General features: G+C 48.1%; 63 protein-coding genes, 1 tRNA gene and 1 pseudogene (1 of these 65 only partly in view). 15 read left to right on the forward strand and 50 right to left on the reverse strand.

The window, feature by feature from the left end:
• Positions 1-683 precede the first annotated feature (683 nt).
• Entirely contained in the window at positions 684-1,445 is a 762-nt protein-coding gene (locus tag ACM5Q9_RS09610) for an EI24 domain-containing protein (RefSeq protein WP_418144517.1), read from the forward strand.
• A 207-nt stretch (positions 1,446-1,652) separates the two neighbouring features.
• Here ACM5Q9_RS09610 and ACM5Q9_RS09615 read toward each other — a convergent pair whose 3' ends face one another.
• The 5 genes from ACM5Q9_RS09615 to hemA all read right to left on the reverse strand — a co-directional run bounded on the left by ACM5Q9_RS09615 (position 1,653) and on the right by hemA (position 5,869).
• Positions 1,653-2,219 (reverse strand): UbiX family flavin prenyltransferase, encoded by a 567-nt coding sequence (locus ACM5Q9_RS09615; protein ID WP_418144518.1) that lies wholly within the window; start codon positions 2,217-2,219, stop codon positions 1,653-1,655.
• A complete protein-coding gene (grxD, locus tag ACM5Q9_RS09620; RefSeq protein ID WP_418144519.1) occupies positions 2,212-2,541 on the reverse strand; it encodes a Grx4 family monothiol glutaredoxin in 330 nt (109 codons plus the stop codon). The genes ACM5Q9_RS09615 and grxD overlap by 8 nt, the downstream gene beginning before the upstream one ends.
• A 64-nt stretch (positions 2,542-2,605) precedes the next feature.
• On the reverse strand, positions 2,606-3,427 hold the full coding sequence (gene prmC / locus ACM5Q9_RS09625; protein WP_418144668.1) for a peptide chain release factor N(5)-glutamine methyltransferase: 822 nt from the start codon (positions 3,425-3,427) through the stop codon (positions 2,606-2,608).
• A gap of 16 nt (positions 3,428-3,443) precedes the next feature.
• On the reverse strand, positions 3,444-4,523 hold the full coding sequence (gene prfA / locus ACM5Q9_RS09630; protein WP_418144520.1) for a peptide chain release factor 1: 1,080 nt from the start codon (positions 4,521-4,523) through the stop codon (positions 3,444-3,446).
• Positions 4,524-4,594: 71 nt separating this feature from the next.
• Positions 4,595-5,869, reverse strand: coding sequence for a glutamyl-tRNA reductase (gene hemA / locus ACM5Q9_RS09635; protein WP_418144521.1), 1,275 nt, complete (start codon positions 5,867-5,869; stop codon positions 4,595-4,597).
• 316 nt (positions 5,870-6,185) lie between these two features.
• Between hemA and ACM5Q9_RS09640 the strand changes: the two genes are divergently transcribed.
• Positions 6,186-6,261 (forward strand) — tRNA-Phe (locus ACM5Q9_RS09640).
• A gap of 2,650 nt (positions 6,262-8,911) precedes the next feature.
• Here ACM5Q9_RS09640 and ACM5Q9_RS09645 read toward each other — a convergent pair.
• On the reverse strand, positions 8,912-9,736 hold the full coding sequence (locus ACM5Q9_RS09645; RefSeq protein WP_418144522.1) for a hypothetical protein: 825 nt from the start codon (positions 9,734-9,736) through the stop codon (positions 8,912-8,914).
• 191 nt (positions 9,737-9,927) lie between these two features.
• Here ACM5Q9_RS09645 and ACM5Q9_RS09650 point away from each other — a divergent pair, with 191 nt between their 5' ends.
• Entirely contained in the window at positions 9,928-10,173 is a 246-nt protein-coding gene (locus ACM5Q9_RS09650) for a hypothetical protein (protein WP_418144523.1), read from the forward strand.
• Between the two features lie 95 nt (positions 10,174-10,268).
• Here the strand turns inward: ACM5Q9_RS09650 and ACM5Q9_RS09655 are convergent, their stop codons facing one another.
• From ACM5Q9_RS09655 to ACM5Q9_RS09665, 3 genes are all read right to left on the reverse strand, one after another.
• Positions 10,269-10,493, reverse strand: coding sequence for a hypothetical protein (locus tag ACM5Q9_RS09655; RefSeq protein WP_418144524.1), 225 nt, complete (start codon positions 10,491-10,493; stop codon positions 10,269-10,271).
• A 500-nt stretch (positions 10,494-10,993) separates the two neighbouring features.
• The gene (locus ACM5Q9_RS09660; protein WP_418144525.1) at positions 10,994-11,422 is read right to left on the reverse strand and encodes a hypothetical protein; all 429 of its coding nucleotides are present in this window, start codon (positions 11,420-11,422) and stop codon (positions 10,994-10,996) included.
• Positions 11,423-11,483: 61 nt separating this feature from the next.
• Positions 11,484-12,311, reverse strand: a complete 828-nt coding sequence (locus ACM5Q9_RS09665; protein ID WP_418144526.1) for a hypothetical protein — start codon at positions 12,309-12,311, stop codon at positions 11,484-11,486.
• 113 nt (positions 12,312-12,424) lie between these two features.
• On the opposite strand from ACM5Q9_RS09665, the gene ACM5Q9_RS09670 reads away from it, so the two are divergent.
• Positions 12,425-13,057 carry a hypothetical protein gene (locus tag ACM5Q9_RS09670; RefSeq protein WP_418144527.1) on the forward strand — a complete coding sequence of 211 codons (633 nt, stop codon included), beginning with the start codon at positions 12,425-12,427 and terminating at the stop codon, positions 13,055-13,057.
• Here the strand turns inward: ACM5Q9_RS09670 and ACM5Q9_RS09675 are convergent.
• The 16 genes from ACM5Q9_RS09675 to ACM5Q9_RS09750 all read right to left on the reverse strand — a co-directional run bounded on the left by ACM5Q9_RS09675 (position 13,017) and on the right by ACM5Q9_RS09750 (position 24,540).
• Positions 13,017-14,429: a baseplate hub protein gene (locus ACM5Q9_RS09675; protein WP_418144528.1), complete on the reverse strand. Its 1,413-nt coding sequence runs from the start codon at positions 14,427-14,429 to the stop codon at positions 13,017-13,019. The two genes, ACM5Q9_RS09670 and ACM5Q9_RS09675, sit on opposite strands and share 41 nt — an antisense overlap.
• 128 nt (positions 14,430-14,557) lie before the next feature.
• On the reverse strand, positions 14,558-14,890 hold the full coding sequence (locus tag ACM5Q9_RS09680; RefSeq protein WP_418144529.1) for a single-stranded DNA-binding protein: 333 nt from the start codon (positions 14,888-14,890) through the stop codon (positions 14,558-14,560).
• The gene (locus tag ACM5Q9_RS09685; protein WP_418144530.1) at positions 14,883-15,266 is read right to left on the reverse strand and encodes a hypothetical protein; all 384 of its coding nucleotides are present in this window, start codon (positions 15,264-15,266) and stop codon (positions 14,883-14,885) included. The genes ACM5Q9_RS09680 and ACM5Q9_RS09685 overlap by 8 nt, the downstream gene beginning before the upstream one ends.
• Before the next feature lie 2 nt (positions 15,267-15,268).
• Positions 15,269-16,792 (reverse strand): YfjI family protein, encoded by a 1,524-nt coding sequence (locus tag ACM5Q9_RS09690; RefSeq protein WP_418144531.1) that lies wholly within the window; start codon positions 16,790-16,792, stop codon positions 15,269-15,271.
• Positions 16,789-17,745: a DUF7146 domain-containing protein gene (locus tag ACM5Q9_RS09695; RefSeq protein WP_418144532.1), complete on the reverse strand. Its 957-nt coding sequence runs from the start codon at positions 17,743-17,745 to the stop codon at positions 16,789-16,791. The genes ACM5Q9_RS09690 and ACM5Q9_RS09695 overlap by 4 nt, the downstream gene beginning before the upstream one ends.
• A complete protein-coding gene (locus tag ACM5Q9_RS09700; protein ID WP_418144533.1) occupies positions 17,742-17,960 on the reverse strand; it encodes a hypothetical protein in 219 nt (72 codons plus the stop codon). Before ACM5Q9_RS09700 ends, ACM5Q9_RS09695 begins: the two co-directional genes overlap by 4 nt.
• Positions 17,957-18,181 (reverse strand): hypothetical protein, encoded by a 225-nt coding sequence (locus ACM5Q9_RS09705; protein ID WP_418144534.1) that lies wholly within the window; start codon positions 18,179-18,181, stop codon positions 17,957-17,959. The genes ACM5Q9_RS09700 and ACM5Q9_RS09705 overlap by 4 nt, the downstream gene beginning before the upstream one ends.
• Complete coding sequence (locus ACM5Q9_RS09710; RefSeq protein ID WP_418144535.1) at positions 18,181-18,423, reverse strand: hypothetical protein; 243 nt, start codon at positions 18,421-18,423, stop codon at positions 18,181-18,183. Before ACM5Q9_RS09710 ends, ACM5Q9_RS09705 begins: the two co-directional genes overlap by 1 nt.
• Positions 18,420-18,758, reverse strand: coding sequence for a hypothetical protein (locus ACM5Q9_RS09715; protein WP_418144536.1), 339 nt, complete (start codon positions 18,756-18,758; stop codon positions 18,420-18,422). The genes ACM5Q9_RS09710 and ACM5Q9_RS09715 overlap by 4 nt, the downstream gene beginning before the upstream one ends.
• The gene (locus tag ACM5Q9_RS09720) at positions 18,751-19,074 is read right to left on the reverse strand and encodes a hypothetical protein (RefSeq protein WP_418144537.1); all 324 of its coding nucleotides are present in this window, start codon (positions 19,072-19,074) and stop codon (positions 18,751-18,753) included. The genes ACM5Q9_RS09715 and ACM5Q9_RS09720 overlap by 8 nt, the downstream gene beginning before the upstream one ends.
• Positions 19,067-19,330, reverse strand: coding sequence for a hypothetical protein (locus ACM5Q9_RS09725; protein ID WP_418144538.1), 264 nt, complete (start codon positions 19,328-19,330; stop codon positions 19,067-19,069). Before ACM5Q9_RS09725 ends, ACM5Q9_RS09720 begins: the two co-directional genes overlap by 8 nt.
• Positions 19,331-19,607: 277 nt before the next feature.
• Positions 19,608-20,270 carry a Rha family transcriptional regulator gene (locus tag ACM5Q9_RS09730; RefSeq protein WP_418144539.1) on the reverse strand — a complete coding sequence of 221 codons (663 nt, stop codon included), beginning with the start codon at positions 20,268-20,270 and terminating at the stop codon, positions 19,608-19,610.
• Positions 20,267-20,476: a hypothetical protein gene (locus ACM5Q9_RS09735; RefSeq protein WP_418144540.1), complete on the reverse strand. Its 210-nt coding sequence runs from the start codon at positions 20,474-20,476 to the stop codon at positions 20,267-20,269. Before ACM5Q9_RS09735 ends, ACM5Q9_RS09730 begins: the two co-directional genes overlap by 4 nt.
• A 316-nt stretch (positions 20,477-20,792) precedes the next feature.
• Positions 20,793-21,881 (reverse strand): hypothetical protein, encoded by a 1,089-nt coding sequence (locus ACM5Q9_RS09740; protein ID WP_418144541.1) that lies wholly within the window; start codon positions 21,879-21,881, stop codon positions 20,793-20,795.
• 226 nt (positions 21,882-22,107) lie between these two features.
• The gene (locus ACM5Q9_RS09745; protein ID WP_418144542.1) at positions 22,108-23,409 is read right to left on the reverse strand and encodes a tyrosine-type recombinase/integrase; all 1,302 of its coding nucleotides are present in this window, start codon (positions 23,407-23,409) and stop codon (positions 22,108-22,110) included.
• A gap of 516 nt (positions 23,410-23,925) precedes the next feature.
• Entirely contained in the window at positions 23,926-24,540 is a 615-nt protein-coding gene (locus tag ACM5Q9_RS09750) for an anti-virulence regulator CigR family protein (protein ID WP_418144543.1), read from the reverse strand.
• 249 nt (positions 24,541-24,789) lie between these two features.
• On the opposite strand from ACM5Q9_RS09750, the gene hpaH reads away from it, so the two are divergent.
• The 5 genes from hpaH to ACM5Q9_RS09775 all read left to right on the forward strand — a co-directional run bounded on the left by hpaH (position 24,790) and on the right by ACM5Q9_RS09775 (position 28,510).
• Positions 24,790-25,605 (forward strand): 2-oxo-hept-4-ene-1,7-dioate hydratase, encoded by an 816-nt coding sequence (gene hpaH / locus ACM5Q9_RS09755; RefSeq protein ID WP_418144544.1) that lies wholly within the window; start codon positions 24,790-24,792, stop codon positions 25,603-25,605.
• Positions 25,606-25,614: 9 nt separating this feature from the next.
• Positions 25,615-26,424, forward strand: a complete 810-nt coding sequence (gene hpaI, locus ACM5Q9_RS09760; protein WP_418144545.1) for a 4-hydroxy-2-oxoheptanedioate aldolase — start codon at positions 25,615-25,617, stop codon at positions 26,422-26,424.
• A gap of 322 nt (positions 26,425-26,746) precedes the next feature.
• Positions 26,747-27,412, forward strand: a complete 666-nt coding sequence (locus ACM5Q9_RS09765) for a CsgG/HfaB family protein (RefSeq protein WP_418144669.1) — start codon at positions 26,747-26,749, stop codon at positions 27,410-27,412.
• Between the two features lie 13 nt (positions 27,413-27,425).
• Positions 27,426-27,845, forward strand: a complete 420-nt coding sequence (locus tag ACM5Q9_RS09770) for a DUF4810 domain-containing protein (RefSeq protein ID WP_418144546.1) — start codon at positions 27,426-27,428, stop codon at positions 27,843-27,845.
• Between the two features lie 8 nt (positions 27,846-27,853).
• The gene (locus ACM5Q9_RS09775; RefSeq protein WP_418144547.1) at positions 27,854-28,510 is read left to right on the forward strand and encodes a DUF799 domain-containing protein; all 657 of its coding nucleotides are present in this window, start codon (positions 27,854-27,856) and stop codon (positions 28,508-28,510) included.
• Between the two features lie 111 nt (positions 28,511-28,621).
• On the opposite strand, the gene ppk2 is transcribed toward ACM5Q9_RS09775, so the two are convergent.
• Positions 28,622-29,527 (reverse strand): polyphosphate kinase 2, encoded by a 906-nt coding sequence (gene ppk2, locus ACM5Q9_RS09780; protein WP_418144548.1) that lies wholly within the window; start codon positions 29,525-29,527, stop codon positions 28,622-28,624.
• Positions 29,528-29,993: 466 nt separating this feature from the next.
• Here ppk2 and ACM5Q9_RS09785 point away from each other — a divergent pair, with 466 nt between their 5' ends.
• Positions 29,994-30,950, forward strand: a complete 957-nt coding sequence (locus ACM5Q9_RS09785) for a siderophore ABC transporter substrate-binding protein (RefSeq protein ID WP_418144549.1) — start codon at positions 29,994-29,996, stop codon at positions 30,948-30,950.
• A 112-nt stretch (positions 30,951-31,062) separates the two neighbouring features.
• On the opposite strand, the gene ACM5Q9_RS09790 is transcribed toward ACM5Q9_RS09785, so the two are convergent.
• From ACM5Q9_RS09790 to ACM5Q9_RS09810, 5 genes and pseudogenes are all read right to left on the reverse strand, one after another.
• Positions 31,063-31,491 carry a VOC family protein gene (locus tag ACM5Q9_RS09790; protein ID WP_418144670.1) on the reverse strand — a complete coding sequence of 143 codons (429 nt, stop codon included), beginning with the start codon at positions 31,489-31,491 and terminating at the stop codon, positions 31,063-31,065.
• Positions 31,492-31,578: 87 nt separating this feature from the next.
• Positions 31,579-31,971, reverse strand: a pseudogene (locus tag ACM5Q9_RS09795) (YybH family protein); the annotation flags it as partial.
• Positions 31,972-31,997: 26 nt separating this feature from the next.
• Positions 31,998-32,387 carry a hypothetical protein gene (locus ACM5Q9_RS09800; protein WP_418144550.1) on the reverse strand — a complete coding sequence of 130 codons (390 nt, stop codon included), beginning with the start codon at positions 32,385-32,387 and terminating at the stop codon, positions 31,998-32,000.
• Positions 32,388-32,681: 294 nt separating this feature from the next.
• Positions 32,682-33,464, reverse strand: a complete 783-nt coding sequence (gene badI / locus ACM5Q9_RS09805; protein WP_418144551.1) for a 2-ketocyclohexanecarboxyl-CoA hydrolase — start codon at positions 33,462-33,464, stop codon at positions 32,682-32,684.
• 58 nt (positions 33,465-33,522) lie between these two features.
• Positions 33,523-34,290, reverse strand: a complete 768-nt coding sequence (locus tag ACM5Q9_RS09810) for a glucose 1-dehydrogenase (protein ID WP_418144552.1) — start codon at positions 34,288-34,290, stop codon at positions 33,523-33,525.
• Positions 34,291-34,350: 60 nt separating this feature from the next.
• Between ACM5Q9_RS09810 and ACM5Q9_RS09815 the strand changes: the two genes are divergently transcribed.
• Positions 34,351-34,821, forward strand: coding sequence for a MarR family winged helix-turn-helix transcriptional regulator (locus ACM5Q9_RS09815; protein WP_418144553.1), 471 nt, complete (start codon positions 34,351-34,353; stop codon positions 34,819-34,821).
• Positions 34,822-34,824: 3 nt separating this feature from the next.
• On the opposite strand, the gene aliB is transcribed toward ACM5Q9_RS09815, so the two are convergent.
• On the reverse strand, positions 34,825-35,973 hold the full coding sequence (aliB, locus tag ACM5Q9_RS09820; protein WP_418144554.1) for a cyclohexanecarboxyl-CoA dehydrogenase: 1,149 nt from the start codon (positions 35,971-35,973) through the stop codon (positions 34,825-34,827).
• A gap of 260 nt (positions 35,974-36,233) precedes the next feature.
• On the opposite strand from aliB, the gene ACM5Q9_RS09825 reads away from it, so the two are divergent.
• The 3 genes from ACM5Q9_RS09825 to ACM5Q9_RS09835 all read left to right on the forward strand — a co-directional run bounded on the left by ACM5Q9_RS09825 (position 36,234) and on the right by ACM5Q9_RS09835 (position 40,161).
• Complete coding sequence (locus tag ACM5Q9_RS09825) at positions 36,234-37,868, forward strand: AMP-binding protein (RefSeq protein WP_418144555.1); 1,635 nt, start codon at positions 36,234-36,236, stop codon at positions 37,866-37,868.
• Positions 37,869-38,069: 201 nt separating this feature from the next.
• Positions 38,070-38,762 (forward strand): nitroreductase, encoded by a 693-nt coding sequence (locus ACM5Q9_RS09830; RefSeq protein WP_418144556.1) that lies wholly within the window; start codon positions 38,070-38,072, stop codon positions 38,760-38,762.
• Positions 38,763-38,979: 217 nt separating this feature from the next.
• The gene (locus tag ACM5Q9_RS09835) at positions 38,980-40,161 is read left to right on the forward strand and encodes an MFS transporter (protein ID WP_418144557.1); all 1,182 of its coding nucleotides are present in this window, start codon (positions 38,980-38,982) and stop codon (positions 40,159-40,161) included.
• Positions 40,162-40,259: 98 nt separating this feature from the next.
• Here the strand turns inward: ACM5Q9_RS09835 and ACM5Q9_RS09840 are convergent, their stop codons facing one another.
• A complete protein-coding gene (locus ACM5Q9_RS09840) occupies positions 40,260-40,640 on the reverse strand; it encodes a hypothetical protein (RefSeq protein ID WP_418144558.1) in 381 nt (126 codons plus the stop codon).
• A 127-nt stretch (positions 40,641-40,767) separates the two neighbouring features.
• Between ACM5Q9_RS09840 and ACM5Q9_RS09845 the strand changes: the two genes are divergently transcribed.
• Positions 40,768-40,989, forward strand: coding sequence for a putative signal transducing protein (locus ACM5Q9_RS09845; protein ID WP_418144559.1), 222 nt, complete (start codon positions 40,768-40,770; stop codon positions 40,987-40,989).
• Between the two features lie 58 nt (positions 40,990-41,047).
• On the opposite strand, the gene ACM5Q9_RS09850 is transcribed toward ACM5Q9_RS09845, so the two are convergent.
• From ACM5Q9_RS09850 to phnF, 17 genes are all read right to left on the reverse strand, one after another.
• The gene (locus ACM5Q9_RS09850; protein ID WP_418144560.1) at positions 41,048-41,182 is read right to left on the reverse strand and encodes a hypothetical protein; all 135 of its coding nucleotides are present in this window, start codon (positions 41,180-41,182) and stop codon (positions 41,048-41,050) included.
• A gap of 13 nt (positions 41,183-41,195) precedes the next feature.
• Entirely contained in the window at positions 41,196-42,191 is a 996-nt protein-coding gene (locus ACM5Q9_RS09855) for an asparaginase (RefSeq protein ID WP_418144561.1), read from the reverse strand.
• A gap of 23 nt (positions 42,192-42,214) precedes the next feature.
• Complete coding sequence (locus ACM5Q9_RS09860; protein WP_418144562.1) at positions 42,215-43,294, reverse strand: tartrate dehydrogenase; 1,080 nt, start codon at positions 43,292-43,294, stop codon at positions 42,215-42,217.
• Positions 43,295-43,486: 192 nt separating this feature from the next.
• Positions 43,487-44,281, reverse strand: a complete 795-nt coding sequence (locus ACM5Q9_RS09865; protein ID WP_418144671.1) for an ABC transporter permease — start codon at positions 44,279-44,281, stop codon at positions 43,487-43,489.
• A 1-nt stretch (position 44,282) separates the two neighbouring features.
• Positions 44,283-45,092 carry an ABC transporter ATP-binding protein gene (locus ACM5Q9_RS09870; protein ID WP_418144563.1) on the reverse strand — a complete coding sequence of 270 codons (810 nt, stop codon included), beginning with the start codon at positions 45,090-45,092 and terminating at the stop codon, positions 44,283-44,285.
• 6 nt (positions 45,093-45,098) lie between these two features.
• The gene (locus ACM5Q9_RS09875) at positions 45,099-46,133 is read right to left on the reverse strand and encodes an ABC transporter substrate-binding protein (RefSeq protein ID WP_418144564.1); all 1,035 of its coding nucleotides are present in this window, start codon (positions 46,131-46,133) and stop codon (positions 45,099-45,101) included.
• Positions 46,134-46,325: 192 nt separating this feature from the next.
• Positions 46,326-47,600, reverse strand: coding sequence for a mechanosensitive ion channel family protein (locus ACM5Q9_RS09880; protein WP_418144565.1), 1,275 nt, complete (start codon positions 47,598-47,600; stop codon positions 46,326-46,328).
• 97 nt (positions 47,601-47,697) lie between these two features.
• The gene (gene phnP, locus ACM5Q9_RS09885) at positions 47,698-48,456 is read right to left on the reverse strand and encodes a phosphonate metabolism protein PhnP (protein ID WP_418144566.1); all 759 of its coding nucleotides are present in this window, start codon (positions 48,454-48,456) and stop codon (positions 47,698-47,700) included.
• A 62-nt stretch (positions 48,457-48,518) separates the two neighbouring features.
• Positions 48,519-49,124, reverse strand: coding sequence for a phosphonate metabolism protein/1,5-bisphosphokinase (PRPP-forming) PhnN (gene phnN / locus ACM5Q9_RS09890; protein ID WP_418144567.1), 606 nt, complete (start codon positions 49,122-49,124; stop codon positions 48,519-48,521).
• Positions 49,124-50,269: an alpha-D-ribose 1-methylphosphonate 5-triphosphate diphosphatase gene (locus tag ACM5Q9_RS09895; RefSeq protein WP_418144568.1), complete on the reverse strand. Its 1,146-nt coding sequence runs from the start codon at positions 50,267-50,269 to the stop codon at positions 49,124-49,126. Before ACM5Q9_RS09895 ends, phnN begins: the two co-directional genes overlap by 1 nt.
• Entirely contained in the window at positions 50,259-50,963 is a 705-nt protein-coding gene (gene phnL, locus ACM5Q9_RS09900) for a phosphonate C-P lyase system protein PhnL (protein ID WP_418144569.1), read from the reverse strand. Before phnL ends, ACM5Q9_RS09895 begins: the two co-directional genes overlap by 11 nt.
• A 10-nt stretch (positions 50,964-50,973) precedes the next feature.
• Positions 50,974-51,789 (reverse strand): phosphonate C-P lyase system protein PhnK, encoded by an 816-nt coding sequence (gene phnK, locus ACM5Q9_RS09905; protein ID WP_418144570.1) that lies wholly within the window; start codon positions 51,787-51,789, stop codon positions 50,974-50,976.
• Positions 51,789-52,667: an alpha-D-ribose 1-methylphosphonate 5-phosphate C-P-lyase PhnJ gene (locus tag ACM5Q9_RS09910; protein WP_418144571.1), complete on the reverse strand. Its 879-nt coding sequence runs from the start codon at positions 52,665-52,667 to the stop codon at positions 51,789-51,791. The genes phnK and ACM5Q9_RS09910 overlap by 1 nt, the downstream gene beginning before the upstream one ends.
• On the reverse strand, positions 52,664-53,764 hold the full coding sequence (locus ACM5Q9_RS09915; RefSeq protein ID WP_418144573.1) for a carbon-phosphorus lyase complex subunit PhnI: 1,101 nt from the start codon (positions 53,762-53,764) through the stop codon (positions 52,664-52,666). The genes ACM5Q9_RS09910 and ACM5Q9_RS09915 overlap by 4 nt, the downstream gene beginning before the upstream one ends.
• Before the next feature lie 2 nt (positions 53,765-53,766).
• Entirely contained in the window at positions 53,767-54,360 is a 594-nt protein-coding gene (gene phnH, locus ACM5Q9_RS09920; protein WP_418144574.1) for a phosphonate C-P lyase system protein PhnH, read from the reverse strand.
• Between the two features lie 3 nt (positions 54,361-54,363).
• Positions 54,364-54,807 carry a phosphonate C-P lyase system protein PhnG gene (phnG, locus tag ACM5Q9_RS09925; RefSeq protein ID WP_418144575.1) on the reverse strand — a complete coding sequence of 148 codons (444 nt, stop codon included), beginning with the start codon at positions 54,805-54,807 and terminating at the stop codon, positions 54,364-54,366.
• Positions 54,743-55,143 carry the 3' portion of a phosphonate metabolism transcriptional regulator PhnF gene (gene phnF, locus ACM5Q9_RS09930; protein ID WP_418144576.1) on the reverse strand. Its footprint extends 382 nt past the window's final position, so the window shows 401 of its 783 coding nt (coding positions 383-783); the start codon falls outside the window, past its right edge; it ends in the stop codon at positions 54,743-54,745. Before phnF ends, phnG begins: the two co-directional genes overlap by 65 nt.

Below are 55,143 nucleotides of genomic sequence, written 5' to 3' on the forward strand. Positions count from 1 at the left end.
AATTATGAAGCATGGAGTTTTGTTTGTCAACAACTATTTTAAAGTATTTTTAAAACCGTTCTTTTTAAACTATCTGGCTAACCACACCAGACTTACCTGCCCCACGTTACCACTGCCTAATCAAAACTCAGATTAACACACTGACTTCGTTTCGCTTTTCGCTGCTTGGCATTTAAGGGTAAACCCTAGTGCTGTTGCTGCGAAAGAATGTAACTATAGCGAACTAGCCCGCACCTTGGCAAGCTTTTTCTTGAAATATTTCCAGGTATTTTACACTAAATATCGCAAGCCATTGTTTTAATTGGTAATTGCCGTTTATCAGAATTTGTGTTTTTATCGCAACAACGCAGCAGTCAGCTATTTTTATGCGCTTTAACAGCGCCAGGCCCAAGCCCATCATTGAAACCAATCCCAAGCAAAAAACCACCAAACAACCCATATTGACCTTTGCTTACCCCTCTCTTATAAGATTCGTCTCCCGTTCTTTTTTTACAACATGACCACCATAACCCCTGTTTGACTCAAGTCCCCAACCATTACTTGATTATTCTTGCCCTTGGCTTGGCCTGCTCCAGGAATTATTCTGAAATGATTTTTCCCTTATTATGGCGTTTATTGCTTGATTAACCGCCTATGGACTGCATATAGTGTGCAGTCTATTATTTTTCACAGTTACTATATATATGCCAGCAACTTCTTATTCCGGCTTGAGCCAGGCATTCCGCAAGGGCTTTGTTTCACAGTTACGCCCTAAAATGCTGTTTGCCATTATCCTGCCTTTTTTTGTCGCACTTATCGCAGCAATTATTTTGTTATCGGTCGCATGGACTCCGCTAGACAACTGGTTTTTTGAAAGCGCCACCTCCTTGAGCTGGTTTCAGACAGCATCCAGCCAATTATCAGGCTGGGGCTTTCACACCATGAGTGACTGGCTTGCTGGCCTGTTCTCTTTTATTGCCTTATGCGCCATCAGTGGCATTATCGGCCTTGCCTTTGCCTCTGTTGTGATTATGCCCATGGTACTTAAACAACTTTGCCAGTTTAACTACCCAGACTTGGAACGCAAGGGCGTAAACGCAACCACCACCAGTATTACCAACGCCATTAAAGTATCGTCCGTCTTTATTATTGGCTGGCTGCTTACCCTGCCTTTATGGTTTATACCTTTCATGCCGGTCGTGCTGTCATTATTCTGGGGAGCTTACGCCTTTTCACACATGAGCCGCCTGGACGCCATTGTGGAACACGCAACCCCGCAAGAACGCAACCTCATCCTGAAAAAACACAACAAAGGCTTCTGGCTGATTGGCCTTATTTGCGCTGCCATTGCCCTTGTTCCCCCGTTTTCCCTGATAATGCCGGTTTATTCCATTCTAGTTTGTACGCATTATGGGCTCAATGCCCTGCAGGAAACACGCAGGCAGCAGTTAATAGAAACGGCATAGGTCGTCACCCGCAAAGCCTGATTATATTTTTCATCAAGTCTTTTGGGATACCGGCCCACTCAATCAGTCTATTCTCAGCAACAGCCTAACAGACACGCAGCAAAAATCAAGCCAAAAAAAACAGCCCATAAAACTGAACCTGGTATTCAGTTTTATGGGCTGTTTATATTTATGTAGGGATTGCTGGCAAACCCACCTAACTGCCGATCAGGTACCTTCCCATTCCGGGCCACCCACATCAATATCAAACAGTGCCAATAAACGCGCAACAGTATGATCAACCATTTCTTCAATCGTTTTGGGGTGATGATAAAACGCAGGCAACGGCGGGAAAATAATCCCCCCCATCTCCGTTATCTGCGTCATATTGCGCAAATGCGCAAGATTAAATGGCGTTTCGCGAACTGCCAGCACCAGACGCCTTCTTTCTTTCAGATGGACATCTGCAGCACGGGTAATCAGGTTATCTGACAAACCGTGCGCAACCGCTGCCAGCGTTCGCATCGAACAGGGCAAAATCAACATACCCGCAGTAGGAAAAGCACCGCTAGCCAGTACCGACCCGACATCCCTGAAGTTATAGACATGATCTGCCAGATCGAATACATTTTGTCGGTCCAACTGCAGCTCATATTTGATATTAAGCACCCCAGGCGGGGATATAACCAGATGCGTTTCAACATCAGGGACTTCACGGACACGCTCAAGAAGTCGAGTCGCGTAAATAGAACCTGTTGCCCCCGATATACCAACCACCAGTCGACGTTTAGTCATCCAGGGCGCCCGCTTCTTGCAAGACTGTCTTTAGCTCACCACTTTCATGCATTTCAGACATAATGTCCGAGCCACCAATGAACTCACCCTTAACATACAGTTGTGGAATGGTAGGCCAATTAGAGTACTCTTTAATACCATTACGGACTTCGGCATCTTCCAGCACGTTAACGGTTACCAGTTTTTTTACACCCAGTTCACGCAAAACCTGAATAGCTTTACCAGAGAAGCCACATTGTGGAAACTGGGCAGTTCCTTTCATGAAAAGAACCACAGGGTGTTCGGTTACGGTTTCGCGAATAAAATCCTGTACATCACTCATTATATTTTCACCTAATCAACGTTTAAACAACTGTTCCACCAGAACAGAATAATACCTGAGTATTTTACTCTGAAATCAGCCATTGACCACCAGAAATCCGCTCTATGCCCGATAAGTCTTTGCGGCTTTCAACTTTGACAAAACCCGATTTCATTAGCAGTTCCCTGACACTTTCCGCCTGATCCCAGCCATGCTCAAGCCAGAGCCAGCCACCATCAAGCAAAAAACCTCCTGCACCGGCAATAATTACCCTAAGAGCAGCCAGGCCATCACTAAAATCAGTCAGAGCTTGAGGCGGCTCAAAACGCAAATCACCCTGCGCCAAATGAGCGTCAGCATGATGGATATAAGGGGGATTGGAGACAATAAGATAAAACTTGCAGGATGGTATTTGCTCATACCAATCACTTTCCACAAAATCAACCTGCACCCCAAGATCACGGGCATTTTCCCGGGCTACAGCCAGGGCTTCGGCACTCTTATCTGAAGCCATGACCTTTGCCTGTGGACAATAATGGGCAATCGCAACCGCAATGGCCCCACTCCCGGTTCCCATATCAAGTACCGTTGCAACAGCGCGGTTTTGCACCAGATCAATGGCCGTTTCCACCAGCAACTCGGTATCAGGACGCGGTATCAGCACTGAAGGGGTCGTCTTGAACACCAGCCCCATAAACTCACGCTGACCTAGAATATATGCCATCGGCTCGCCGGCAAGCCGGCGCTTGAACATGGCCTGAATTTTCAGCAGACCATCTGCCGGAATAGCATCGGAATCATGCGCAATCATCCAGGCACGTGACACCTCCAACACATGCCCCACAATCATTCTTGCCTCAAGCAATGGCAGGCCCGAATGAGCGATTACCGAACGAACCGTATCCATTAATACCCGCACGCCATCATTGATCACCCAATTGAGCCAGCAATTCGGCCTGGCGCTCGGCAATCAGGGCTCCGGTAAGCTCATCCAGAGACCCATCCATGATCTGCTGCAATTTATACAAAGTTAAATTAATACGGTGATCGGTTACCCGACCCTGAGGATAATTATAGGTACGGATGCGCTCCGAACGATCTCCGGTGCCGACCAGACTCTTGCGCTCGGCCGCTTCCTTGGCCTGCTGCTCCTGACGCTGGATGTCATTAATCCTGGCCGCCAACACACTTAGCGCCCGAGCCTTGTTCTTGTGTTGTGAACGGTCATCCTGGCACTCGGCCACAATACCGGTTGGAATATGAGTGACCCGCACTGCAGAGTCGGTCTTGTTAATATGCTGACCACCAGCACCACTGGCCCGAAAAGTATCAATACGCAAATCAGCCGGATTCAATGCCACTTCGGCCAACTCATCCGCCTCGGGAAGAATGGCCACCGTACAAGCAGAGGTATGCACCCTACCCTGAGACTCGGTTTCAGGAACACGCTGCACACGATGCGCACCCGACTCATATTTCAGACGCCCGTAAACCCCATCTCCATCGATGCGGGCAATAATCTCTCGATAACCGCCCATCTCTGAGGGGTTCTCGGACATAACTTCTACTTTCCAGCCCTGTTCCTCGGCATAACGACTGTACATCCGGAACAAGTCCCCAGTAAAAATAGCGCTTTCATCACCACCGGTACCTGCCCTAATTTCAAGAAATACACCTCGGCCATCATCCGGATCTTTGGGCAAGAGCTCCAGCTGCAGCGCATCCTCAAGCTCTGCTATCCTGTCTTTTGCCGCCTTCATTTCCTCTTCGCCCATCTCTTTCAATTCCGGGTCGGACATCATTTCCATGGCGGTTGCCAGATCAGCCTCGGTAGACTCATAACTTTTAAACAACTCGACAACCGGATCAATCTCGGCACGCTCACGGGACAGCTTACGGAACCGGTCCATATCACTAGCGATTTCCGGCTCAGCCAACAAGGCATCTACTTCTATTAAACGTTGGGATAGCTGTTCCAGACGGGAACGCATGGACTGTTTCATAAATAACTCGAAATGGGAAAGAAAAGAAAAATGGACGGAACATTAGCGCAATAGCAATGAATGCCACAGCGCTAATGTTCGTTTTTCTGATAGGGAAATAATTTGGGCAAACAGCCGATCAGCTGTTCACGCTCGGCACCCTGTGAACGATTCAGGGCCACCATAGGTGCATGAAGAAATTTTTGTGTAAGACTGCGAGCAAACTGCTCCAGGACAACTTCTGGGTCATCACCTTTAGCCAGCATTTTACGGGCACGCTCAAGCTCTGAAGCACTAATTTGATTAGCCCCTTCGTTAAGGTCACGAATAACCGGCACAACGGCACGGGATTGCATCCAGTGCATGAAGTTTTGCACACGACCTTCAATAATGGCTTCTGCCTGTACCACTGCGGCCTGGCGGGAGTCATTGCCTTGCTGCACATAACGGCCAAGATCGTCTACGGTATAGAGATAGATATCATTAAGTTGCCCCACTTCGGATTCGATATCCCGGGGAACGGCAAGATCTACCATGACCATAGGCTGATGACGGCGGGCTTTTGATGCTTTTTGCACCATACCAAGACCCAATATGGGCAGGGAACTGGCCGTACAGGAAACCACGATATCAAATTCAGCGAGGCGATTAGGCAAATCAGACAGCTTCATGGTGCTGCCATCGAACTTACAGGCCAGGCTTTCTGCCCGTTCCAGAGTACGGTTGGCCACCACCATTGATTTTGGGTTTTGTGCCGCGAAGTGGGCAGAGCAAAGCTCTATCATCTCACCAGCACCAATAAACAAGACCTTGGTATTGGAAATATTGCCAAAGACCCGCTGTGCAAGACGGACTGCCGCAGCCGCCATAGAAACGGACTCAGCACCAATTGCGGTTTGGGTACGTACTTCTTTGGCTACCGAAAAAGTTTTCTGGAACAATTGGTTAAGCAAGGTACCCATTGCACCCGCATCGCTGGCGGCACGCACAGCGGTTTTCATTTGCCCCAGGATTTGGGTTTCACCCAATACCATGGAATCTAGCCCGCTGGCCACACGGAACGCATGACGAACTGCCTGATCTTTATTGTATTGATACAAGTGCGGTTTCAGGATACCCGCTTCAAGGGTATTAAAATCTGCCAGCCAACGAGGCACATGCTCGGCAATTTCAGGCGAGGCAGCACAATAGATTTCCGTGCGATTACAGGTAGAAAGTATAGTGGCTTCTTTCAATGAACCACCAAAAGCCGAACGCAGGCCGTCAAGTGCCGGGCGAATAAGCTCACCAGACATAGACACGCGTTCACGCACCGATACCGGTGCGGAATGATGATTCAGGCCAAATGTAAGGACATCAAGTGACATATGTATATAAGTCAATTAAGAAAGAATTATGTCTATTATAATGCCGAGCCAGGTATTTTGTTATACCCGCATGATTTTTGACAACTTTTTAAGCACTATCGCACGAGTCCTTGATAAAAATCATTATGGAAACACCCTTTTGTATGATTCGAGCATAATTAAGGTCAAATTTCACAAACCGACCATACAACATGCTAAAAAAACCAAAATGAGGCACTTCCACAACAAAATCGCTTTGAATTTCATTTTTTAGTTGTTTTTTTATCATGTGGCTTTACAAGAATCAAAAAGATGGTGTAATATTTAAATCTTTCACGGCCAGGTAGCTCAGTCGGTAGAGCAGAGGATTGAAAATCCTTGTGTCGGCAGTTCGATTCTGCCCCAGGCCACCATAAGATTCAAACACTTAGCCTATTCTTCAGAATGGGCTTTTTGTTTTTCTGTTTCCATGTAGACCCTATGTAGACTTTTATTTTCAATGTGCCTACTTTATGGGCTACTGCTGCCGGTTCTGGCTGTTGCTTTTATGGCGGCAGGTGGACTCAAGAAACTATCCACCATCTCGCATATGGTGGGCACCTTAAGCCTCAGTCAGTCCCTCGCGCGTAAAGATGCTCAAAAACTCAATAACCCCTCTTTTTACGGTCTCCGAAAATCTCAGAGAGAGTTTTATCCTGAGTGATTCAGTTTTTGATTTTCCTACGCTTGCTACTGCTAATGTTGCTAAAGTTGCTACACATAGGAATAGCATTTATTGATTATGGTGGAAGTGCTAATGCTAATCTTGCTAAGGTTGCTAAAGTTAGAGATGCTACTGGGTTATTTGGCAAATACACAAAAAAATGACGCCCTGGAATCAATGAGTTATTTCCAGAACCGGAAACAAGCACAAACCTTTTACTAAAAATCCAGTAAAAGTCTTGTTTGATAACCGTAGTTTTCCGTAGTAGTTATCGCCAGAATGCTATCTTGAACCTTAGCATTTCTTAGTAGTCAAAATGCCGCTTTAAACCATAACATTTAATAACAGGCGGCTGCCTTGGCATGGCTTTTGAGATCTCAGGTTTTCTCAGGTTTTGGGGAATAACGCCTTACCGTAACCTTACCGCTTCCCTCCCCGTGATCGCCCCGTCCATCCTATCCCAATCTCTCGCTTTCCCTTTGTGCAATATTAATGCTCTAAACGCCCCCCCCCTTGCCCGTTCCGCCGCTTTGTCATTTCAAGTTTTTTCAAGTAGTTTGCTCGCCAGTTTCGGGGGGCGTTCACCCGATAAATGCCATTTCTGACCTTAACAAACCTTAACAAGTAAATATGCCCTGGCATTGCTTTTTAACGGTTCATAAACCTATGAATGGTCGATCTGGGTACTAACATTTACTAACGGGCAAATGCCCTGAAATGTTTTACGCGATCTGAGGTTTTCAATGTTAGGTTTTGTTAGGTTCTTTACCCATCAAAACACCATTCCGAACCACAACATTTAACAACATGTTGGCTTAAACAATTCTTGGTTTTTGAGTAGTTGCTAATGCTAAAGTTGCTATTATTGCTAAAGTTGGATGCGGTTTTTTTGGTTATTCGGTAAATACCGAAGAATACTTTCGCTCATATTTGAGCGTTATCTCGCTCCCAAAAATCAGCGATCTGTCACTTCTGGAAAGTTCGCCAAAGTTTCCAGATAGATAAGTATCTGGAAATCACGATGATTTTTTTCTAAAAAAACTTTGAGTGTTTTTTTATTTTTTAGCCCCCCCTATTTCAAATGCCGATGGCTCCTTACCCTACCAGGGGATGGTGCCGGTCATTCATAATCTTATGAACCGTGGGCCCAGCCCTCAAATTGAGGTTGGAGATGCAAACCGCATTTGAAATGTGACTTTAACCGATAATGGTTTTATTAACCGTTGCCTACCGTCTCGGATATATTGCGGAGACGGTCGAGAACACCGATTCGGGGGTCTCGGGCAACCGCTCCAATTTTGGGGGCGTCTCCCGAAAAGTAGGGATACGGTATCTTGCCCTGATTTAAAATCCCACCAAGCCCAGACCACCGATTCGGCGTTCTCGATTTGAAATCGCGAAGTCGGATTTGAAATCTGACCAAGATTAAATGCTCTAAGCCACGCATGCGACTGTTTATCAAAGGATCGCGTTTCAAACGCAACCCTTCCAAGCGCTAAGCCACGCGCGCGCCTGTTCACCGGTGGCTTGAGCCTAACTTAAGGTTAGAGTCGATCTAAGCCACTCGTGCGACTACTCACGGCTTTCACGTTTCAAGCGCGAAAGGGTACGATTTGAAATCACACCCTTTACCTGCAACGCAGTAAAAGGCCGGATTATTTTAACGGATGATAGTTTTATCATCCATCCCCACAAATTGTGAAGCCCCCCCGTTTTGGGGTTCCCGGGGCTCTCGAGGTTTACGCCAATTTCGGCGAAAAATAACGGTCGGTAAAAATTTACCGGGGTAAGTGATCGATCCCCAAAACTGGGGAGCGAATACTTTTACCGAAAACCAAGTAAAACATCTATCCGGACACCCGCTTTGGGTGTCCAGGGTGCGATTTTAAACCTGCCCCTTTTACGGCATTCCAGCAAAAGATGATCCAAAATTGGATCATGAAATAAATCAAGGGGTTATTGAATTGCCACCAATGGTGGAAGTTAAGAATAATCAATCACTTAGCCCCCACCCGCATTTCAAATGCCAGTGGCCCCTTATCACGTGCGCGATTGCTTAGTGAAAGATGGCGCAGAATTGCGTCATCAATTAAATCAATAGATTATATAAACTCCTCAAATTGAGGGAATTGACGTCCACCAGCGGTGGGAGTGAAACGGGGTCGTGAAACGCTCCCCCCTTTGGCGTTTGAAACGCGGATGGGTTGCCAAAACCAAATAACCGTATTTACAGTGATTTCAAATCCCACCTTTCAGTGGTAATTAAATACTCGCTTAATTCGGGGCGGAAACCCTTTTCAAAGTGATCCTGGCTCACTTTGGCATTTGGAGTGCGGAAGTCTGACTGGTGCGATTTGAAATCACGGCAGTGGGGTATGCGCAATTTTGCGCTGACTGGTAGCTACGGGAAAATCCCACAGCAAACCAAATCGGGAAAATCTCGCTTTGCCAACGAACAGAGTTTTCAGGTGGTTGGGGCCGTTATCTACCGCCCCCATAAAACTATGGAAGCAGACCCCCAAAATGGGGGTGTGCCCTTTGCTCGCCAGTTCTGAATTGAGTTCTTGTGCTTGAGCAAGCAGCTCTTTCAGTTTTTCCTTTTCTTCATCAACCACCGGAGCGGTTTCTTTTGCTGGTAAATTTTCTGTCTTGGCGCAGGCGGACTGCACTTTTTCGTCTTCTTGAATGCGATCCGATCGCACTTCAATGCCTTTTAGTGCAGAATCACTTCTGTTCTTTTGTTGTTTTTTTGCTGTGATCGGGTCGCGCACGGCCGCAACAAACTTATCAGACACCCCGCATTGCCTTGCAATTTCTCGATTGCTCCAACCCGCCCATTCGCTATCTTCCAGCAACGTCATTACAGCTTTGCGCTTATCCGCGTTGGTGCGACGCAGGCCATGGGAAGCATTAGCCCCAACCGAATACAAAACCGCATCCCGCTGCGTGCCTTGGGTAACGATTGCCTTAATAATGTCTTTGCCTGCCTGTTTGTGCGCATGAAAGCGATGAAATCCATCCGCCAGCCACCACACTGCGCCATCAAAGAAAACATGAATAGGCGGAAATTCAGCGCCTTCCTGGACAGCATTTGCGTATTCAGTGATGACTTCGTTATTCATCTCAACGCGAGACTGTGTTTTGCCGTCAATTCTTACTTCAGAAATATTCAAAGTAGCAGTCATTCGCCCACCCTGTTTACATTAAAAATCAAATGCTTAAATAGGAAATAGGCCTGTTCAGTCCCCTTCAAAAAACAGAAATGCCATAAAATCCAAAACGCCACACATAATAATAATAGTTATTTATAGGGGCGTTTTGGCTGTTGGCTGTAATTGTTCCGCGCGATTCTACACTAAATAAAAAAATCATTAGCATGGGATTTTGCCTTTTTTGGGTGCTGTTTTTCGCCAACAATGCTCTTGAAGTAAAGAAAACCCCTGTTCATGCGGGTTTCAAGAATTATGACAAGCCTGTAATTTCTTCTTTGCCTTTTCAGTATTTGGGGTTTTTACCACGATTTGACCAGCTTTCTTTACGTTTTCCGGCCAATTTATCGCCCTGGTGGTGGCGTGCCGGTCTGGCTAAAGGGGCAGCCACCCAAACTGCATGGGTCCGCTGACCAATGGAATTGCATGCCCATGTCATTATGGCCATGGAGGCGACATATCAAGGGCAGTATGACGGGCTTGCAGGCCTGCACATGATTACGGGCGGTTAATCGCCATTATGTTTGCCGGGCTTTGGTGGCACAACATAAGTATCATGCAACCGCTTGACCTCTAGTGTCATGCCAAGAAACTTAGGCACCCATGCAGGAATAGCAGTATCGCCCCCCATCCACCGGCTGGGAGTGGATTTATTCAATCCAGCCATGCGGCAAAAGTCGTTTTGGCTCCAGCCAAGTGATTGCAATGCGGTTGTAAATTCTTCAGGTGTCATGAAGCTCACTTTTGGTAAATAATGAATCTCGCGCGCGCGTGAGAATGGTTTTAATCATAATTATTTAATTCTCGAATTGCAACCGTTTTGTTTATTTTTGTACGCAACTTTACATAACGCCCGTTATGCGAATGCGTACATGTTGATAACTTTTGTACGCAATAAGAGAAACATAGGGTTTATGCATGTTCCACGGGGTTTCCCGTTTTGCTTATTTTTTGAGCAATAATTATTTAGCGTTATATAAAAAGTTATCCACAGGGCGGTACTTGTTCCACGCCTTGCTGTTTATCTTGTTGTAATCTTGATGTCCTGGGCGTGTATGAGGCAATAGGCGGGTGTTAACGTTTGCCCGTTTGGCATTCGTTACCTATGGCCTCCACAAAATTACAGGGGACGGCGGGGACAGACGACCACCCCAAAATTGGGACATTTGATAGAGCCAGGCTGCTGGTTGGATCATATGTTGATGCATCCCGTGCAAGACTATTATTCCTTCCTCAGACAGCGCTGCGAATTGCCTGAAATAAGGCAGTCATAGAAGTGCTGACCAGCGACTGAATGGCAGCTTTCTTGCCTTCTCCAATGGCCTGCTTGAGGCCATCAAGGAGGGTGCTATTTGACGACAATGGATTGGGCACTTTTTTCATGATTTCCATAGCTTTCAGGGTCAATGTCACATCATGAAATTCATAGACGTGCGCCCCAATGCCTTTGGTCCGTATAAACCCTTCTTCCGCCATCCAATGTACGGTATTCTCGAAAAGTGACCATTCACCCGGGGCTGACAGTCCATCAAACATCAGATCAGTATCAAAAGAAATTTCTGTGATTGATGCCGCATGAAGAATAATCGGGTTGGCCCAGTTTTCATACAGCGCTACTAAAATGCGGGCTATATACAGCTCGCTCAATTCAGGGCTACTCATTTTAGGTCCTCAGTCTGGTTTCTTAATCCAACTCACAGCTTTCCACGGGTTTCTATAAATATCATTTTGCCCTGATATCTATATCTGAGGCATACATCTCAACAACGTAATATGATTGCTCAGCGCAATTTACCATACCACCAAGACCTTGAACGGTCATTCTGGCATTGCTAAATAGTCTTGCGGCATGCATGCGGTCTATGCCTGGATATTGTTCGGCCATTTCATTGAAGGGGGTTGGTCTTAATGATTTTGCATCAATACAAGTTCGGCGCCAAAGTTCTTTTGCATCAGACTTTGCTTGCTCTTGACTGTAATGCTTTATTGTTTTTGGCTTGCTTTCAATTTCACGATAATACTCATCGAAATTTTTTGCTTTGCTTCGGGCTTGTGCATATTCGATGGATTTAATGGCATCGGCTTTTAACTTTTCATTGCCTATATTTTGACAATCGCCAAAGGTAATAAAAGCAGAAGCTCGCTTAGCCCAACGAACTGTACAGTCTTTACTGTACTTGTAGAGATATCCTTCCATATACGACCAATATTTTTCAGGCAATCTATTGGCCGGCCCACCCGCTTGCTCTATCAGATAATAATCAGAAAAGTTTTCTACATCCATAATTGACTTGATTCTCGCCATCTCTTTTTGTAGGTCACTCATTACCTGGCTCTCGGTAATCCCCTTACATTCGCCAAGCCCTTGCAAATGTAGAGTATTCCAGCGAGAAGCCCACCACATCACATCGCAATCATGGGGGTATGATTTTTTATACCCTAGAATAAAATCTTTATCTGGATGATTGGTTATGTCGATATCAATTTCAGCAAAAGCCGGGACACAAAACGCCCCCAAACATATTGAAGCCAATAACTTTCTAATTCTCATGCCCCCTCCTACTGTAATTAACATTCCAATTTGTATCATTATGCAATAATTAAACAATATGCAGCCGCTTTTTACACACTTGGTTAACTTACATCCATTCAAGGAAATGACTAATGAAAACTAAATTGCTTTTTGCCGCTGTATTGACGGCCTCATGCCCCATTGCCGTTGCGCAAAGTATTGACGTCACAAACCATCCAGACAGGGCGTTCTTTAATGGCTACGAACGTCTATACAAACGGTTTGATGACGGATCTGTATGCGTGGCGTCTCACGCTCAATTTCGTTCCGGCCATGAGCAAATAGGCCTTAATGATATTTGCAAAGGTCTTGGTATTACAGAAGAAAAAATTAAAAGTGATCTCATGAAGGCCATGAAATACGTTAAGGAACACAGTAGCGCAGATAGCTTTTCCGAGTTCTTTCAAATGTCCAGAGTTGGGAATTACTATTTCACCGATGAGCCGCAGGACTTTTGCATATTCAGAAATTCAGTTACCTATATATTCACAAACGTAAAATCACCAAATAACAAGGACTGGCGGATCATATCAACAAGCCATAACAGACCTGGGCATGGCAATGATTTTTACGGGTTATGGAAAATTGACCAAAACGGCAATGTTATTGCAAAAATAGGGCTGAATAAAATCCAGCCCGAAACACTCAAAATAGATATGAGCAAAGTATCAGATTGCAGAACGGCTAAGCCATATGTCCCTGGCCTTCTTTCGCCTTCAAATTAACCCTCTCTACCGCCTCGCCACGTGTTATCTTGCCATCATCGTTTTTATCCAAGCTGCTGTTTTGATTGTACGCAGTCGGCCATGTATCCCTGTCTATAAGCACAGTGCTATCAGGCTTTCCAATTCCCTTGGCCGGCATAAATACAGCCATGTACATATCGCCAAGATTCTTGATTCTTGATTTGTATTGATCAAAGTATTTTTCAACATAATCCAATTGCTGTAGCCGCGTCATACTTGCCAGTGCCGCCGTACTGGTACCTAGCCCTTTCGCGGTATTAGGCATGAATTGAATCAGTCCAGTGGCGCCTGATCCCTTTGCGTTTGGGACTGATGGGCTAAATGAACCCCCTGTCTCAAATGCCATCACCGCCATATACCAATTCGGATCAAGTCCCTGCCTTTGGGCTATCTCGCGTACTTTTGCGCGGAATTCAGGCTCAACTACCTTACCCCATATCAGGCTGCCGCCCGTGTTTATAGGCAATAACACCTGCGATCCCGCCCTAAAGCCAAGTATCCTCATATCCCATGCGTTGCCATGCGAATCACCAAAATAACTCATTTTGAATACGTTATATTCACCATTAGCAGATGCATCTCCATCCATTTCGGCAATGTGAAGGTTTCCGGTTTGATAGCTTGTGAACTCGGATTTAACATTAATTCGGCTTGATGCCCTGATAAGCGGATTTATCTTTGTCGTTACCTCCACCCCAATCCCATCTTCAATGCCGATTAACTCAGGCATGCCAACCATGCCATTAGATTGATTGATGTCAAACATCGTCGTGCTGCGCTCTTTGTTAATTCGCGTAATAACGAGCGAACCATTCTCCACTGTCCAATGGAAACCAAACATTTTTTTCAGGCTCTCCAGTGTGGCCTGTGGGTCTGTGCTCGCGGTCCATCCAGCGGGGAATACATCTTTTTCATCAAACTGGGATGGGTCCATATCAAGATATAAAGGCCATGATCTTGCTACATCTCTCAATACATCAGTGACGTGAGCTCCTTGGCCGTAAGCGCCGTACATACTCCCACGTGTAAGGTGCGTGCTAGAGCGACAAAAAAGACTGGTAATAACATCAGGTCCACGTCGCCCCCTCATAATGTTTACAATTGATCCATTAAAAAGCACGCTGAAGTTATCGGAGTATCCCGCACTGAAAGAAATGTCAGACCGCTGGTTAATGACGGTGCTTTTGGATAGGTTGTAAAGATGAAACTCGGCAATCATCGAGCTGCCACCTGGCCTAACCTGGATATCAAACACACACCGAAACTGGTGCCCGTCCCGGGCATCAATAAACGGCTCGCCATTGATCATCATTGACCATTTTCGCAAATACTGTTTTATGTTATTAGTCATATTAAATTGTTATCCTTTTCAAAAGTGCGGGTGAAAGCGCTGCGTGATGCGTACGGTAAGAATTAATGGGCTGATCTAGAAAGGCAAGGGTATGTTCTTTTGCGCGGCCCCTGCCCCCTATGCTGCTTTTAGGTAGCCCCCTCGATTGCCTGCCGCTTGCGTTTCACATGGTAGGCAGTCAGTACGCCATGTACAACCATATCCAAAGAAGGTTTGTGCACCCCGTCCTTACCCTGGTATACCTTGGGGGTTAATGTACCGGCCAATGCCACGCTGTCGCCCTCGGCCAGCGCCAGCAATGCGGCCTGAGCCTTAAGATCAAAGGCAATAACGCCACATAAAAGCATTTCGCCATTGCCTGCTGATATCTTCAGCTTGGCGGTGGTGTAAGTGCTCCCTACCTTGCTTGTGCCCTGCCTGGGGGCGCCATACACCTTGCCTGCTATCAATGCATCAATCATTACGCCCCCATTCCAATTGAAAGCCGTTGCAGCGTACCAATGAAAATATGGTAGTTTCACCAATCAAGGTAACGTTCAGACCACACTTGCCTGCGTAGTAGTGCCGGCACTCAGCGCAGCTTATCCTGTCATCTATAAAATCATCATCCCGCTTGGCCAACCTATCCACTAGTACCTTAGCCTCACGACTTGAAAGGCCTTTCTCCTGGAATTGACGCATGCGGCCATCATGTTTTTCCCGGCGCCTTATCCCGGCTTTTTCGACCGAACCTACCGTAAATTCGACCTTATGATTCCTTAGTAAATTGTGGTCCTCCAGAGTTTTAGCTGTTTCTTGCCCATTCAGTGCATTTTCAAACAATGCCATTAAGCCCATGATTAGCCCCCTTTAAGCAATTTCGGGTTAACGACAATCAGCTTTTTACGGCCTTCGCTTGTCAGGCTTGCCCTATCCACATCAATCAGCTCTTGCAATACAGGCAATAAATGCGTCAACTTACGCAAGCGTGAAGATGGAAACCGTTGCAATACATGGCCAGTGCTTATGCAGTTGGTTCCCTGCTCATTGCATTGCTCAATCAACCACGCATCCAACTTAGCAGCCAGACTGATTTCAGGGGCCTGTTGCAACTCTGTTAGCAATCTGCGACTTTCGCTTAAGTGCCACATAGCAATAGCGCAAGCAGCCTTCATATTTTCCCTGCTTATATCACCTATCGTACCTGTCTCAAATAGGTGAAATAAAGCGGCAATACGGGCGGCATTATCACCAGTCTTACTGGCGACGTCTTTTACATCGGCAAGGCTTTTTAATGGAGCAAGCTCGCTTTCAATTGCGTTATAAACAGAAACCCATACGCTCTTGGCCTCGGGTGTAAGCTCAAGCGTTACGAAGGACAGACCATGACCTGTTTCGTCAAACTGTACAGGCATGTTCAGTAATTGCGTTAAACGGGCTGTAAAGACTGTAAGCCCCGCCATGTTGCCGTTAGGTTCTTGATATTGCCGGGTGCCCTGGGTGCTTTCAGGCCATGCCACCAAGAACCTTGCCAAAAAACCTGAACCTCTAGCCAGCTCCCCCGCCTTTCTCATGTAATCGACCAAGACAGGCAACTGCACCAACAGGGATACCACTAACCTTGCATTGCGGGTTGAGAAGCTTGCTGAAGTCCTGCGGCTTACCGTATGGGTGCCACCACCCCATAAAGTATTCATTGCGGCTAGATTTCGCATAACGCTATCCGCCCCCATACCATGTGAACCAAAGACACTGCCAGCTTCATCAGAAACAACACCACCGCTTGGCCACCTTGTCGCCAATGAGTAGGTCAGCTCTTCCGGAGTAAAGTCTCCATAAATCAGCCTTGGCACTTTGGGTGGCTCAGGCTTGTCCAGCTCAAGTGCACGCAAGTTTGACTCAAACGCATCTGTTGTTTTACCGTTTTTGACAGCCTGTTTAATGGCTTCCTTACACCCTGCTTTTTTGGATTCCCAAGACTGTAGATCTGCATGGTAATTAGCTAAATCAGCCTTCATGCTTTCAGCTTGTTGGGTCTCATATTCACGAATGGGACGGGTAAAAAACCAGTCTACCGTACTCTTACGCTCGCCAGACTCAGCTAGCACAAGCCCAAACAGGCTTACAGGGCCTGTCAGGTGCTTATTTCTGGCCACGTTAATGTGTGCCTGCCCTGCTAGGCTTAATGCAGTCAGGGCGCTTGTGGCAATCATGGCAAGCGGTGCCTGTGTGGCTTTCTGCACGTCCAGCACTGCGGCCTTTATGCCCTGCGGCAACGCATCCAGCGGGTAAGGCTCAGGATCATAAACACTACCAACCAGCGGCAAGGGGTCTGGCCATTCTGTAGCAGGCACATCATCAAGTTTTAAAATTGCAGCACTCATACAGGCGCCCCCATTGAAATAAGCTCATCAAGCCAATCATCTCCAATGTTGGGCGGGGTGTATATGCGTACAGTAACGCCCTGTTTGGTCAGGCGGTCTGCCAGTTGTGCGGCTGCTTTCTGCCCAGTTTCGTTCTTGTCATTATCGGCAAAAACATAAACATTCCGGACTTCAGGGGGCGGCATAAAGCCTGCCAAACCGTTTGCACTTACGCATGGCCAGCAGGGAACACCAGATAGGATAGAAACGGCAAGGCTGGTTTCAATGCCTTCAGCAACACCGACACCCAAACGGCCATCAGGACGGGTTACAGCGTTGCCAATCTTGATACTTGCACCACTCATACTGCCAGCAGGTGAACACAGCTTTTTAACTGTCGGCACTGGCGCCTTCTGCCCCTCGATAGTTAAGAAAGTACGGTGTATGGTGATTAACTCTCCTGTCGGGGAAGTCACTGCGGCCAACATTGCAGGAAACCGGCCCATACATTCCCCGTCATGCCAATAATCTAGGCCAGCATGAAACCGTAAAACACCAGTAGCAGGCACCATAAGCCCACGATTAATTAAGTATCGGCCTGCGGGGTCGCTCTCGGTAAGGGGGGTAGCCTCTTTCCATAAGGCCATCAGCTTGACACGGTTCTTGGTCCAATGCCTGGTCTGCTCCTGCTGACGTTCCTGTTGCGCCTGCTCAATCAATCGTTTTATATCCGACCTCTGTTTAGGGCTTGGATAACTGCCTCCAATCCATGTACTTTGCAGGCCGGTTCTCCAATCGCCATATACGCAAGTCATCAAATCGTCGTCACAAAACAAGCGATACCAACCAGATTTCTGTAAGCCCTTATCCTCAACTGTTTTGCAGCGGATTAAACGACCAGACTCTACACTGTCCACCTGCAAGCCAGCCTCAGCAAGGGCCTTTTCCAAACTTGTTAAATTCTTTAAGTTCATTGCATGGTCTCCGGTTTACTATCCTTGGCCGATGCTTTGATGGCATGAAACAGATCCGCATCAGAAAAGCCTCCTTCCTGAAGGATCGTTCCAAGGGACAGAAACACCGCCATTGCTGCTTCTATAGGGTCACATTTCACTTCTTGGGCATGAGCAAAAACACAGGGGAGCACAAGATCCATGATGAATTTTTCATGTTTTTTCATTGGGTTCATGCCACTTCCTTCTTTGTCGCTACTGATTGCTTGATAAGTTTCGCGCCATCAAGCGCAGTATTGATAAGGTCGGTTTGCTGTCTGATGAAATGCAAAAGAGTTCTAGCATCTTTCCTTATGCCGCTTTCATGCTCATCCAAGATTTCCCAGAGAGAATTTACGTGTGACATGGCAAGCTGTAATTCATCCAGCAAATCGCATGAAATTTGTTTGTTGTTCATTATTTTTTCTCCAGGCAAGGCATCATTTCGTGGGCAACACGAATCATTTCTTTGGCGATTCTGAGCAATCCAACCGGACCTATTGAGGCATAAGCCTCTTGTCCACGGAATTCATTAATAACTTTCAGTCTAAAAAATTCCTTGTCGTATGTGACAATGTTTTTTTGTTCACGATAGTGAAAACCATCAAGTACACTGCTTCCCACTTCTTTTTTTGCGTTTGATCTATTTGGGCGACTCATGCTTGATCCCTCATAGCCGCAAGAATTGCCGGCTCGTGGTCATTCTTGAAAGTTTCGGAAATATTTGATGCGTAATCGAACGTGCTATGGCAGTGCCATTTGCAGATTTTGGCGAACCGAGCGATCTTCATAAAAGCCAGTTTTGCATCACCTTGCATTCCTTCTGAAGTTTGATTTGCAATGTCCTCAATATCCTGCAAAAAATCACCGATATCACTCAAAGTCTCAATGGTGCAAATTAAGGCCGAATCAAATTCATCAGTGATGAAATCAAGGTCTTTTTTAGGAACAGAGGCATGCTCTGGGTGAATATTGGAGCTGGCGATCTTATTCATGGATGGCAACCTCCGCCAAGCGCTTTTCAGCCCACTCTGCGACTTCTTCAGCGCTGTCATACATGATGCAGCAAGTCTCACGCATCATGGACAAAAGCGCGTCTGTTTCATACCCAGTTAACGTGTCAACAGCACCATTGCTTTTCTTTAGTTGATCTACTTGAAGCAACTCAATCAGAACACCAAAGCCATTGAAGATGGTGCCTGCCTGGTTGGTAAACTTAGCGAATGGAAGGGCATTCATACGCCCATGACTGGCGGCGCGTAGCACATCATCCCTAAGGATCGGGATGCAATCTTTCAAGCTTTTATCCATGACGAACACCTCCAGCAATCATCTTGGCAACGCCAGTGTTGAAGGCATCGTTCCAGGCGGTGGTTCGGCTCTGGCGCTCTTGCCAGTCATTGCATTCGATGCCGGCCAGGTGCCGTTCAAGCAAATGATCACGCCATTCTGCCAGTGTCATTGCCTGATTGCTGGGAATGAACCAAAGACGAGCCGCATGTTCAGCTTCTTGTCGAGTAAGGGGAAATTGAGATTGCTCAGGACGAGCAAGGGCGATATTAGGCATGGGAGCCTCCTTGTGTGGGTTTGTTAAACCCGCGCCCCACTTCCAAATGGGGTGAGCAGGCAAATAGCAGGGTTGGAAGACCGAGACACAAGACTCGGCAGGCCGAAGCCTCCCCACTATCGCCTGCCCATAGGAGGCATGCAATAGCATATGGACGAAAAAAATCCGCTATGGTAGCGGTTCGTCCGCTTGTGTTGTTCGGGCTTCCAAACCCGTTTCCTTTTGTTTCAGGAACGGAATAATTATGCACTAGGGGAAAATGATTTGCAAGCATTACTCACCCCTCAAGCCAAGAAAAGTCAGCAAAACCATTCAAAACCGCTTTTGCCTTTTGGTAGCCTTCATTGTGATTTTTAGCCTGGGCCATGGCTTGTGTAGCTAAATGCTGAGCCATGATCACCAGTGCCTTCCTCGGCACGGGTAGCTTTGATCGCTCCCCAGGGGAGACCCCAGCTACCTTGTTTACCAATTTGTTTATATTGATGTGCACGTATTTTGATTTAGCTGTCTGGCCAGCAAGGGTTTGAATCCGGTCATGCAAAGCGCGATATGACGGCAGATACTCGGTCTTGTTTAAATCCACCGCCTGCCTGGCATCGCGGAATGCCTGCACCAGACGGACTTTCAAATCCACCACTCTGTCAGTATTGCGGGAAAGTGAAAGCAGAAAATATGCCTGATCTTCATTGAGTAAAGCGTACCTATCAGAACGCCCCCTACCCAAAGTTAATTTCTCCGTTTTAAACGGAACAATTCCAAATACAATGAAGTGCTGTTTGTACTTTTCTATATTTGAAATAACGTTTTTATGCCGAATACCCAATTGACCAGCAATCAGGCGGCTATCAACTCGTGGCATATCTGTGCCGGCAACCACAATGTTATAATTGGCTTGCTCTTTCGCGCTCTCATGGCTTTTTGTTGTGGGGGCGTTTTTCATTTTTTATCACTCCCATAAAGCATTTCGCGGGCAATGCGTGTCATGGCTTCGGCAATTTTCAGCAGGCCAGCGGGGTCAACCTCTATGTAAACCTCGATACCACTATCTTCATCAACGGTTTTTAGAGTACGGCTTTCGGGTTCATAAATAACAATACCCTCGGCATCAGGGTGACGGTACAGGAGGTGAGCTTCGCGTATTTCCATAATTACGCCCCCATCAAAGACTTAATATCAGAGACGCGCCAGGATAGGCGGCCATTAATGCGCACTGGACGAATGGGGCCGTTCTCTTGTGACGACCACATGTATAGGGTTTGCCGACTGCGATTTAGGTAGAAGGCCGCCTGCTCGGTTTTAATCGTTGGGGCGGTGATGTGATTTAATTCTGGATATGTTTGGGTGCTTTCGTGCGCCATGCTTAACCTTTCTGGGGTTTATTGAACATGGTGCTATGTTGCTTTTTACTTGGTACTGCATGCTCGAATTCGATTATGAGAAAATCGAATTCGAGTTTCAATCGTTATTTTATGCGGGTTACAAGTGCATCAGGAATGTTGTTTAAATGCCCCCTGATCGTTTCAGCGGTAATGGACGCTTTAATTTCATCGGTCATTCTTGATATTTGTCCAGCCGCTTCACGTCCTTTGTGGTCAATATCAGAATAATCACATAGTCCAGCAATGATAACTAACAGGGTATTGCGCTCGCGAGTGGTGAGTGGTTTTTCTGTCCCCTGGGTAGGTTTGGCGCCATTAATCAGCTTTTCTTGCAGAATGGCATTTTCCTGCTTCAGGTTTGCCAGTTCTTTGGCCTGGGTTTCATATTGGCTAATTTGTTTTGTGAGTTGTTTAACCCGTTCCTGTAGTTCCACTACTTCAATGCTTAATGGCTCCTCCTCTTCATCCCAGGGGATTGGCCATTCCAATCCGTTTATATGGCATATCCGCCTAATATCTCGGATATTAAGCTGCCAGTATTCTTCACTAAGAAGAAGTGACGAGCAATTAGGAGATAAGGCTATCACCTCTTCGGTTACTGATGCTTGAAGCATAGTTTTGTAATCAAGCTGGGCATCATTAAATTCTTCATCAGAACCAGCCTGAAAATTGCTTTTTGCAATAATAAAGCTTGCCTCATCAAGGGTTAAATATGATCTTGATAGGTATAACTTGTACCAGTCAGGAATAATTTTTTTTTGCGTCCCGTTAAATCTGTACATACTGTCAGGGACAGGCCAGCCATTTACTAATAACAGATCTATGAAGCCTCTCCTGTGCCAGCCAATGTAATCAGGGTCCAATTTTCCATCTGGAAAAGCTTCATAATCCCACTGATCCGGAGAACCAAAGTCTATCTCTCGAATATCACCAAAATAAGCAATTTCACTTAATAACTTATCGCATGGAGCAAAATCATGTATTTCATTGCTCATATCCTTGCTTAGCCGAGCCGTTAATTGAAAATGATTCAAATCTTCAATCTGAAGCAAAGCCTGTGCAATATTGGCAACACTGGACTTAGGGCTACTTTCCTGTAGCCCGGTAATGACCTCCCTGATTGAAATAAATGCTTCCCGATTCTTGTTTAATTGTTGTTGGAAAAAATCCATATGCACAAACTCGCCAAAGTTACACGCCAAAAAACAAAGGGGTCAGTGCCGGGCCGCTGGCGTTGCGGTGTTCCCCCCGTCGGGGTAGGCACTGACTTTAACATTAGCAACTTTAGCAACATTAGCATTAGCAAGTGCTGAAAAGTTAAAAACTGAGACAACCAAACTTTAGCAAGATTAGCAACTTTAGCAGTAGCAACTTACCAAAAACCAAAAAAACACTGCCTTACGCCACTACTCTTATTTTGGCGGGTATGGACTTTGCATCAAACTTGATACCGGCCTGTTCGAGCATCCATGCTTCAATCGTGTCATGGTGTACCCGCAATAGGTCCAGTGGCCGCCTTATGTAGTTTAATTCCCGTACGCCTTGGGGCTTGTGGCCTTGAATTTGTGCTGATACGCCACCGGGTATCTCTAACCACTCACACAAACTAGCAAATGAACGCCTTACGCCATGCAATGTGAGGCCATGTAGCCCTGCTGCATCACATGCCCGCCTATGTTGTATGGATGGCTCTATCAAGCGCCCTGACTGGCTTGTAGTGCTACTGAACACCCATTCATTACGTCTTGGCAGGCTATCAATCAGATGCATGACGTATGGCGTTAATGGGATCTGCCTTTCCCCTTCCACTTTGTCTTTAAGTGTCATTCCACGCCATTTGAAATTAATATCAGACCATTTTAGGGTAGCCAATTCTTCACGTCTGGCGCCAGTCAGCAAGAGGCACTGAAGAAATGTACTTATGATGGGGTTCTGTATTTTCTGGACATGATTAAACCATGTGGCCAGTTGTTCCCGTTGCAGGTAATCATTCTTAACCCCTGGGCTTCCCGCTGCATCACGTATTTTCTTATTTCTGGCGGCTTCAGTATTGGTTATGTCCTGGTACTCTTTTTCATGAGAGCACCAATTCAAGAATGCATTCAATAACCTTAACGCCAATCTGGCCCGGGTAGGACGAATAACGGTTTCCTTCTTGGTCCATTCCAGTATCAATTCAGGAGTAATGTCACTCAAGCGCATTGGCATAAAGACGGCTAATGGCCCATCAATGGTTTTAACGTCTCTATTGCGCCTGCGTACCTGCCCGCCTACTTGAGCAAGGGCTACATGGTCCCTGTAATGCAATTCACCCCAATGTGGCTTACGTTCTTCCAAATAGGCTTTCCATGCATCACCAAAGGTAGCAACCTGCCTTCTTTCTTGTTCCCGTTTGGCAATATCAGCCTCAGTTCTTTCCTGCTTCACCACCCTTGGATCTCTGCCTGACTTGACTATGGCCCTAAGCTCTGCCGCCTTATCCCGTGCCTCACCAATACCAAGAGACTGAACATCACCAATGGTTATACGAATGGCCTTGCCGGCAAGCTTATCCTCATAGATGAATGCCTTGTGACCAGACAAGGTAACCCGAAGTGCGAGGCCAGGCTGTTTGGCATCACGAATGAAGCGCTGCTGCTTGCCTTCTGAGTCAGCCTTACCAATCAATCCGGATGTTAGATTTTCCCTTTCTTTAGCCACAATTCAATCCCATGTAGACCCCATGTAGACTTTATTATTAAAGAAAGATGTAAAACAATCAATAACAATCAATATCAATATTTATAAAATTCTTCCAAGAATGGCTTATTTATTAGGTTTTAGGGTAATTATTAAAGAATGCGATAAAGTCCTAAAAAACCACATTGAAGGATTGAAAATCCTTGTGTCGGCAGTTCGATTCTGCCCCAGGCCACCATAGATTCAAACAAAAAGCCCATTCTTCGGAATGGGCTTTTTGTTTTTCTGACTAGATTTCTCTGATTCAATACAAGCATTTTTGATAAGTAGCACTCAATGCCTTAACAACAATACGAGCAGAAATCCAAAATCAAATAAACTGGATTTCTTGACTCAATGATTTAATCTCCACTACAAATTCACATCTGAATATCCGGGTGTTCTCATATAACACCATCTACTGACAGCCCCGCAAGAGCATAGTGCACCTGGCCCTGTTGTTGAGCCAAGGCATAACCATTTGGCCAACAGGCCCCATCAATCAAAAACGTCGTAAAGAATGTCAGCAACAACGGCTGTAGCCAGAGAGATCAGGACCAAATCCGTACCTGCGATATGCCATTCATAACCGGAATGCCTTGGCAAGCGTTCCAAGAGCGAGCGAGGCACCCTTTTCCTGGCAATCCCGGGAGGCAAAGGCTTGCCCCGTACCAGGTTCTTGCGTATGCCGGGTGGCAACCTAGAATACCCCCTTAGCCCATAATCATGCGCATAATTGCGCGCTAAAGCAGCCGTAATTCCTGCATGCACATGATTACCGTAAGAATGGTCGCCCCGCATACGCCCACGACGATCATCGAAATAGTCATAATGGCGCCCGCGGTCATCATAACGGTGACCAATGTTGTCATCGCGCTTGGAGCCCATTCCGTGACCAGTACCCGGCCGCTTGGCCTGATTGCCGGACATGCCCGGTCCCGCTTTTCCACCATTTCCTCTATTGCCATTGATATCCGGCCCACCCTTGCCCCTATTGCCGGGATTACTGGCGCCATTGCCTGGACCCTTGCCCTCGGGCGGGGCTGCCTGGGCAGTAAAAGCTAACGAAGAAACAACCATCAAAGATACAGCCAAAACAAAACCTGGTTTCATTATCACATTCCTTATATCCACAGGATATGGTCGATCATACTATCAACTTAATTTCAAAACGAATACAGCCTGTATCAATTTTCGTGAGCTCTGATTGGTTCAACAAAATTTATCCAAGATTAAAATCACTTGATCCAAATCAGCTTCATGATCTTAGAAAAAACTTGTCTCAAGAATAAGCGTTTATCATGTTGATCTGTTTTTTTACTCTTCCCGTTAACCCTAATATTTTTTAAATAATACTACCGCATGTTTGACGCAGAACTTATTGCACAGCTGGCTCTCGAATTGAACCAGGCAAAGAACAACCGGACCCAAATAGAACAATTCACAAAACGCTTCCCCGGCATGACGATTGAAGACGGCTATAAAATTGGCCGGGCCTGGGTTGCTCTGCAACGGCAGAAAGGTCGCTCTGTTATTGGACATAAAATCGGCCTCACCTCGCGTGCCATGCAAATTGCCATGCAAATTTCAGAGCCCGACTTTGGCACACTGTTGGATGACATGCTGTATACCTGCACACCAAGCCAAACGCTGGACATCCCCCATTCCCGTTTCATTACTCCCAAGGTTGAAGTCGAGCTGGCTTTTATTTTGAAATCCCCCTTGCAAGGCAGCAACTTAAGTATTGCGCAAGTACTGGAAGCCACTGAATACATAACCCCTGCCATTGAAATTATCGACTTCAGGATTAGCCCGTTGGACCCGTCTACCGGCTCCACCAGCAAGGTTTTCGACACTATCAGCGACAACGCCGCCAATGCAGGCATTATTCTTGGCGCAGAAAAAATCGCCCCGGAAAAACTTGACCTGCCCTGGTGCGGCGCCATTCTAAGCCAGAATGGGGTTGTTGAAGAAACCGGACTGGCTGCCGGCGTACAGGGCCATCCGGCTATTGGAGTTTCCTGGCTCGCAAGCAAGCTAGCACCTTGGGGGGAAGCCTTGCTGCCCGGACAAATTGTGCTGGCCGGTTCATTTACCCGTCCTGTTGCAGCCAACCCTGGCGACCTATTCTATGCCGACTATGGTTCGTTAGGCACATTGTCATTTCGTTTTGTCTAAGGATGCCTCATGCAAATTCCAACTAATACCTTCAAGCAAGCCTTGCGTAAGGGAAAACCGCAAATCGGCCTTTGGCTTGGCCTGGCCGACCCCTATGCAGCCGAAGCCCTGGCGGGCACCGGGTTCGATTGGCTCCTGATTGATGGAGAACACGCCCCCAACGACCTGCGTCAAACCTTGGCCCAGCTGCAGGCTGTTGCCCCCTACCCCGTTCACCCCGTTGCCCGTCCTGTTTCTGGAGATACCGCTTTAATCAAACAGTTACTCGATATTGGCGCACAAACACTACTCATACCCATGGTGGAAACCGCAGAGCAGGCAAAACAAATTGTGCAAGCCACCCACTATCCTCCGGCAGGTATCCGTGGTGTTGGAAGCTCTCTGGCTCGCGCATCACGCTGGAATCAGATTAATAACTACCTTCACGAAGCCGATGAACAAATCTGTGTATTGGTGCAGGTAGAAACCAAGAAAGGCTTGGAAAACCTTCAATCCATTACCGAGGTGGAAGGTGTTGATGGCATCTTCTTTGGTCCCGTTGACCTTTCTGCTTCTTTGGGATATTTAGGTAGTCCGTCACATCCGGTCGTGCATGAAGCCATCTGCAATGCCATTCAGGCAGTCACCAAGACAGGCAAAGCAGCCGGTATTCTAACCACCAACCAGAACCTGGCACGGGAATACCTTGAACTGGGTGCTCTATTTGTGGCGGTAGGCGTAGACACAAGCTTGTTGGTTAATGCGGCAACTGAACTGGCCAACTCTTTTAAACCAGATAACTTGAGCAACGAACCCTCCAACAGGCAACAGGGATATTAATTTTTTAATAGTTATCTCATTTACATAACCGCCTTCAAAACCAGACAGCACGCCAGCACAAATAAAACCGTCTGCCGTTTTGAAGGACTGCCCTCCTAAGCTTTTCCTTTTGAAACTCAGCACTTCAGCCCTGAAACAAGGAAAGCATTAAAACTCCGCCTATCAAAGCAATAGCAATACGATTTACTTTAGTTGTTTCGATTTAATTTTAAAATCCCACATAAAGTAACCATAAGTCATATATGTATAAATTTGACATACTTAAATATATTTTTTAATATTTGCACACATTGTTTAATAAAACCAAGGGGTTTTTGTGCGAATTTCAACATTATTAATAACAACCATTGCTTCTACCGCCCTTCTGGCTGGATGCGCAACCGAATCACATCGAACACTGGCAATAGAAAAGGTCGCTTCTGCCAGCACGAATTACACGGGCCCACGATCAGCCCTTTCAATAGGCAAGTTCGCCAATCGCTCCGCTTACCAGCAAGGCATTTTCTCTGATGGCGTAGATCGCCTTGGAAATCAGGCAAAAACTATCCTCATCACCCATTTGCAACAAACAGGTCGCTTCAACGTTCTTGACCGTGCCAATATGGATGAAATCAAAACCGAGGCAAATATTAAAGGCCAAAAACAAAACTTGAAAGGCGCAACCTATGTTGTAACAGGTGACGTCACTGAATTTGGCCGTAAAACCACTGGTGACCGCCAACTATTTGGCATTTTGGGCAGGGGTAAAGAACAGGTTGCCTATGCAAAAGTAAACCTTAATGTTGTAAATGTCCAAACCTCTGAGGTTGTCTACTCATCCATGGGTGCCGGAGAGTTCAGCCTGTCCAACAGGGAAGTTGTTGGATTTGGTGGTACGTCCGGTTATGATTCAACCTTAAACGGTAAAGTCCTGGAGCTTGCCATACGCGATGCTGTGAATAACCTAGTCGCAGGCATAGAAAATGGCGCATGGCGCCCAGCCAACTGATAAAAGGCCAGACATGTCAATCAAACGCAATTCATTACTGGCCCTGACCTTACTCCTTACAGGTTGTGCTGCCCCCAAAACCGCTTACTACTGGGGCAATTACGAGCCAACGGTATATCAATATTTCGAACAAAGCTCATCTCCCGATGAGCAGGTGGCAACACTTGAAAAAGAGATAGCCAAGGCAAAAGAAAAAAACCAAAGCATCCCACCAGGAATGCATGCCCAATTGGGCATGCTTTATATGCAAACCGGCAAAGAGTCAGACGCTATTTCACAATTTCAACAGGAAAAAAACCTGTTCCCCGAGTCTGCACATTTTTTAGACTTTGTCATGAAGCTCAGGTCTGGCCAAAAACAGTCCAATAGCATGACACAAGTCGCTGACGCAACCCCTGCGCAATCCAGCACTCAACAAACAGCCATTAAATGAGAAATTCCATGGGATTCATTGCAAAAGCCATCGGCTCGATCGTTTTAGCGTCTGTCGCAACCGGATGCGCCGTCCAACAACAACCCTACGACTATACCGCTTTCAAAGAAAGTAACCCGCGGTCTATCCTTGTGCTGCCCCCAGCCAACGCCAGCCCTGATGTACTGGCGTCTGACAGTGTTTTTTCCCAGGTTACCAGGCCATTGGCCGAATCGGGATATTACGTCTTTCCAGTTGCCGTTGTCAGCGAGACATTTAAAGCAAACGGGATTACCGATCCGGATGAGACTCATCATGTTAACCTGAGCAAAATCAATGAAATATTTGGCCCGGATGCCGTTTTATATTTGACGGTAACAGATTATGGTACTTCGTATCAGGTAGTACAAAGTGACAGTCGCGTTACGATTCAAGCAAAACTAATTGATGCCAAAACCGGCAAAAACCTTTGGGAAGGAAGTGCCACAGCTTCCAGTACAGAGCAATCCAGTTCTAGTGCACACCCACTGGTTCTCTTGTTACAGGTTGCCCTTGAGCAAATCATCAACACCACCACCAATAAAAGTCATTCCATCGCCCAGCTAAGCAACCATCGCCTGCTGCATGCCAGCAAACCAAATGGCATTCTGTACGGCCCAAGATCAACACTATATTGGAAAAAATAACCATACCAACAATTGCAGGATCCTTGAAACCGGATTCTGCAATTTTCTTTATTCAACCAAGGGGGCAGTGGCGGTGCAATGTTTGCACTTGGAACACTGCCCCTCAAAAAATCAATAAATAGCCGGCACAATCATTTCGGCTGGCGTCGGGTTGCGAATATAGTCCGGGTGATGCTCACGCGCAGGCAACTCAATCGGTTCACGATGCACTTCGCTATAAGGTATCTGCGACAGCAAGTGGGAGATGCAATTGAGGCGGGCACGTTTCTTGTCTACACCTTCAACAATCCACCATCGTGCCTCGGGGATGTGGGTCCGCTCCATCATTTCTTCCTTGGCCTTGGTATAAGCCTCCCAGCGACGACGTGATTCAAGATCCATCGGCGACAGTTTCCACTGCTTCAGAGGGTCATGCATGCGCATCAGAAAGCGTCGGTATTGCTCATCATCACTAATCGAGAACCAATATTTAATAAGTACAATACCGCTACGGACCAGCATTTTCTCAAACTCGGTCACGTCACGGAAGAACTGCTCCAGCTCTTCATCGGTACAGAAACCCATAACACGCTCAACACCTGCCCGGTTGTACCAGCTACGGTCAAACAAGACAATTTCACCACCGGCAGGAAGATGGGAAACATAACGCTGGAAATACCACTGGGTCTGCTCACGATCACTGGGTGCAGGCAAGGCCGCAACCCGACAGACACGGGGATTAAGCCTTTGCGTAATGCGTTTGATGGCACCTCCTTTCCCTGCTGCGTCGCGCCCTTCAAAAATAACCACTACCTTCAGTTTTTGCGCGACAACCCAATCCTGCAGCTTGATAAGCTCTCCCTGCAAACGTAGCAGCTCCCGAAAATACAATCTCCGATCCATGCCATCGCCTTCGGGCTTTTCAAGCAGGATATCTTCCAGCCGATCGTCATCCATTTCCATTTCAAGCTCTTCATCAAAGCTGTCTACCATGTCAGCATAAAGACGCCGGGCATGCTCAGATAAATTTTCCTTCATGTGAAAAACTCCTTAAATAATGAATGAAATCTATAACTTTTATATGACGCGTCAATGACTGGGAAATCAGAAACGCAGCAAAATGAACGCCGCTCACCAGGAAAACTCGGGGCGCGGCCTATTGACCCATTCTACCTGTTACAGAATTTAATGAAAGAGGCCTGCAACCAACAGCCTGTGCCCCGACGATACGCATAACAAAAACGCTTGCCTTATTTACACCGATACAAGACATATAAAGATAAGCAATGTTTCAAAACCGAAGGGATAACGATGGTTTTGGCCAGGCAATGCTGAAACGACACAAAATAACAAAATAAAAATCGTTCTCATTTACAAATAAAGGATTTTCAGGGAAAATGACTTAACTTATTTTTTATTACTGCCGGGAACATGCACCGCTTTGGTCATGGCGTTTTAGGCCACGCATACTTACCGCCCACAATACACAACAAAGGAAATCCGAATGAAGTCCCAGTTACACAAAACAAAATGGCTTACCCTGCTGCAAGCCGCAATGGCCATCACTTTTGCAACCGTTGCCGGACAAAGCATGGCACAGGATGCACAAATGAAAATACAACACGCCAAAGGTGAAGCCACGATTAAGGCGCAACCCGCCAAAACAGCCGTTTTTGATTTGCCAACCCTGGATAACATGAAAGTACTGGGTATTCAGGCTAGTGCAGTGGCAAACTCACGTTTTCCTGACTTTCTCGCTGAATACAACACGGACAGCATCCCCAGAGTGGGCACCCTGTTTGAACCCGATCATGCTGCGCTTGGCAAAGTTGCTCCGGATTTGATTTTTGTCGGTGGCCGCTCCAGCGACAAATTTGACGATGTGCTTAAAATTGCCCCAACACTGGACATGAGTGTTGACACGAAGGCACCACTGGAAAGCATCGAGCGCAATGTAAATACCTTGGGCAAGCTCTTCGGTAAAGAAGCAGAGGCAACTGCCGCCCTGCAAAAACTGAATGCCTCTGTTGATGCCTTGAAAGCCAAATCCGCCAACGCTGGCAATGCCATGCTGATTCTGTCAATTGGTGACAAAGCCAGCGCTTTTGGTCCCGGTTCACGCTTTGGCATGATTTATGACGTGTTTGGCTTTACCCCCAATGCCGCAGTAAAAGACCTTTCCACTGCAGACCGCCACCCTTTCAAACTGGAAGATATTGCCAAAGCCGATCCTGACTGGCTGTTTGTAATTGATCGCCACGCAGCCACGGGCAGCAACACAGACAAACCTTCCAGCAAGGAAGTACTGGAAAAATCCGTCATTGGACAAACCCGTGCCGCCAAGAACAATCAGATTGTTTATGTAGACCCGTACAACTGGTACATTCTGGGTAGCGCAGGCTTGACATCCATGCAACAGAATATTGAACAGATTTCTGCCGCACTGGATGGAAAAAAATAAAACCGGATTTTGAAATTTGAATTGCCCCCAAAACCCTGTGACCTACAGACGTTATGAGGGCAATTTCCCGGGTGCTGCCAAGCATCACAAAAAACAGTAACGTAAATAATCCTCAGGCACACCCCTTCACAGCCTCACGGATATCCTCCTCGCTCACATCCCGCATATGCGTTGCTATAGACCAGTTATGCCCAAACGGGTCTTTAAGGACACCATAACGGTCTCCCCAGAAAGTGTCATCGATTGGCATAACGGGGGTTGCACCGGCAGCAATGGCCTGCTCATAAATCGCATCGGAATTGTCCACATATAAATGCACCGTAACCGGTGAACCATTAAGTGCAACAGGCCCCAGTGCACCCCATTGTTTATTCTCATCCATCAGCATGACGACCGAATCACCAATACGGACCTCGGCATGCATTAACATCCCGTCCGGACCGGCCAGACGGGATATTTCTTTTGCATTAAAGGCTTTTATATAAAACTCGATGGCCTTGCTGGCACCGGCACACACCAAATGTGGCGTCACCGTGTTCATGCCCGAGGGCACTGACCTGACCTTATATTCATTATCGGGGTCAAGATCAAACAAAGCCTTAAAAGACATCATATCGAACGGCGCAGAAAAATGCTCATGTTCGATCAGCCATTGCCCATCCACTTTTTTATAGCCGGTTGTCATTCTCATCCAGGAGACATTCTGCTGGCCGCTATCATCCTTTTCTCCACAACGAACCAGACAATAAACCAGCGCCAGCCCACCGCTCACGGAAATATGCATCTCGGCAGGTTCAAATACCATGTCATTGGTACACATTTCCAGGCAGCGCTGCCAGTGTTTGCCATAAGCTTCTTTGCCCTTGAAACGCAATTGCAAAACGACATCGTAGGCAACCACATCGGGCGTATAACTTGACATGATTTGATTGATGTCCCGCTTCTGTACGGCACCCTGCCAGCGTTGTATTGCCTGCTTGATTTCCGCCTGTGCTGTCGAGTTTCCATTTGCAGCATTCATCACCCTGCTCCTTTTGCAAAAAAGAACTACTGTTTAATCACATGCCAGACGTTCTGGACATCCTCCCCTACCATGTCACCCTGCTTCATGTCTCTTTTATACAGGTACAAGGGCTGTCCCTTATAAGCCCATTGCCTGCTTGCATCATCACGCATGATAATGCTGTAATCCCCTTCGGCATTGCCATCTGCAGCAACCAAAAGCGGTGGCCAATTCTGGGCACACCGGTCGTTACAGACGCTTTTACCAGGCATGTCCCGGTCTTTATCATAGGTATATAAAGTCATGCCTTCGGCATTAACCAATATACCGTTCATTGCTTTTACCGGAGGGCCTGCCGCACGGGCACTTTCACTGGCGAATCCGCAACCTAAACTGGCCAAGGCCAGCATAAGTAATAGTTTTCTCATTTTCATCTCCCTTATAGCTAAAAAAGACAAGAGAAACTGGCTTGAATTGCTACTGGCCAGCCATTACAGGATACACCTAAACAATTGAAAATAAACAACTATTTTAAGACAACACATTACTTTTTATTTCTGGTTTGTAACCCAGCAGGCAGTGGGGGTCACTTCACAGGAGCATGGGAACGAGATAACCTGCATGTCCGGGGCCGGGTTCGCTCCCATGCTCTTGCGTGGGAGCCTGAACAGGATATTACCCGCCAGAAAACCGATGGCTGCACCAACCTGCAGCCAGTCGGTTAAGCTTTATTTCACGTATTTACGGAACTCGGGCTTGCGTTTTTCACGGAAAGCATTACCGCCCTCTTTGGACTCATCAGTGTCGTAATACATTTTCAGCGCATGCATTGACAGTGAAGACATGGCACGAAGCATTTCGCTATCAACGTTGAATGAACGTTTTGCCAAGGCAATGGCGGTTGGGCTTTTCTCATTGATTTCATCACACCATTTCTGTACTTCTTCATCCAGCTTGTCGTGTGGTACCACCGCGTTTACCAGTCCCATTGCCAAGGCTTCCTGGGCAGTATAGCGGCGGCACATATACCAGATTTCACGTGCCCTTTTCTCACCAACCACACGGGCCAGGTAAGCAGTCCCAAAACCCGGGTCAACCGAACCCACTTTAGGCCCCACCTGACCCAACTGGGCCTTATCGGAGGCAATTGCCAAATCACATACAGTAACCAGGACATTGCCACCGCCAATGGCAAAACCGTTGACGCGGGCAATCACGGGTTTGTTGATATCGCGGATCACGCTTTGCAACTCTTCCACAGGCAAACCAATCACGCCACGGCCACCGTAATCACCATCTTTGCCGGACTGGTCACCACCGGTACAAAATGCCTTGTCTCCGGCCCCCGTCAGAACAACCACGCCCACACTTTTATCTACTTCAGCACGTTTAAAAGCGTCAATCAATTCTTCGCAGGTTTGTGCGTCGAAAGCGTTATAAACCTCGGGACGGTTAATGGTAATGCGTGCCGTGGCATTGTTCACTTCGTACAGAATTTTTTCGTATGTCATGATGAATCTCTTTTCCTGAATAATTTGTTTTAACTTGAACCGAATAGGATATTGAAAATTAACCAACCATGGTCAAGCCACCAGATACACTGATCACCTGCCCGGTAATGAAAGAGGCCTCATCGCTAGCCAGGAAAGCCACGGCACCCGCCAGGTCTTCAGGCTGGCCAAGACGGCCGAAAGGAATGGCACGGGTCAGGCCGTTACGAAGTTTTTCGCCATACTCGCCCTCACCGCAAAAATCCCGGAACAGCGGTGTATCGGTAGGTCCCGGGCACACGACGTTAACGTTAATCTGTTTACGGGCCAACTCACGGGCAATCGTTTTTGAAAAGGCAATCAGGCCACCTTTACACATGGCATAAACCGACTCACCGCTGGAACCGACGCGGGCCGCATCGGAGGCAATATTTACCACACGGCCCTTGCCACGCTCTGACATGCCTTTAAGCACGGCATGGTGCATATACAACACGCCAAAGAAATTGATATCAACGATTTTTTGCCACAATTCCTTATTGGTATCCAGGAAATTGCCGGCACGATCCCACCCGGCGTTATTGACCAACACATCAATCGGACCCAAAGTGCTTTCAATAGTATTAACGCATTCAATCACGGAATCCTGATGGGTCAGGTCAACCAGAAAAGTTTGGGCGAAACCGCCAGCAGCCTTGATTGTTTCTACGGTTTTATCGCCCGCTTCCTGGTTAATGTCAACCACCGCCACTTTGGCACCCGCCTGCCCAAAACGCTGGCAAATGGCACTGCCAATCCCGCCTCCACCACCTGTAACCAAGACAACTTTATCTTTTAATCCAAACATTGTGTTTCTCCACTAAAATGAGCCTATGCTCTTAATGAACCAATTCTTCACATAAACAAGATGACCACTTCCGATCAAGACAAAGAAGCAGCTATATATGAAATCAATAACCGGCTTTTTTTCCGGTTTTTTCAGGCGGCCAATACGCTACATACCAAAGGCACACAGGCACTGGATGAGTTTGGTGTAACCACCCAGCAATGGTCGGTTCTGGGCGCCCTGTCACGACCCAAAGCAGAAAACGGCATGAGCGTGAATGAACTGTCGCGCTACTTGCTGATTACCCGCCAGAACCTGACGGGCCTGCTTAGCCGGCTTGAACGTGATGGTTATATTGTCCGCACGCCAAGTAACGAAGATCGCCGGTCTATCAAAGTTTCCTTAAGTCCCAAAGGAAAAGAACTTTGGAAAAACCTGGCCGAACCCATTCATCAGTTTTATGATCTGGCACTCAAGAATATTTCCTTTGATGACCGCTTGGCACTTATTCATTACATCAACACCTTGCAGCACAACATGTCAAAAATTTAAGCATCAACTTAATTTAAGGCCTGTTTTTGAACGCGCAATAATCATTTTCATGATTTGCGCGGTACCATCGCCAATTTGCAGGCCAAGCACATCCCTTAAACGCTGTTCATAAGGGTAATCCTTGGCATAACCGCCATGCCCGTGAAACAACAGGCACTGGTAAACAATGTCATAAGACAGCTTGGGCCCCCACCATTTGCACATGGCGGCCTGCGAGGTATGCGGCAAATCATTGTCTTTCAGCCAGAGCGTTTCCAGACACACCAGTCGGGCCGCTTGATAATATGTTTCATATTCGGCCAGCGGAAAACTGACGCCCTGGTTTTCTACGATGGGCTTGCCAAAAGTTTCACGCTCTTTGGCATATTCCCAGGTTTCGTCCAAAGAGGCCCGCGCTACGGCCAGGCACTGCAGCCCGATCAAAGCCCGGCTGTAGTCAAACCCTTGCATGACCTGTGTAAAGCCCTTGCCCTCTTCACCGAGCATATGGCTGGCCGGCACTTTGACCCCGTCAAAAAATATGGAACCCCTGCCCACGCAACGCGTACCCAGATCATCAAAAGCGGTTCGGGTCACATCGGGCAAGTCCATGGGCACCAAAAATGCGCTAATGCCTTTGGCACCTTTTATTTCGCTATTGGTACGGGCAAAAACCACCGCCACATCAGCTTGGTCAGCCATGGAAATGGATGTTTTTTCACCGGTCAGGATAAAGTAATCCCCCTCTTTGGCTGCCTTCAATTGCAAGGATGCTGCGTCAGAACCGGCAGAGGGCTCGGTCAGCGCAATCGCAATCAGTTTTTCGCCGGCAATAATTTTGGGCAACCATTCCTGCTTGAGTGATTCATTGGCAAAACGGTTCACGATTTGCCCGCACAAGGACACCAGCAGGCTGACATAAGCCATATTGAAATCCGAAGCAGACAGCTGCTCCAGCAGCAGTCCACTGGTTACGCAATCCATGCCCATGCCACCATAGGCCTCGGGCATTTCTACCCCCAACAGGCCCAAATCCCCCATCTGGCGCACTATGTCCAGTTCCAGGCGTCCTGTTTTATCTCGTTTCTGATAGCCGGGTGCCAATACTTCTCGTGCAAACTTGCCTGCATTTTCCACCAATACCCGCTGATCTTCCGTTATTGAAAATTCCATATTGCCTCTTCAATCTGATTATTTTATGTAAATATATTTACTTATTTATTTATAATTACATAATCTTTGCCAGAGATCAACAAGATTTGCCAGTCAATCCATAAAAATTGATGAACAAAGGGAAAATACTAGTGTTTTAATTAGCGTCAATAGATAAGAATAATAAAAAATAATATGGAAATATATTTACTTATATTGCTTGAATATGGCTATTAAGCATTTGATTCTTTCATCCACGACACTTACCCACGAGACAGATCATGAAATTTGACACATCCCTGATTGATGCACGAAAAGAAAAAATGATAAAAAACGGCTTCTGGAAAAACCGGACAATCGAACATTTCTTCAGGCTTGCGCTGGAAACACAACCGGACAAAACTGCAGTGGTTGCCTATAAAATCAACGGCAAAAACAGCCCCTCCGTACGTCTTTCATACCGCCAGCTTGATGAACGCATAAACGCGATTGCCAAATCCCTTATTCGCCTGGGCATTCAACGGTCAGATGTAGTCAGCTTCCAGATTCCCAATAGCTGGGAATTTATTGCGATCTCACTGGCATGCGCCCGGATTGGCGCGGTGGCCAACCCCTTGATGCCCATTTTTCGTGAACGCGAATTAAGCTATATGCTGAAGTTTCTTGAATCCAAAGTGTTCATTGTCCCGTCTGTATTCAAGAACTTCAATTATGAAGAAATGGCCCAAGGCCTGCTTCCTAAAATAGCTACCCTCCAGCATATTGTGGTTCTGGGCGGTGAAGGTGAAAACAGCTTCGAAAAATGCCTGCTGACTGACTATTCAACAGACCCACTGGTTGCCGATCCCGTTGGGCCAGATGACATTCTCATCCTGCTGTTCACCTCGGGCACCACTGGCGAGCCCAAAGCGGTCATGCACACTTCCAATACCCTGCTTGCCGCACTTGACGGATTTGTAGAGGCCCTTGAGCTGAATGACAGCGAAATTATCCTGGGCGCCTCTCCCATGGCCCACCTGACCGGCTATGGTTACCTGGCCATGTTGCCCATCGTACTGAACTCAACCACCGTCGTCATGGATAACTGGGATCCCGGTATCGCCCTGCAAATCATCAAGGATGAAGCGGTCACCTTTAGCATGGCCTCTAGCCCCTTCGTACAAGACATGTGCAATGCCACTGAAAAAGGTGCCCCCCGTTCCCCGCAATTTACCAAATTCTGCTGCGCTGGCGCCCCCATCCCGCCTATTGTCATAGAGCGTGCCCATCAAATCATGAACCTGACAGTCTGCTCTGCCTGGGGCATGACTGAAAATGGTGCCATCACCATTACAGAACCCGCTGTGGCACTGGAAAAATCCAGCATCAGTGACGGCAAAGCCATATCTGGCATCGAACTGAAAATCGCCGATGGCAACGGCAATGAATTGCCACGTGGTGAAACTGGGCGCCTGCTGGTCCGGGGGGCTTCCCAATGTGTTGGATATTACAAAAAACCGGAACTCAACGCCCTGACCGAAGACGACTGGTTTGATTCGGGCGATCTTGCTTTCATAAGCCAGGATGGCTATATCCGCATCAACGGGCGCAGCAAGGATATTGTCATACGCGGCGCAGAAAACATTCCCGTGATCGAAATTGAAAACCTGCTCTACCAGCACCCCTCCATCAACACGGTTGCCATTGTGGGTTTCCCCGATGAACGACTTGGCGAAAGGGCATGCGCCTTCGTTACCCTGAAAGAAGGGGCCAGCTTCTCATTTGAAGAAATGCGTCAATACCTGAAAGATAAAAAAGTGGCACCCCAGTATTTCCCCGAAAAACTAGAAATCAGAAATGACTTACCCCGAACACCCAGCGGCAAACTGCAAAAGTTCATACTTCGAGATGAAGCCAAATCCTTCAAAATCGATTAACCTGGTCACCCCGTGGAACCACAGCCATGAACGTTGCACAAAGGACTCGTTTTTAAGCGAAAAATGCTTTATGCTACTTTTGACCGGAGGATCGCAAGGAAGGCATGAATGCCTTGATTGAAAAACGACCTGCCAATTTCGATAATCGTTAATCAAAAAACGGACACCGTCCGTTTTTTACTATCAGGCATTTTCATATACATGGACACGATTGAGCAATTAACCCAAAACAAAACGCTAGAGGCAATTACCAGCCGTAAAAGTATTCGTGGCTTTCTGCCAGACGCCATTCCAACCGAGTTGTTGCACACGCTGCTAAAAGCCGCCTCACGTGCGCCGAGTGGCAGCAATATCCAGCCCTGGAAAGTGCATGTCGTTTCAGGCCAAGCCCGTAATGCATTATCGGCTGCCCTGCTTGAAGCCTTCAATTCCAACACCCCCAATCAATGTGAATACCAGTATTATCCCAAAGAGTGGCGTGAACCCTATCTGGCACGACGCCGCGAAAACGGCTGGTCACTATACAATATCCTGGGCATCCAGAAAGGCGACAAACAAGCCATGCAACGCCAGCATGCCCGCAACTTTGAGTTTTTTGATGCCCCCGTCGTGTTGTTTATCACCCTGGATAAAGACATGGAACAGGGAAGCTGGCTGGATACCGGCATGTTCATCCAAAACATCATGATTGCTGCCCGCGCCCTGGGGCTGCACACTTGCCCGCAAGTTGCACTGGTCAATTACCCAGCGATTGTGAAGCAACAATTAAGTATTCCGGCTGACCAAATCCTGGTCTGCGGAATTTCACTTGGCTACGAAGACACCTCAAATCCTGCCAATAAATTGCAGACCCCCCGGGTACCACTGGAAGAGTTCGTTTCTTTTCATGAGTGACTTTAATGGTTTCCACAAGCAAGTGCAGCAGGCGTTATATCAAACTGCCGCATAACAGCCAATAACCAGTCCTTGCCTGGTGGCCCGCCCTCATTGACCACCTTTGACTTTTCCTGAAAATACGGCGAACCGATATCTGGAGCATGACTAATGAGGGCTTGTTCCAGCGCATCAGTACAGCAAATGTACTTATACTAACTTAACCACCTTACTCAACATGCAAACCACCTGGAGACCCTTTGCCTGGGTCGGTGCCGCGCTTTGTGTCGGCACCATGGGAACTGCCCTGGCAAGTCCACTCTACCCGCTTTACCAGGTCCTTTGGGACCTGAAACCCAGCGAAATCACGTATATTTTTATTGCTTATATGGCAGGTGTTCTGGTCGCTCTGCTGTTTCTAGGCAAGGTCACGTCCCACTATGGTTTTTTACCCGTCCTTAAAGGAGGACTGGTTTTTTCCATTATTGGCCTGACGATTTCCACCTTGTCTACTTCCCCCTTCATGCTGGGCGTAGGACGAATAATCATAGGCCTTGCCTCAGGCATGATCAGCACTTCATCCATGCTTGGCATGAGCCAGGTTCTTCCGGCACGTTATAAAGCCAAGGCAGGGCAAATTGCCTCTATGGTCAGCGTGACAGGTTTTGGCTCGGGGCCGTTCATTAGTGGCTGGATTGCCCAATTCATGCCCTTTCCCCTGGTCACTCCCTATGTAACCGTCCTGGTACCCAGTATTTTTATACTTTACGGCCTGCGCACTGTCAGGCAAGAAGTACAAGGAAAATCGGGGCGCCCGTCTTTCATGCCCAAACTTGAGGTCCCGGCAGAACCGTCCCTCAAGCCACTCTTCCTGATTATTTCCATGACCGCCTTTGCCGCTTTTGGCATGTTCAGCCTTTATGGTTCGCTGGCACCTTCTTTTCTTGAAGAAATGATTCCATGGAACGGTCCTGCCGTTAGCGGAACGGCGATCGCTTCTGTCCTGTTCATATCCGGCTGTACCCAGTTCACGCTCCGCTCCCTGCCACTGCACAAGACGTTATACCTTGGCATGCTGTTCATGCTGCTGGCCTGCCTGGGACTGGGGCTAACCATGAGTACCCATTCAACCCTGCTGTTTGTCGTTTCGGATATTCTGGCAGGACTTGCACACGGCGCTACCCTGCTTGCCACCTTTGGCATTGTGGGACAGGTAAGCACTGCTGAAAACCGTGGTCCCATATTTTCAACCTATTTGTTTATTGGCTATCTGGGCACCATCTTGCCCATCGTGTCCGTTGGACTGCTGGCCGATACTTTTGGCCTGCTAGCGGCTGTGATTATTTTCTGCATCAGCATGGCAACACTTGCTGTGGGGTTGATATTTTTTAAACTCAGGCTAGACCGATCCAAACCCTAATACCCCAAACAAAAAAACCTGCCTGCCTACTAATGGCATGCAGGTTTATTGAGCCTACAGCAGCTCAATAAGCGCCAAGCTCATGGCTACCCAAAAACTCACCGGGTCTGGACAGTACTATCAACCGCCTCATTACCAATGACTTCATGACTGACCGTTGCGGATTGACTATCAACGCCGGACGAGCTGACCACCGCTGTTGTACCCGTTACCAAGGGCAGATTGGTGATGGTTTGATGCTGAAGGAGGAACAGGTTTTTGTTACGGTCATCGCAAGGGCCGACGCAGCTTATCCGGGTACTTCTTTCTTCCAGTTTATCCTGCTCAAAACCACGGAATGTCATTTCATGATTATTATGGTTGTTAAACCCCACTTCCAAGGGTGCGGAATGCTCAAAGCTTGCTGCACCAGCTGATGTAGAAAAAACCCCAGTTCCCACAACTGCAAACATGGAGATAAATAATAATGTTTTTTTCATGCTGCACCTCCGAAAGGTAAAAACAGAAAAGCCAATTCATCAACCCCAATGGCCGCTCGGTATAGAATACACTTAAACAATTGAAAAATATACTCTATTTTTGTTACTGGAACACTGTGAGATTGCGATGAACATGATTCCCGTTTATACAATGAAGTCCGAACCGGAAGCGGCCGTCATTTCGTCTTTAATGACAGCCTATGACATTCATTTTATTATTTCTGGCCGTGGATTCAGTTCGATGTATCCTGGGGCGGTATCCAATAGCCTGAATGAACAGATCCTGATGGTACGGGCCGACCAGGTTGAACTGGCCAAAACCCTGCTTGAACCCTTTTTAAACCGTTGATATACCCCGCTGACCTCTTCGCCCGATCGGCAATATAGAGAAACAGGCAGGCAAGCGATCAATCCAGGTCGCTTTTGTCAATTTCCTTGGGGATACCAATCGCCCGCTTTATAAGCCTCCAGGCAATCAGCCCAATCCCCAAAAACAATACGCCCAATACAGTCGCAAGTAGAAAATAGCTGAAGTTACTCATATTTTTCCTGGTGTTATTGGCTTGCACCCCATTGTCCAAGCAATTCTTTTATTTGTTCCCTGTCACAATCGTTCCAGAGGGCCACGGAAAGCAGCAAACGGGCCTTGCGCGGACATAACCACTGCCCCATTAGGATACCATTTTTCTGCAGGTCTATTTCAGCACCTTTATAACCATAAACCGCTTGGGTGGTAGTGCCTGCACCAGTTCTGGAACAAACAATAACCGGCAAGCGTTGGGCAGCCGCCACCAGTACGTCCCGCATGGATTCAGAAACATGACCGGCACCGAAACCGGCAACCACTACCCCCTGACAAGCCCCATGCTCAAGGAGCAGCGAAAGCATACCCGGGTCATCGCCAAGCGCATGTTCCAGCAGCAATACATTGCCATGAGTACTGGCAGGAACCGCCAGCTGCGGCTTGCGGACGGTTGGCCTGAAATACTGGACCCGGTTTTCAGACACCACACCCACCACGCCAAACACAGGTGACTCAAAGGCGTTAAGCCGGGTTGAATGGGTTTTGCGTACATGACGCGCCTCATGGATTTCATCATTCATGACCACCAGCACCCCCCTGTTGGCAGAGGCCTGGCTACAGGCAACCGCCACCGAGGCACTGAGGTTGGCGGCGCCATCGGCACCAGGCTCGGCGGGCGAACGCATTGCACCCATCAAAACCAGCGGTGCTTCATGTTTCCAGAAAAGATCCAGGAAGAAGGCAGACTCTTCAAGGGTATCGGTGCCCTGAGTAATAATCACGCCAGCAGCCCCCATATTCACTTCTTTTTGAGCCCATGCCAGGCAGTCGAAAAGGTGTTCGAAACGGATAGATCCACTAGGCAGTTTTTGCAAGGTATGCAGGCTAAGGTCTGCCAGATCGGCAATACCCGGCAAAGTTTCAGCCAACTCCCTGGCTCCCAGGGTAGAAGTGACGCCCCCAGACTGGCTGGCCGTCATGCTGATTGTGCCACCCAAGGCACCAATGGCGATCCGCTTCTTGCTCATTACGTTTCCTTATCTACCGGCACTTAAACAAGACCGGCAATCGCCATGCCCATTTCTGTGGTATTGGCAAAACCACCCAGGTCTCGGGATTTTGGCCCCTGCACCAGCACGGTTTCAATAGCAGCCATAATGGCATCATGCGCCTGTGCACAAGCAGGATCCCGTTCACTGAAAAAGTCCAGCATCATGGCACCCGACCAGATCATGGCAATTGGGTTGGCAATGTTTTGCCCGTAAATATCAGGGGCAGATCCATGCACCGGTTCGAACAGGGATGGAAAGGTACGGTCGGGATTCAGGTTGGCCGAAGGCGCCAGACCGATGGTACCGGTACATGCCGGACCCAGGTCGGACAAAATATCGCCAAACAGGTTGGAGGCCACCACCACATCAAAGCGGTCGGGTTGCAGCACAAAACGGGCGGACAGGATATCAATGTGTTGCTTGTCCCATTGCACCTGTGGATAGTCTTGCGCCATTAAGGCAACCCGTTCGTCCCAGTACGGCATGCTGATTGAAATGCCATTGGACTTGGTCGCTGCCGTGAGTTTTTTACGGTCCCGCTTGCTCGCCAGTTCAAACGCATATTTCAGAATGCGGTCCACGCCCTTGCGGGTAAAGACCGACTCCTGCAATACCAGTTCACGGTCGGTGCCTTCAAACATTTTGCCGCCCACCGAAGAATATTCGCCTTCGGTATTTTCGCGCACGACCAGAAAATCAATATCACCCGGCTTGCGATTAGCCAATGGGCAAGGCACGCCGGGCAATAGTTTGACCGGACGCAGGTTAACGTACTGGTCAAAATCACGACGGAACTTGAGCAAGGAGCCCCACAGGGAAATGTGGTCCGGCACGGTATCTGGCCAACCAACGGCACCAAAATAAATGGCATCAAACTGCTGCAGGGTTTCAAACCAGTCATCGGGCATCATTTGGCCGTGACGGACGTAATAATCGCAACTGGCCCATTCAAACTCTTCTATGTGCAACGACAGGCCAAATTTTGCCTGTGCCGCCTTCAATACACGCAAGCCCTCGGGCATGACCTCCTTGCCAATACCATCTCCGGGAATGGCCGCAATCCTGATTTGTTTTGTCATTTTCATCCAGCAAAAAATAAGTATTGTTATTAATTTAAACCGCAAATTGATTAACGTAATATCTTAACCATATATGCCCAGCTTGCGAACCGGCAACCGTATCAAGCCTAAAAAAATCCTCCCGCTTCCGGCATGTGTTGTCCGGTTACAGGAGGATCTTGTGTGCTGGCAAACACGGCTTGTTTAAACCGCTTATAACTTCTCGGTTTCGCCCGATGCGGGTTTCCAGGTCAGGAAATGTTTCTCGGTAAGGCTAACCATTAAATCAAGTACCAATGCAAACACGGTTAACACAATAATGCCGGCAACCACCGTATTGATATCAAAGGTTCCCTCTGCCTGCAAAATAAGGTAGCCTACCCCGCTGGCTGAACCCAGGTACTCACCTACCACAGCCCCCACAAAGGCCAGGCCAACAGAAGCATGCAGGCTTGAAAACACCCAGCTGGTAGCGGAAGGTAAATAGACATGGCGCAACAACTGCTTGCGGTTGGCACCCAGCATTTTTGCATTATCAAGCAAGGTAGGACTGACTTCCTTGATCCCCTGATACACATTGAAAAAAACGATAAAAAACACCAGCGTCACCGCCAGCGCCACTTTTGACCAGATGCCCAGACCAAACCACATGGCAAAAATTGGAGCCAGAATAACACGGGGCATGGAATTGAGCGCGGTCAAGTACGGGTCAAGCACCAGGCTAGCGGTTTTTGACAGTCCCAGCCACAATCCAAAGAGCATCCCGAACACCGTGCCTATTACAAAAGCCAGCAGGGTTTCCGACAAGGTAACACCCAGATGCCGGTAAATATCGCCGTCAACAATAAACCAGGCCCAAATGGTTTGGGCTACCCCAATTGGCTGGCCAAAGAAGAAAGCCACGTTATCGTTAAGAGAAGCGAAATACCATATCCCCAGTATTGTCACCAGAATAATAAACTGCCACAACCGGAAGTTGCGCGTATTAGGTTTAATTAAATTCAACATATCAAGCCCGTTTTTGTTGATCATATCCTTTCAGGACTTCTTCGCGCAGGACATCCCATATTGCCTTATGCAACTCGGCAAAGCGGGTATGGGAACGAACTTCGGCGACATCACGTGGCCGGGGCAAGTCAATCTTGAACTCGCCAATAATATGCGTTCCTGGGCCAGCAGAAAGAATAACAACCCTGTCACTCATGGCGATTGCTTCATCCAGGTCATGGGTTATGAACAAGACAGCCTTCCGCTTGCTCATCCAGATATCGAGCACCTCGTTTTCCATTAGTTGACGGGTCTGGATATCAAGGGCGGAAAAAGGCTCGTCCATCAGGATGATATCGGGATCACGAATCATGGTTTGCGCCAGCATGGCCCGCTTGCGCATACCACCCGACATTTGATGGGGGTACTTGTTGACAGCATGTGACAACCCTACCCGCTGCAGCCAGTCCATGGCTTGGGCACGGGCCTGCTCTTTGGGAACATTGGCAAACTCAAGCCCGGCCATCACGTTTTCAATTGCACTGCGCCAGGGCATCAGTGCTTCACCCTGAAACATATAGCCCGCCCGATGATTAATGCCCTGCAAAGGTTGGCCAAACACCTTGACCGAACCGGCAGACGGTTGCAGCAAACCGGCACCTACGTTAAGCAGGGTTGATTTGCCACAACCGGTAGGACCCACTACGGAGACAAACTCGCCTGGCGCGATATGCAAAGTGGCATCACGCAAGGCCGTATATTTTTCATTCTTGTTATCACGTGACACAAAGGTACACGTGATATTGTCCAGAGATAATGCGGTTTCTGACATATTTTTTTAAGCTTTCTGGGCTTTTTCAGCAAAATCGTTTGTCCAGCACTTAGACAAATCAATCGCATCAGCTTTAAAGTTTTTAATGTAACTGGCTAATGCTTTCAAGGCCGTTTCAGGCCCTTTTTCATTCATCAGGCCATCGGGCGACAAACCCTCGAAGCTTTTGCTCAGGGCCAATTTGTACACCTCAGGGTTACCCAGAAGATAATTTTCGGGAACCACCTTGATGACTTCATCAACCCCAACCTGCTGGATCCATTTATCGGCTTTCACAATGGCATTGGCCAAGGCCTGGGTGGTATTGGGATTTTCATCAATAAAACTTTGTGATGCATACAGGCAGCCAGAAGGCATGGGACCACCAAAAATATCCTCGGTAACCTGCAAGCTGCGGGTATCGGCAATAATCTGGATATCTCCGGCATAGTCAAGGATACTTAACACGGGATCAACGTTACTGATCGCGTCAATCTGGCCGGAGCGCAAGGCAGTTACCGCCCCCGAACCCGCACCGACGCCAATAATAGAAACATCGGAATCTTTCAGGCCATTTTTTTGCAAAAAGAAGCTGACCAGCATATTGGTAGAGGAACCCGGTGCGGTAACACCAATTTTTTTGCCCTTCAGGTCTGCCGGTGACTTGTATTCGGGCATGTTCTTTTTGGATACCGCCAAGCCAATCATGGGTGCTCGTCCCTGCAACACAAAAGAACGGTAAAACTGTTTCTTTGACTGCAGGTTGATGGTGTGTTCGAAGGCACCCGAGCAGACATCGGCACTTCCTCCGACCACAGCCTGCAAGGCTTTTGAACCGCCGGAAAAGTCGGCAATTTGCACATTCAGGCCTTCATCCTTGAAGTAGCCATTGATTTCTGCAATTGACAAAGGCAGATAATACACCAGCGCCTTGCCGCCAACAGCAATGGAAACATCTGTTTTTTCAAGCTTTTTGTCTTGGGCACGCACAAAAGCCGGTGCTAGGGCGGCCAAGCCGGAGACACCGGCAACCTTCATTAAATCACGACGGGAAATAGCCATTATTAATCTCCTATACGGTATTTTTATCAAGTAACAGAAAGAATTTACCAGTTTTTGGTAATAAAACCTAACAATTGTAGCAGAGCGTTTTCTGTATAAAAGCCGGCCTGGGACATCAGGGATGAATCAAACCGGCATTCTTATCGATTGTTAAAAGAAAATACCCGCTTTTCAACACAATTATCCGATTTTTCAGGCTGACTGACTTTGCTTTTCTGCGACTTCGGACAAATTCCGTGCAATCAAGGCAAAATCATGCCCACTGGGCGATTGATGCAGGCGCAACCCAAACTCGGGAACCACGGCAAAGATATGATCAAAAATATCAGACTGGATCCTTTCATATTCAACCCAGACCACCGTATTGGTAAAACAATAAATTTCAATCGGCACCCCATCTTCAGTAGGGGCCAGCTGCCGGACCATGATCGTCATGTCTTTGCGAATATTGGCATGGTTGCGCAAAAACATCTCCAGGTATGCCCTGAAGGTACCTATATTGGTTAACCGCCGGCCATTCAGGGCCAGGCTCAAATCCCAGTCATGCTCTAGGTTATAACGCTCGAGCTCACGGCTTTTCTCCAGGATATAGTCGGCCAGCAAACGGCTTCTGGCCAGCTTTTTCATCTCTGCTTCACTGATAAAATTGATGCTGGTCACATCAATATTAATGGATCGCTTGATACGACGGCCGCCCGACTCCGACATCGCCCGCCAATTCTTGAACGAATCCGAGATTAGTGCATAGGTAGGTACCGTGGTTATCGTGTTATCCCAGTTCCTGACTTTCACGGTGGTCAGTCCGACATCGATGACCGCGCCATCGGCATTGTATTTGGGCATTTCCAGCCAATCACCCAGCTTGAGCATATTATTGGCCGACAACTGAATGCCCGCCACCAATCCAAGGATAGGGTCTTTGAAGACCAGCATCAAGACCGCCGTCATGGCACCCAAACCGCTTAGCAAAATAACCGGTGAACGGCCAATAAGCAGGGAAATAATGAAAATACCCACCGCGATGGAAGCCACCAGCTTGATCGTCTGGAAAATTCCGTTTAAGGGAAGCTGTGTGGCCACCTGCCTTTTATAACACCAGTCCAGGAGAATATTCAGGGCTGAAAACAAGGTCATCAGCGCATAAATGTACGTCCATATTTGCACGGCAATCAACATGCCATTAAGGAGCTTTCCCTGGCTTAGCCATAAATTGGCTTGCACGCCCACCAAAACGCCCTGGACGAAAAAAACAACCTGCTTAAGCAGGCTGGACCGGCTTAACAGCTGTAAAAACAAATAGGGCGACTTTTGCATGTGATTTCGCAAAAACCTGACGACCCCGTAATGCAATATGCAATGAATGATAACTGTTGTGAGAAGCATCAAACCCAGCGCAATCCAGGTGGCTTCGTTTTCCGTCACATCATATTCCCAGGCTTTGAGCCAATAGGATAATGGTTCAAGCATATGTTGTTCCTGTTTGTTTACGGCGAAAATAAAAAATAACGCCCCGATTAACGGGGCATGAGTCTGAACATTATTAAACCATCTATAAGAAACAATATCAAACCGTCAGGATTAGTCCATCCCTGGCCACCTTGACATTCCCCGGCAGGGAATCGGAATTGTTAATGAGCCAGTTATCCATTTCATGGCCAAGATGCGTCAGCAGCAAAGTACCAATGGTCAGGCCCTCACACATTTTCAGGGCCGTATTCAAATCATTGTGATTGCGTGGAGCCGTATCACGGGGCGGATGTGAACAATCCACAATGCAATAATCCAGCGGCTGTTTTTTCAACCAGGCGTAAGTCTCCGCACCCAGCCCAACCGTATCGGTCAAGTAGGCAATCTTACCTGATTCTTCTTCAAATAAATAACCAAAACAAGGTTTTGAATGTACCAATGGCAAAGCGGTCACTTGCAATTGCTCGCTAAGCTGCCGGGTTTCAAAGGCGTCAAATGGCCAGGAAAAATCAAGAATGCCAGGGTGCTTGTATAAATCGGCAAATCCGCTCTCATCGGCCGGACCATATACGGGAATGTGCATATCCACGCCCCAGCGCAAATGCAATAAGCCCTGGGCATGATCGGCATGGTAATGGGTTTGCAAAATCCCGCTTAACGTGCCTGGCGCAAAACGCTGGCACAAGTCTGTATGGCCAGTATCAACCAGCCACTGGCTTGCTCCGCTTTGTACCAGCACACTGCTTGGCTTGCGCGTAAACTGTCCATCTTGGCGGGCACGCTGGCAAGCCGGGCACTGGCAGTTATAAACCGGAACCTGGGCAGTATCCCCGGTGCCCAGAAATGTCAATTTCATCAAATACTCCAGAAAACTCCCCAGCCTGGACACCGGGGAAAGACCTCAAGATACCGCTGATATCAGGATGGCAACGGGTCGTTAGCCGATTGAATCCTGACACTGCACCATGTTTCCAGTTTATCGCGCAACTGTTCAACCGCCAGCTGCAAATCACCAGAATTGTCCAAAAGAAAGAAACTGATCTGCTGTAAGGCCAGTTTATTTTGCAATACCTGTTCAAAACAACGGTTACGCTCTAAACGCAAGGTGATTTCCTGCAATGACTCCCGTCCCCGGTTGATCAGGCGCTGCCTGAGCAGTTCGGGCTTGACGGCTACCAAGACGATAATCGCCTCGGGATACAACTGGCTTACATGACTGCAGTAAGAACGCGAACCGTTAACCAGTACCGTTTTTCCTGCCGCCAGATGAGTATCCAGGTCTTTCGGAATACCATAAGCCAAGCCATTGGCTCGCCAGCTCATGGAAAATCCGCCTTCAGCCTCGATCTGTTCAAAGGCTTGCATTGAAACGGAATCCGCCACTTCGCCTGGCGAGTTTTCTGGCCGTGTAATAACCCGTTTCATGATGATGCAATCTTCTGGCAAATCGTTTGCCAAAGTCTGCAACAGACTGTCTTTGCCGCTGCCCGAAGGCCCTACCATGTAAACCAGTTTTCCCGCCATTAAAACACCCTGTTCCCTTCGCGCCAAACCTGCCGCACCACAAACTGTGAACCAGCCTGGGCCACATGAACAAGATCAGCCCGCAAACCAAGCCTGATTTCTCCACGATCACTTAAATTGGCCGCCCGCGCGGGCAACAGGCTAATCGTCGCCACTGCCTTGGGTAAGTCATAGCCGTTTTCCTGCTCACTGAGCTTTTTAACAGCCTGCAACAAGCTGGCCGGATAATAATCACTGGAAAGAATATCCAGCACGCCATGAGTAGCCAGGTCTGCAGCGGCAATATTGCCTGAATGGGAACCGCCACGCACAATATTTGGAGCACCCATTAACACCTTCATCCCCAATTGATGACTTAACTGTGCAGCCTCATGGGTGGTTGGAAACTCGGCAATCTGCATGCCAAAACCGGCTGACTCCGTTACATGCTCATGGGTGGCATCATCATGACTGGCCATGGACAGATTTTTTTCCTGGCAAATCCCTGCAATCTTGCGGCGATAATCATCACTGTATTTCTCAGCATTTTTACGCTGACGAATAATAAACGCCTCCATGTCGGCATCGCTCAGGTGATACTTGCCCTGGTAATACTCGCGGTACTTCTCATATTTGACAAACTGACGCTGTCCAGGCGTGTGATCCATGAGAGAAACCAGTTTGACCAGTTCATGGTCAACCAGATTCTCGAAGACCTCAAGGGTTTTCTCATGGCTGACTTCACAGCGCAGATGTAACATGTGATCGGCACGTGTATGGCCATCCTGGTTAGCCTGGTCAATGGCCTCAACCATACGTGGCAACTGCAAAAGACGGTTGCCTTTGGGATTCACGTCACCAATCGACAGCGCATCAAAAACAGTGGTAATGCCGGAACCGATAATTTGCGCATCATGGGCCAGCACGGCAGACTCCGATGGCCAATCCACGCCCGGGCGGGGATTCATGTACTTTTCAAGATTATCGGTATGCAGCTCGATAAATCCGGGCATCAAATAATCACCGTTCAAATCCTGGGCGGCGGAAAGCTGGCTGTTTCCCTCATCGATTGCGCTGATAATGCCGTCTTGAACCACTACTGTGCCGGTAAAAACCTCATCGGCCATGACGATTCGGGCATTTGTGTAAATTTGCTCATGCGGCATGACTGGACTCCTGGATATTCATATCAATATAGCGGTCGGCCACCACCTCACGGGCAGCCTTGTCATGGAAAATACCAATCAGCGCCGAACCTGCCTGCTTGGCTTCGCCAATCAGGTCCAGTACCACCTGGCGATTGACATCATCCAGTGAAGCCGTCGGCTCATCAAGCAGCATCACCGGCCAGCTCACCATGAAACCACGGGCAATATTGACGCGCTGCTGCTCTCCCCCGGAAAAGGTACCCGGTGCCAATGACCACAAGCGCTCGGGAATATTCAGGCGACTTAACAGCTGGCGCGCCCTTTGGGCTGCCTTGTCTGCCGCCCAGCCTCTGGCCAGGGCCGGTTCCATCACGACATCCAGGCAGGTCACGCGTGGAATCACCCGCAGGAACTGACTGACATAGCCCATGGTTTCACGGCGAACGGCCATAATCTGGCGCGGTTCAGCACCCACCATTTCCATCATTTGCTCACGGTGCAAAACCTGGATACTGCCACTGGCAGGCAGGTAATTGCCATATAGCGTACGCATCAGGGTTGACTTGCCAGCACCGGAATGGCCGTGCAATACCACGCACTCGCCAGCCCCTACCTCAAAGCTGATATTCTTAAGTACATTCAACACCACCCCCTGCTGCTGATGCAGGGTGAACGTCTTGTATAAATTTTTAACTTCAACAATTGTTTGCATCACAATCACCTTAAGGCTGTAAAACAGATGAAACCAGCAACTGGGTATATGGATGCTGGGGGTCATCAAGAATCTGGTCGGTCAGGCCGCTTTCCACGACACGGGAACGGCGCATGACCATCAAGCGGTCTGCCAGCAAGCGAGCGACAGCCAGGTCATGGGTAACAATTACCACGGCCAGATCCAGTTCACGCACCAGGCGGCGCAGCAAATCAAGTAAACGGGCCTGCACCGATACATCCAGTCCACCGGTAGGTTCATCCATGAAGACCAGTCGCGGGCTGGATACCAGATTGCGGGCTATCTGCAAGCGTTGCTGCATGCCGCCGGAAAAAGTCCGGGGCAAGTCATCGATGCGATTGGCATCAATTTCCACATGCTGCAGCCAATCCAGGGCCTCCTGACGCAAGACACCGTAATTACGCACCCCCTGGGCCATCAGGCGCTCGCCAATATTGGCTCCGGCCGACACACCCATACGCAATCCGTCACGCGGATTTTGCTCAACAAAGCCCCATTCGGTACGCAACAGGGTACGGCGCTCGGCCTCACTGCTGCTATACAGATCAATAATTTCACCCTGCTGGTTGCGATAAGTGATAACACCATCCTGGGGCTGGCTGCGTCCTGACAAGACGCTTAACAACGTGGATTTACCCGAACCGGACTCCCCCACGATACCCAATACTTCACCGGGATAAAGGTCGAACGAAACGCCCTGGCAACCCTTTTCAGGACCAAACAGGCGGGAGATATTCTCGACGGACAACAAAGGCTGGTCCAGCGCTGTCGCGGTCTTTTCAATCACTGAAGATAAAGCTGCCATTATTGTTTCTCCTGCTGGGCAACACGCTGGTTGCAATAATCGGTATCCGAACACACGAACTCGCGGGTTCCCTGGTCATCGACAATAATTTCATCCAGATAGGAATGATCACTACCGCAAATGGCGCAACTATGATCCCATTTTTGAATTTCAAAAGGATGATCGTCAAAATCCAGACTAATTACACGGGTGTACGGAGGTACGGCATACAAGCGTTTTTCACGCCCAGCACCAAACAGCATCAGGGCCGGACTCATGTCCAGTTTGGGGTTGTCAAACTTTGGAATCGGTGAAGGGTCCATTACATAACGGTCATCAACCAGCACCGGATAAGCGTAGGCAGTGGCAATATGCCCGTATTTGGCAATATCTTCATAAAGCTTGACATGCATGACACCGTAATCATTCAACGCGTGCATGGTTTTGGTTTCACTGTCTGACGGCTCGATAAAGCGCAATGGCTCAGGAATAGGTACCTGGTACACCATGATCTGGTCTTTTTTCAGTTCAGCCTCGGGAATCCGGTGACGGGTCTGGATAATCGTTGCTTCCCCAGTCCTTTCAGTTGTCTGTACCCCCGCCGTGCGGGAAAAGAAGCGCCGGATTGATACCGCATTGGTCGTGTCATCCGCGCCCTGGTCAATCACCTTGAGTACATCATCTTGCCCAAGAACGGCTGCCGTTACCTGCATGCCGCCCGTACCCCACCCATAAGGCAATGGCATTTCACGGCCACCAAAAGGTACCTGATAACCGGGAATGGCAACCGCCTTAAGCAAACCACGGCGAATCATGCGTTTGGTTTGCTCATCAAGATAAGCAAAGTTATAACCCTCTGTCAGCCCTTGCTGAACCTGTTTTTCCGATGCGGTCCTCATGCCCGTTTCTCCTGGATGGAATATGCCTCGTCATCTGCCTGATCCTGTGCATGCATTTTGCGGATCAATTCCAGCTCGGACTGGAAGTCAACATAGTGAGGAAGTTTTAAGTGTGAAACAAATCCGGCAGCTTCAACATTATCGCAATGCATCAGCACGAACTCTTCCTGCTGGGCCGGTGAAGTGATTTCTTCTCCGAGTTCTTCAGCGCACAAGGCCCGATCCACCAGCGCCATGCTCATGGCCTTGCGTTCGTTATAGCCAAAAGCCAAGCCATAGCCACGGGTAAACTGGGCCGGCTCGGTTTTGGAGCCAATAAACTGGTTAACCATTTCACATTCGGTTATTTCGATATCGCCAAGCGGCACGGCAAAATCCAGCTCTTCGGGCTCTATCCAGACTTCAGTAAAACCGATACGGATTTCTCCGGCAAAGGGATGGTTACGGCCATAGCCACGCTGGGTGGAATACGCCAGGGCCATCATGAAACCCTCGTCACCACGGGCAAGCGCCTGTAAACGCTGCATGCGGTTGGTGGGAAAGTCCAGCGGCTCACGGGTAATGTCAGGCACCTCGGCACGAGTATTCTTTTCAACCCGCATCAGGCCCTCCTTCTCTAGCATTTCCAGTACACGCGGGCAAGGCTCAGCCTGCAAGTCCTCCAGCACTGGCGTGGGCAATTCACTGCCTTCAGCCATCAGGGTAAAATCCAGCAAACGGTGGGTATAGTCAAAGGTGGGGCCCAACAATTGCCCACCCGGCAAGTCCTTGTAGGTGGCCGAAATTCGGCGCTCCATTTGCATCTCACTGGTTTGCAGCGGCACAGAAGCGGCAAAGCGGGGCAAGGTAGTACGATAGGCCCGCAACAGGAAAATCGCTTCAAGCAAGTCACCTGCCGATTGTTTGATCGCCAGTGAAGCCAGCTGTTCATCGTAGAGTGAACCTTCGGTCATGACGCGTGCAACAGCCATCGACAGTTGCTCCTGGATCTGGTCAACACCCAGCTCCGGGATATCGGTTGAACCACGACGTTTTTTGGCCAGCAGGTGGTGGGCATGGTCGATGGCTTTTTCGCCACCTTTTACGGCAACATACATGATTAATTCTCCTGCTGAAAGTTAACTTGCGTACTGCGCGGCAAGGCCATGATCTGTTCGCCTGCAATAAAGTACATATCAATACCGCAGGGAAATTTCGTGACAACCTGACGGTTTTGCCAGAAAATCTTTTCTACCGGCAGGCTTACCGTTCTTTGTGTTTCAATGCCAGGACCTTGCCAAACCGTAGGTATTCCGCCATCAAGCGCATCCAACTGAACCAAAGCCGTGCAAGAAAGTTCGGGATCCCGGTCGGTACCCTTATTTAACAGGGTGATGTAATCCGCCTCGGATGCCAGCATCAAGGCAAAGTCGGCTTCCTGCGCTTGCGCCGTGATCGGGCAAGCACAATGAAAAGCCAGGTTTGCCCTGACTGCCGGCGTATCCAGTGCGGGACTCAGCCACACCGTGGTGTCACTGTCCAGCAGTGTCAATGCCAAGGCATAGGTGGCAGGTGCAAGGCTGTCCAACTCTGCCACCAGTCCCAGCTCATGAGACAGGCCTGGCTCTGAGATGGCCTTTAGCGCGATACGAAAACCCTGCTGGGCACTGTCAACCGGGTTATCAAAAGCCGGTTTCAAATACTGTGAATTCATGGCCTAATCTCCGCGAACCATCGTAAAGAAATTAACCTTGGAAGCCGCGATATCGGCTTCCCTTTGCAGGCGTTGTTGTTGTTGCTGTTGCTGCAATGGACGCACCAGCATTTCCATCCAGCGTTCATGCTCCTGGCCTTGCAAATGGGCATCGGCCAACGCGGCCAGTTCTGCCTGCTGTTTGTTGCGTCCGGCAATGTAGCTGTAGCCGGTCATGCCATCCTCCAGACGGACGACACAACGGGTAACTGTCATTTCACCCACATTGAAAGCCTGCCCGGTACCACCGGCACGCCCCCGTACCATCACCATGCCGGTTTCAGGTGCCCGAATACGGCGATAGGCAGCAGCGGTCAGTTCGCGCTCGAAAGACATTAATGCATCACCGGCCTTGGCCAGTACCTGCATCCATTGCTGACGCAAGGTTGTGTTTGCTTGAGCTGTCATGCTCGTTAACTCCATTAATAAACACTTGATATTGAAAGTGATCGGCACGGCTGACGGAAAAAGACAATTCCGTTGGCCTGCCATGCTGATCCCTGGATAAGGTCTGGACAGTCAACACCGGCTGCTGATGGGATATCAGCAAACGGCTGGCTTCATCCACGGTAGGCATACGTGCGCCAATCAGGCTGAAAACCCTGACCAACTCACAACCCCTTTGCTGCAAATAGGCTCGCATTGAACCTTTGGCATAATCCTTCAGCAAAAAGGCGTACCGCTGCGAAAAAAAATGACTGATCAGGCTGACCGGTTGATCCTCGATCAGCCTGAGCGTTTTAT

Origin of the sequence: Advenella sp. RU8, assembly GCF_048381675.1 — a bacterium.
In the GTDB taxonomy this organism is placed as follows: domain Bacteria; phylum Pseudomonadota; class Gammaproteobacteria; order Burkholderiales; family Burkholderiaceae_B; genus Advenella.

Bases quoted from the DNA above. Each gene is read 5' to 3' on its own strand.
- badI (WP_418144551.1), bottom strand. From the start codon at position 33,464: ATGACATACGAAAAAATTCTGTACGAAGTGAACAATGCCACGGCACGC.
- ACM5Q9_RS09660 (WP_418144525.1), bottom strand. From the start codon at position 11,422: ATGAGTAGCCCTGAATTGAGCGAGCTGTATATAGCCCGCATTTTAGTA.
- ACM5Q9_RS09675 (WP_418144528.1), bottom strand. From the start codon at position 14,429: ATGACTAATAACATAAAACAGTATTTGCGAAAATGGTCAATGATGATC.
- prmC (WP_418144668.1), bottom strand. From the start codon at position 3,427: ATGGATACGGTTCGTTCGGTAATCGCTCATTCGGGCCTGCCATTGCTT.
- ACM5Q9_RS09725 (WP_418144538.1), bottom strand. From the start codon at position 19,330: ATGCCTAATATCGCCCTTGCTCGTCCTGAGCAATCTCAATTTCCCCTT.
- ACM5Q9_RS09850 (WP_418144560.1), bottom strand. From the start codon at position 41,182: ATGAGTAACTTCAGCTATTTTCTACTTGCGACTGTATTGGGCGTATTG.
- ACM5Q9_RS09735 (WP_418144540.1), bottom strand. From the start codon at position 20,476: ATGGAAATACGCGAAGCTCACCTCCTGTACCGTCACCCTGATGCCGAG.
- ACM5Q9_RS09650 (WP_418144523.1), top strand. From the start codon at position 9,928: ATGGGATTTTGCCTTTTTTGGGTGCTGTTTTTCGCCAACAATGCTCTT.
- phnG (WP_418144575.1), bottom strand. From the start codon at position 54,807: ATGACAGCTCAAGCAAACACAACCTTGCGTCAGCAATGGATGCAGGTA.
- ACM5Q9_RS09830 (WP_418144556.1), top strand. From the start codon at position 38,070: ATGGACACGATTGAGCAATTAACCCAAAACAAAACGCTAGAGGCAATT.
- ACM5Q9_RS09880 (WP_418144565.1), bottom strand. From the start codon at position 47,600: ATGCTTGAACCATTATCCTATTGGCTCAAAGCCTGGGAATATGATGTG.
- ACM5Q9_RS09800 (WP_418144550.1), bottom strand. From the start codon at position 32,387: ATGAAAATGAGAAAACTATTACTTATGCTGGCCTTGGCCAGTTTAGGT.
- ACM5Q9_RS09865 (WP_418144671.1), bottom strand. From the start codon at position 44,281: ATGTTGAATTTAATTAAACCTAATACGCGCAACTTCCGGTTGTGGCAG.
- ACM5Q9_RS09615 (WP_418144518.1), bottom strand. From the start codon at position 2,219: ATGACTAAACGTCGACTGGTGGTTGGTATATCGGGGGCAACAGGTTCT.
- ACM5Q9_RS09860 (WP_418144562.1), bottom strand. From the start codon at position 43,294: ATGACAAAACAAATCAGGATTGCGGCCATTCCCGGAGATGGTATTGGC.
- ACM5Q9_RS09785 (WP_418144549.1), top strand. From the start codon at position 29,994: ATGAAGTCCCAGTTACACAAAACAAAATGGCTTACCCTGCTGCAAGCC.
- ACM5Q9_RS09710 (WP_418144535.1), bottom strand. From the start codon at position 18,423: ATGAGTCGCCCAAATAGATCAAACGCAAAAAAAGAAGTGGGAAGCAGT.
- ACM5Q9_RS09680 (WP_418144529.1), bottom strand. From the start codon at position 14,890: ATGATTGATGCATTGATAGCAGGCAAGGTGTATGGCGCCCCCAGGCAG.
- ACM5Q9_RS09610 (WP_418144517.1), top strand. From the start codon at position 684: ATGCCAGCAACTTCTTATTCCGGCTTGAGCCAGGCATTCCGCAAGGGC.
- grxD (WP_418144519.1), bottom strand. From the start codon at position 2,541: ATGAGTGATGTACAGGATTTTATTCGCGAAACCGTAACCGAACACCCT.
- ACM5Q9_RS09840 (WP_418144558.1), bottom strand. From the start codon at position 40,640: ATGAAAAAAACATTATTATTTATCTCCATGTTTGCAGTTGTGGGAACT.
- ACM5Q9_RS09855 (WP_418144561.1), bottom strand. From the start codon at position 42,191: ATGAGCAAGAAGCGGATCGCCATTGGTGCCTTGGGTGGCACAATCAGC.
- aliB (WP_418144554.1), bottom strand. From the start codon at position 35,973: ATGGAATTTTCAATAACGGAAGATCAGCGGGTATTGGTGGAAAATGCA.
- ppk2 (WP_418144548.1), bottom strand. From the start codon at position 29,527: ATGAAGGAAAATTTATCTGAGCATGCCCGGCGTCTTTATGCTGACATG.
- ACM5Q9_RS09720 (WP_418144537.1), bottom strand. From the start codon at position 19,074: ATGGATAAAAGCTTGAAAGATTGCATCCCGATCCTTAGGGATGATGTG.
- ACM5Q9_RS09845 (WP_418144559.1), top strand. From the start codon at position 40,768: ATGAACATGATTCCCGTTTATACAATGAAGTCCGAACCGGAAGCGGCC.
- ACM5Q9_RS09835 (WP_418144557.1), top strand. From the start codon at position 38,980: ATGCAAACCACCTGGAGACCCTTTGCCTGGGTCGGTGCCGCGCTTTGT.
- ACM5Q9_RS09715 (WP_418144536.1), bottom strand. From the start codon at position 18,758: ATGAATAAGATCGCCAGCTCCAATATTCACCCAGAGCATGCCTCTGTT.
- ACM5Q9_RS09700 (WP_418144533.1), bottom strand. From the start codon at position 17,960: ATGAACCCAATGAAAAAACATGAAAAATTCATCATGGATCTTGTGCTC.
- hemA (WP_418144521.1), bottom strand. From the start codon at position 5,869: ATGTCACTTGATGTCCTTACATTTGGCCTGAATCATCATTCCGCACCG.
- ACM5Q9_RS09695 (WP_418144532.1), bottom strand. From the start codon at position 17,745: ATGAACTTAAAGAATTTAACAAGTTTGGAAAAGGCCCTTGCTGAGGCT.
- phnH (WP_418144574.1), bottom strand. From the start codon at position 54,360: ATGAATTCACAGTATTTGAAACCGGCTTTTGATAACCCGGTTGACAGT.
- ACM5Q9_RS09810 (WP_418144552.1), bottom strand. From the start codon at position 34,290: ATGTTTGGATTAAAAGATAAAGTTGTCTTGGTTACAGGTGGTGGAGGC.
- ACM5Q9_RS09770 (WP_418144546.1), top strand. From the start codon at position 27,426: ATGTCAATCAAACGCAATTCATTACTGGCCCTGACCTTACTCCTTACA.
- ACM5Q9_RS09875 (WP_418144564.1), bottom strand. From the start codon at position 46,133: ATGGCTATTTCCCGTCGTGATTTAATGAAGGTTGCCGGTGTCTCCGGC.
- ACM5Q9_RS09870 (WP_418144563.1), bottom strand. From the start codon at position 45,092: ATGTCAGAAACCGCATTATCTCTGGACAATATCACGTGTACCTTTGTG.
- phnN (WP_418144567.1), bottom strand. From the start codon at position 49,124: ATGGCGGGAAAACTGGTTTACATGGTAGGGCCTTCGGGCAGCGGCAAA.
- ACM5Q9_RS09645 (WP_418144522.1), bottom strand. From the start codon at position 9,736: ATGACTGCTACTTTGAATATTTCTGAAGTAAGAATTGACGGCAAAACA.
- phnL (WP_418144569.1), bottom strand. From the start codon at position 50,963: ATGCAAACAATTGTTGAAGTTAAAAATTTATACAAGACGTTCACCCTG.
- ACM5Q9_RS09730 (WP_418144539.1), bottom strand. From the start codon at position 20,270: ATGAAAAACGCCCCCACAACAAAAAGCCATGAGAGCGCGAAAGAGCAA.
- ACM5Q9_RS09685 (WP_418144530.1), bottom strand. From the start codon at position 15,266: ATGGGCTTAATGGCATTGTTTGAAAATGCACTGAATGGGCAAGAAACA.
- phnP (WP_418144566.1), bottom strand. From the start codon at position 48,456: ATGAAATTGACATTTCTGGGCACCGGGGATACTGCCCAGGTTCCGGTT.
- ACM5Q9_RS09910 (WP_418144571.1), bottom strand. From the start codon at position 52,667: ATGAGGACCGCATCGGAAAAACAGGTTCAGCAAGGGCTGACAGAGGGT.
- hpaI (WP_418144545.1), top strand. From the start codon at position 25,615: ATGCAAATTCCAACTAATACCTTCAAGCAAGCCTTGCGTAAGGGAAAA.
- ACM5Q9_RS09690 (WP_418144531.1), bottom strand. From the start codon at position 16,792: ATGAGTGCTGCAATTTTAAAACTTGATGATGTGCCTGCTACAGAATGG.
- ACM5Q9_RS09670 (WP_418144527.1), top strand. From the start codon at position 12,425: ATGAAAACTAAATTGCTTTTTGCCGCTGTATTGACGGCCTCATGCCCC.
- ACM5Q9_RS09775 (WP_418144547.1), top strand. From the start codon at position 27,854: ATGGGATTCATTGCAAAAGCCATCGGCTCGATCGTTTTAGCGTCTGTC.
- ACM5Q9_RS09655 (WP_418144524.1), bottom strand. From the start codon at position 10,493: ATGACACCTGAAGAATTTACAACCGCATTGCAATCACTTGGCTGGAGC.
- ACM5Q9_RS09915 (WP_418144573.1), bottom strand. From the start codon at position 53,764: ATGTATGTTGCCGTAAAAGGTGGCGAAAAAGCCATCGACCATGCCCAC.
- ACM5Q9_RS09740 (WP_418144541.1), bottom strand. From the start codon at position 21,881: ATGGATTTTTTCCAACAACAATTAAACAAGAATCGGGAAGCATTTATT.
- hpaH (WP_418144544.1), top strand. From the start codon at position 24,790: ATGTTTGACGCAGAACTTATTGCACAGCTGGCTCTCGAATTGAACCAG.
- ACM5Q9_RS09665 (WP_418144526.1), bottom strand. From the start codon at position 12,311: ATGAGAATTAGAAAGTTATTGGCTTCAATATGTTTGGGGGCGTTTTGT.
- ACM5Q9_RS09705 (WP_418144534.1), bottom strand. From the start codon at position 18,181: ATGAACAACAAACAAATTTCATGCGATTTGCTGGATGAATTACAGCTT.
- ACM5Q9_RS09750 (WP_418144543.1), bottom strand. From the start codon at position 24,540: ATGAAACCAGGTTTTGTTTTGGCTGTATCTTTGATGGTTGTTTCTTCG.
- ACM5Q9_RS09895 (WP_418144568.1), bottom strand. From the start codon at position 50,269: ATGCCGCATGAGCAAATTTACACAAATGCCCGAATCGTCATGGCCGAT.
- ACM5Q9_RS09825 (WP_418144555.1), top strand. From the start codon at position 36,234: ATGAAATTTGACACATCCCTGATTGATGCACGAAAAGAAAAAATGATA.
- ACM5Q9_RS09790 (WP_418144670.1), bottom strand. From the start codon at position 31,491: ATGAACACGGTGACGCCACATTTGGTGTGTGCCGGTGCCAGCAAGGCC.
- prfA (WP_418144520.1), bottom strand. From the start codon at position 4,523: ATGAAACAGTCCATGCGTTCCCGTCTGGAACAGCTATCCCAACGTTTA.
- phnK (WP_418144570.1), bottom strand. From the start codon at position 51,789: ATGGCAGCTTTATCTTCAGTGATTGAAAAGACCGCGACAGCGCTGGAC.
- ACM5Q9_RS09815 (WP_418144553.1), top strand. From the start codon at position 34,351: ATGACCACTTCCGATCAAGACAAAGAAGCAGCTATATATGAAATCAAT.